Genomic DNA, 55,386 nt, shown 5'->3' with positions numbered 1-55,386 from the left:
CTCACGGCCGACCTGACGCGCTCTGCGCCGGCTCGTCCAGCCGCATCTTGAGGCCCTTCCCGGCCATGTAGCCCTTGGCCTCGCCGATCGTATGCGTGCCGAAGTGGAAGATCGAGGCCGCGAGCACCGCGCTGGCATGGCCGTCCTTCACGCCGTCGACCAGATGGTCGAGATTGCCGACGCCGCCGGACGCGATGACCGGCACCGAGACCGCATCCGCGATGGCGCGCACCAGCGCGAGGTCGTAGCCGCCCTTGGTGCCGTCCCGGTCCATGGAGGTGACCAGAAGCTCCCCTGCCCCGAGCTCCGCCACCTGTCGGGCGAACGCGATGGCGTCGATCCCGGTGGCGTTGCGACCGCCATGAGTGAAGATCTCCCAACGCGGTTCCTCGCCTGCGCCCGACACCTTCTTGGCGTCGATGGCCACGACGATGCATTGGTTGCCGAATTTTTCCGACGCCTCGCGGACGAAATCCGGGTTCTTCACCGCGGCCGTGTTGATCGAGACCTTGTCGGCGCCGGCGAGCAGCAGCCTGCGGATGTCCTCGACGGTCCGCACGCCGCCGCCGACGGTGAGCGGCATGAAGCAGGCTTCGGCCGTGCGCTGCACCACGTCGAGCAGGATCCCCCTCGCCTCGTGGCTTGCCGTGATGTCGAGGAAGCAGAGCTCGTCGGCGCCGGCCGCGTCATAGGCCTTGGCGGCTTCGACCGGGTCGCCCGCGTCGATCAGATCGACGAACTGCACGCCCTTCACGACGCGCCCGTCCTTCACGTCGAGGCAGGGAATGAGACGCACTTTGAGCATCAGGCGGGCTCCTTGCGCACGGAGCGCAGCAGCGTCAGCGCTTCCTGCGGGTCGATGCGTCCGTCATAGAGGGCGCGGCCGGAGATGGCGCCGTTAAGGACCGCGCAATCGGGCTGGGTCAGGCGCTCGATATCGGCCATGGAGGCGAGGCCGCCCGAGGCGATGACCGGGATCGAGACGGCGCGGGCGAGCCCCAGGGTCATGGGGAAGTTGAGGCCCTTGAGGATCCCGTCGCGGGCGATGTCCGTGTAGATGATGGCGGCCACGCCCGCATCCTCGAACCGGCGGCCGAGCTCCTCGGCCGACAGGGTCGATGTCTGGGCCCAGCCTTCGACCGCCACCAGCCCGTCCTTGGCGTCGATGCCGACCGCGATCTTGCCCGGATGGAGCCGGGCGGCCTCGCGCACGAAAGCGGGATCGCGCACGGCGGCCGTGCCGATGATGACGCGGGACACCCCCTTCCCGAGCCAGCCCTCCACGGTCTTCATGTCGCGGATGCCGCCGCCGAGCTGCACCGGGATGCCGACCCGCTTGAGGATGGTCTCGACCGCGGCCGCGTTCATCGGCTTGCCCGCGAAGGCGCCGTCGAGATCGACCACGTGCAGCCATTCGAAGCCCTGGGCCTCGAAGGTGGCGGCCTGGTCGGCCGGATCGTCGTTGAACACGGTCGCCTGGTCCATGTCGCCCTGGACGAGGCGGACGCAGCGGCCCTCTTTGAGATCGATGGCAGGATAAAGGATCACGGGCGCCACCTCAAAAAATTGGCGATGAGCTTGAGGCCGAGCGCCTGGCTCTTCTCGGGATGGAACTGGGTGCCGACGAGATTGTCCCGTCCGACAATGGCGGTCACCGGGCCACCGTAATCGGCGGTGGCGACCACGTCGTCGGGGCTTTCCGGCGTCAGCGCGTAGGAATGCACGAAATAGGCATGCAGCCCGTCCGGCCCGGTCGGGATGCCGTCGAGCAGGGGGTGCGGCTTCGCCAGGGTCAGCGTGTTCCAGCCCATATGGGGGATCTTGAGCGCCGGATCGCCCGGCTGGATCGGCTTCACGTCACCGTGGATCCAGTCGAGGCCGTAGCTGACCGTGTGCTCGAGGCCGCGGGTCGCCATGAGCTGCATGCCGACGCAGATGCCGAAGAAGGGGCGCTTGTCCTCATGGACGCGCCGCTGCAGGGCCTCCACCATGCCGGGAACGGAGTCGAGGCCGCGGCGGCAATCGGCGAAGGCGCCGACGCCCGGCAGCACGATCCGGTCGGCCCTGGCGACGAGGGCCGGGTCGGACGAGACGGCAATGGAGAGGTCGAGCTCGGCCTCCCGGGCCGCTCGCTCGAAGGCCTTGGCGGCGGAGTGCAGGTTGCCGGACCCGTAATCGATGATGACGACGCTCACCGGGGACGCTCCGCATCGGGGAAGAGGCCGATCACCGGCTCGGACCTCCGGGGGGTGGACAGAATGGCTGCCGGTGCCGGGCCGCGGGGCGGGGACGAGGCCAGGGATGAGGCCAAGGATGACTTGGCCGCGAGCCAGCGGGCGAAGGCCTTGGCCTCCGCCTCGTCCTGGTCCTCGGCCGTCACCACGTCGGCCACCGGCAGGCCGTGGCGGGCCAGGGTCCAGCGCCGCAGGCTGTTGGCCTCGAGCCCGATCAGACCCTGCAGCAGGAGCTGCGCGAGGGAGCCGGCCAGGGGATGCACGTCGAGCAGGGCCATGAGGCCCCCGAAGGCCAGGACCAGGACCAGGACCCCGAGACCGGCGAGCCAGAGCCGATGGTAGAAGAACCACAGGAACGTGAAGAAGAACGCCCCCCAGGAAAAGGCGTCCCTCACGAGCTCCGACTCGTCGAGAGCGGTCGCGTCGCCCGGCCGCGCGTCGCGCGGGAGGTGCAGGGTATAGGTGGTCATGACGTTTCCTCAGGCCTTGCCCGGTGAGGTGACGACGACGATCTCGCCAGGCAAGAGGCTCTTCGACCATCGGACCCGGAAGCGGACGCCACCTCCGGAATGATCCAATGCTCCATTCAAAGACGGCGCATCATGCGGGACGACAGGACCGACTTTTCCGCACGATGCGTGAGTGATCTAGAGCGTTCCCTTGGTGGAGGGAACGCGGCCCTCCTCCCTCGGGTCCAGTGCCACGGCCTGACGCAAGGCCCGTGCCAAGCCCTTGAAGCAGCTCTCGGCGATATGATGGCTGTTCTCGCCGTAGAGCGTCTCCACGTGCAGGGTCAGCCCCGCATTGATGGCGAAGGCCTGATGGAACTCGCGCACCAACTCGGTGTCGAAAACGCCGATCTTCTCCGTCGGGAAGGTGGTCCGGAAGACCAGGAAGGGGCGGCCCGATATGTCGAGGGCGACGCGCGTCAAGGTCTCGTCCATCGGCAGATGGATGTCGGCATAGCGCGAGATGCCCTTTTTATCGCCAAGCGCCTGCAGGATGGCCTGGCCCAAGGCGATGCCGGTGTCCTCGGTGGTATGATGCTGGTCCACGTGCAGGTCGCCGGTCACCTTCACGGTCAGGTCGAAGAGACCGTGTCGGGCGAACAGTTCGAGCATGTGGTCGAGGAAGCCGACCCCCGTGGAGATCTCGGCCTTGCCGGTGCCATCGAGGGCGATCGACACGGCAACATCGGTCTCGGCGGTGCGACGGCTGACGCTCGCGGAGCGCATCATCAAAATCCTTTGCGGAACAGGAGACAGGGGCCTTCTAGCAAGCCGCGGCGAGAAACGCCACCCGCGTTGCTTTTGGCCGATGAATGATTAAGTCAGGCCTCAGGCGCCCAACCAAGCTCCACCTCGTCCATCGAGTCGGCCTGACGGCTTCTCAGGATAAGGCTCATGGTGCGTTTGAAGGCGCGCATTGCTGACGACGAATTTCTCTCTACCGGAGTTTGACCCTCGTGTCCGAAGACGCCGCCCCCCGCATGCATGCCACCACGATCCTCATGGTCCGCAAGGGCGGCCGCGTCGTCATCGGAGGCGACGGGCAGGTGAGCCTGGGGCAGACCGTGGTGAAGGGCAATGCGCGCAAGGTCCGGCGTCTCGCCAAGGGCGGCGTGATCGGCGGCTTCGCCGGATCGACGGCCGATGCCTTCACCCTGTTCGAGCGCCTCGAGGCCAAGCTCGAGCAATATCCCGGCCAGCTCACCCGCGCCTGCGTGGAGCTGACCAAGGACTGGCGCACCGACCGGTACCTGCGGCGCCTCGAGGCCATGATGCTGGTGGCCGACAAGGAGGTCGGCCTGCTGCTCTCCGGCGCCGGCGACGTGCTGGAGCCCGAAAACGGCATCATGGCCATCGGGTCCGGCGGCAATTACGCGCTGGCGGCCGCCCGCGCGCTCGCCGATTCCGGCATGGACGCGGAAGCCATCGTGCGCCGGTCGCTGGCGATCGCCGCCGAGATCTGCGTCTATACCAACTCGAATATCGTCATTGAGACCCTGGACATCGAATGACCACGTTTTCTCCCCGCGAAATCGTTTCCGAACTCGACCGCTACATCGTCGGCCAGAACGACGCCAAGCGCGCGGTCGCCATCGCGTTGCGCAACCGCTGGCGCCGGCAGCAGCTCGAGGGTTCCTTGCGCGAGGAGGTGGCGCCCAAGAACATCCTCATGATCGGCCCCACCGGCTGCGGCAAGACCGAAATCTCGCGCCGTCTCGCCAAGCTGGCGGGCGCACCCTTCATCAAGATCGAGGCGACCAAGTTCACGGAAGTGGGCTATGTGGGCCGCGACGTGGAGCAGATCGTGCGCGATCTCGTGGAGATCGGCATCGGCCTCGTCAAGGAGGAGCGCCGCCGCCAGGTGCAGGCCAAGGCCCATGTGGCGGCCGAAGAGCGCGTGCTCGATGCCCTCGTGGGCGCCACGTCCAGCGCCGCCACCCGCGATTCCTTCCGCCGCAAGTTGCGCGCCAACGAACTCGACGACAAGGAGATCGAGGTCGAGCTGCAATCCGGCGGAGGGCAGGGGATGCCGATGTTCGACATCCCGGGCATGCCGGGGGCGTCCGTGGGCGCGATCAACCTCTCCGACATGTTCGGCAAGGCCTTCGGCGGCGGACGCGCGAAGACCCGCCGCACCACCGTGCGCGAGGCTTACGAGCCGCTCGTGACGGAGGAGGCCGACAAGCTGATCGACCAGGACGCCATCGTGCAGGAGGCTCTGCGCCAGGTGGAGAACAACGGCATCGTGTTCCTGGACGAAATCGACAAGATCGCCGGCCGCGAGGGCCGCACGGGCGCGGACGTCTCCCGCGAAGGCGTACAGCGCGATCTGCTGCCGCTGATCGAAGGCACGACCGTGTCGACGAAATACGGGCCGGTGAAGACCGACCACATCCTGTTCATCGCTTCCGGGGCCTTCCACGTGTCGAAGCCGTCGGACCTGCTGCCCGAACTGCAGGGCCGCCTGCCGATCCGCGTCGAACTCGCCCCGCTGACGGTGGAGGATTTCAAGCGCATCCTCACCGAGACCGAGGCGAGCCTCATCAAGCAGTCGGTGGCGCTGATGAAGACGGAGGGGTTGGACCTCGTGTTTACGGACGATGCCATCGACGCGCTCGCGCAGGTGGCCGTCGACGTGAACAATTCCGTCGAGAACATCGGGGCACGCCGGCTGCAGACGGTGCTCGAGCGGGTGCTCGACGATGTCTCCTTCACGGCGCCCGACCGCTCGGGCGAGACGGTCACCATCGATGCGTCCTATGTGCGCGGCGAGGTGGAGACCCTGGCCAGGAACACGGATCTGAGCCGGTTCATTCTGTAAGATCGACGACCATGACGCCGTCATGGCCGGGCCTGTCCCGGCCATCGCGATTGTCTCGAGCGTGGCGCCTCTCGCATCGGGATCACCGGGACGAGTCCGGCGATGACGCGTGAATGGAACCACCCTCCCGATTCGCGACTTGCCTCGGGATGAATCCGGATCTGCAGGACCTCAAGGCGAAGGCGCTCGCCATCCACGAGCGCCTCTGCCAGATCTATGGCTGTCCGATCGCGTATTTCCATTCCCTCGACCCCCTGAGCGAGCTGATCTCGTCGCTGCTCTCCCATCGCACCCGCAACGCGGATTCGGGCCGCGCCTTCAAGGCGCTCAAGGCCCGCTATGCCGACTGGCGCGCGATGATGAGCGCGCCCACCGAGGAGGTGGAGGCGACGATCCAGGGCGTCACCTGGCCGGAGCAGAAGGCGCCGCGCCTGCAGGCGGTGCTGCGCGCCGTCGAGGATCGGCACGGCAGCCTGTCGCTCGATTTACTTGGCGCCATGCCGGTCAGGGAGGCGAGGGCGTGGCTCGAGAGCATTCCGGGGATCGGCCCGAAGACAAGCGCTGCGGTGCTGTCGTTCTCGGTGCTGCGCAAGGCCGCGCTGCCCGTCGACAGCCATCACCACCGGGTGGCGCAACGCACCGGACTCATTCCCCAATCGGTTGCGGTCGGCCCGTCCCATGCGGCCTTGGCATCCTTGCTGCCCGAGGACTGGGATGCGCAGCAGGTCTACGATCACCACGAGGTCATGATGCTGCACGGCCAGCGCTGCTGCTTCTTCAAGAGCCCGGCCTGCGGGCGCTGCGCGATTCTCGATCTCTGTCCGACCGGGCAGGGGCGGGTGGAGGGCAGGCGGGTCGTCGCCGCCAAACCCGACGGGATCGTGCAGGATCATTCATCCTCACGTTCCCGCGAGAGATAGTCCGAAATCCCGCAAAAACGGAACGACCGGCGGGTTCTTCGCGTTCGCTCCCCACGATTAGAGGAGTTAGCTCATGCGTAAGTTTGTCTTGGCGGCCGCTGCGACGGCTGTCCTGGGTACCTTCGGTCTCGCCGCTCCGGCCTCCGCGGCCGAGACGCAGACGGCGCCGGTGAACGAACTCGTTGCCGCTTTGAAGAAGGGTGAGGTTCAGTCCGATTACGTGCAGTATCGCCGCTACTACCGCGGCGGCCCGCGCTACGTGGAGCGCCGCGCCTACGGGCCGCGCCGTGGCTACTACGGCCCGCGTTACGGCTATTACGGTCCGCGCTATTACCGCCGCGACTACGGCTCGGCGGCGGCGGCCGGCGCCATCGGTCTTGCCACGGGCGCCATCATCGGCGGGGCCATCGCCCAGTCGCAGGCTCAGGCCGCTCCGACCTATGTCGCCCCCGGCGGCGGCTCGGCCTATTGCGCCCAGCGCTTCAAGTCCTACGACCCGGCCTCGGGCACCTATCTGGGCTACGATGGCCTGCGCCATCCCTGCCCGTAAGCACGACGGCGCGAGACGGAACGAAGCGGGCCTGACGGCCCGCTTCGTTTTTGAGAAGCCTCACTTCGCCGCGATGACGGCGATCTCGACCTTGAAGGCCGGAGCCGCGAGCTTCGCCTCGACGGTGGCGCGGGCCGGGGTGTTGCCGGCCGACACCCAGGCATCCCACACGGCGTTCATCTCCTGGAACGCTCCCATGTCGGTGAGCCAGATATTGGCCATCAGGATCTTCGACTTGTCGGTGCCCGCCTCGCTGAGGAGGCCGTCGATGATCGAGAGGATTTCCTTCGTCTGCTCGGCGACGCTTTGCCCGGCGGTCTGATTGGCGACCTGGCCGGCGAGATAGACCGTGTTGCCGTGGACGACGGCGCCGCTCATGCGCGGGCCGGGCTTGATGCGTTGGATCGTCATGGAATGTCCTTGTGCCTTTTCCAGAACAGGTGGGATCTGCCTTTTCGGGGGCAGGGGACGTCAGGTCAAGAGCATCCGCTTCAATAGAGGGTCGACCGCTGCCTCTCCGGCAGGGCCTTGTCGTAGGTCTCGCCGCCCATCTCATTGGCCGTCAGGGCCGCGAGGATCTGGCCGGCGCTCGGCAGCGAGGCGCGCGCCACGTGCTTTGCCGGGTTCCACAATTCCGAGCGCAGGATCGCGCGGGCGCACTGGAAATAGACCGCCTCGACGGTGATCGCGATCACCGATTTCGGTGCCCTGCCGTCGACCGCGAAGCTGTCGAGCAGGGCGGGTTCGATCGAGATGGCCGCGCGGCCGTTGACCCGCAGGGTCTCGCCGATCCCGGGGATCAGGAACAGCAGGGCGATTGCGGGCTCGCGCACGATGTTCTTCAGCGAATCGATGCGGTTGTTGCCGCGCCGGTCGGGCAGGAGCAGGGTCTTGTCGTCCTGCACCCGCACGAAGCCCGGTCCGTCCCCGCGGGGGGAGCAGTCGAGCCCCTCCGGGCCGCGGGTGGCCAAGGCCACGAAGGGCGCCGCCTCGATGAAGGCCCGGTATTCGGGCACGACCCGGTCCGTCTCCTTCAGGAGCGAGCCCCTGTTGACCTCGCCATAGAGGGCTTCGAGTTCTGTAACGCTGGTGATGATGTGGGACATGGTGCGGAGAGCCGGTGCAGGGATCGTGATTTGACAACCGGCACCTTGGTGCAACTGCATGGCGGCAGGCAAGCCTGAAGACGAGACGCCGCCGGGCTGATCTGAAAGACGCGTATGACCAGTGTTCGAGGCAAACCGGCACCCGATTCAGGGAGCTCCGAGATCCATCTCCGGACCCGCGAGATCCGTCTGTTCACGGGGCTCGTGCTCGGGGCCTTTCTCCTCACCCATTTCTCCAATCATGCCCTCGGGTTGGTGTCAGTCGAGGCCATGGAGGACGGCCGCTCCTGGTTCAACCGCCTGTGGCGCAACCCGGCCGGCACGGTGCTCCTCTACGGGTCCATCCTGGTGCATTTCCTGCTCGCGCTGCTGGCGCTCTACCGGCGCCGGACCCTGCGCATGCCCTGGCGCGAGGCCGCCCAGCTGATCCTGGGAGTGAGCCTGCCGTTCCTTCTGGTCGGGCACGTGGTCGGAACCCGGATCGAATGGGCCCTGACCGGGCACGATTCCGGCTATCCCGAAGTGGTCCGCAACCTCTGGGTCCTCAATCCCGGGATCGGGGCCCGCCAGTCCGTCGCCCTCCTGATCGCCTGGCTGCACGGGTGCCTCGGGGTCTATTTCTGGCTGCGTCCGAAAAGCTGGTTCCCGCGCTCGGCGCTGCTTCTCTACACGGGCGCCGTCCTTGTCCCGGTCCTCGCGCTGCTCGGCTTCGCGGAGGCCGGGCGGGAGATCGCGGACGCGCCCGGCCGGTTCGGGACGCCCGTTCCCCCCTCGTCCGACATCCTGCCGGCGGCCGGCCCGCTTCTTTATGCGGCTTTCGGCGGGCTCATCGCGGCGACGCTCGCCGCCCGCTTCATCCGCAGCGTGCCCTTGTGGTCGCGGCGCGTGCGCGTGTTCTACCCGAACGATCAGGTGGCCACCGTGCCGCTCGGCTTCAGCGTCCTGGAGGCAAGCCGCAGCGCCGGTATTCCCCACATCTCCGTCTGCGGCGGGCGCGGGCGCTGCTCCACCTGCCGGGTGCGGGTGCTCGACGGTCATCAGCGCCAGCCGCCGCCCACGCCCCAGGAGCGTGGCACGCTCGCCCGCATCAAGGCGGGTCCGAACGTGCGGCTCGCCTGCCAGTTCCGGCCCACCCACGACGTCTCGGTCGTGCCGATCCTGTCCACCGGGCGCAACGGCGTGACCGCGCTGGTGCGCGGCGGCCGGGCCCAGGGGCAGGAGCAGGAGATCGCCGTTCTGTTCTGCGACCTGCGCGGCTTCACGAGCCTCGCCGAGCGGCGCCTGCCCTTCGACACGGTCTTCATCCTCAACCGCTATTTCGAGGCGGTGGGCCAGGCGGTGGAGGATGCGGGCGGCTATATCGACAAGTTCATCGGCGACGGCGTGCTCGCCCTCTTCGGCCTCAAGGCCTCGCCCCAGCAGGCGGCCCGGCAGGCCCTCGACGCGGCGCTGCGGATCAAGGCCGCGCTCGTGCACCTCAACGAGGAATATGCGAGCGAGTTCGAGCAGCCCCTGACGATCGCCATGGGGCTCCATGCCGGCCCGGCCATCGTCGGGCAGATGGGCTACGGCCAGGCCACCAGCCTCACGGCCGTCGGCGACACCATCAACGCCGCCAGCCGCCTGGAAGGCCTCGCCAAGGAACTCGACGTGGAACTGGTCATCTCCGAGGACCTCGCCTCCCGGGCCGGCCTCGACCTCTCCGACCGCGACCGCCGGATCGTCCAGATCAGGGGACGGGCGGCTCCCCTGGGGAGCTGGATCATCCCGCGGGCGGACGGTTTGGGGCGATGATGCGGAAGAGCAGGATTTATCAAAGGCGTTCCGCTTAAGGTTGGACCGACGACCTTGAAGGCGGATGCCACACGATGGAACAAGCGACTTTTGAAAGCTATGCCAGCCGCCTCACGCGGGTATCCGCCTACATCCACGATCATCTGGATGAGGAACTCAGCCTCGATGTGCTGGCCGGTATTGCATGTCTCTCGCCCTATCACTGGCATCGGATCTACCACGCCCATTTCGGGGAAACAGTTGCCGCCACTGTCCGGCGCTTGAGACTGCAGCGCGCAGCCGCCGACCTCGCCCATTCCGACAGGCCGATCCTGAATGTGGCGGAGCGGGCCGGCTACGACAGCCAAGCCTCGTTCACCCGTGCCTTCAGTGCCGCCTTCGGCTTGCCGCCCGCGAAATACCGCGAGGGCGGCAGCCATTCCGTCTTCAAAGCAAAAACGCCTCAAGGAGTTCATGCCATGTACGATGTCGGCATCACGACCGTTGCGCCCAAGACCCTGATCGCCGTCGAGCATCGCGGTTCCTATATGGCCATCGGCAAGAGCTTCGACCTGCTCTTCACGACCCTCGCCCAACGCGGCCTGATCCGCCCGAATCTGCCTATGGTCGGCGTCTATCTCGACGATCCCACGAGCGTTCCCGAATCCGAATTGAGATCACAGGCCGCCGTTGTCGTGAATGAACCGATGGCGGTCGACGCACCCCTATTCGCGAGTCGGATCCGGGGCGGTGATTATGCGGTGCTGAAATACAAAGGTCCCTACGGAGACATGCGCGCGGCGTATGACTGGCTTTATGGCCAATGGCTGCCGTCGTCCGGCCGAGAGGCCGCCGATGCGCCGGTGTTCGAGGACTATCTCAATAGTCCGCGCGATACGGCGCCGACCGAGCTGCGGACGGAGATCTGTCTTCCATTGACGTAAGACAACGCTTGCAGACAAAGAAAAAGGCGCGGCATTCGCCGCGCCTTCTCTGGTCCTAAGAGGGGACCGAAGCCTTACTCGCCGGCCTGCTTCTGCTGGTCGCGCTGGGCGCGTTCCGCATCGCGCTCGGCCTTGAGCTGCTCGGTGATGTCCTCGCCGGTCTCCTGGTTGACCACCTTCATGGAGAGACGGACCTTGCCGCGCTCGTCCATGCCGAGGAACTTCACCTTCACCTTGTCGCCTTCCTTGACCACGTCGGTGACCTTGCCGACCCGGTTCTTGGCGAGCTCCGAGATGTGCACGAGGCCGTCGCGGGACCCGAAGAAGTTCACGAAGGCGCCGAACTCCATCACCTTCACGACCGTGCCGTCATAGATCACGTTGACCTCGGGCTCGGCCACGATGGAGCGGATCCAGTTGTAGGCCGCCTTGATCGACTTGCCGTCGGCGGACGCGATCTTGATGAGGCCGTCGTCGTTAATGTCGATTTTGGCGCCGGTCTTCTCCACGATCTCGCGGATGACCTTGCCGCCCGAACCGATGACCTCGCGGATCTTGTCGACCGGGATCTGCATGGTCTCGATGCGCGGGGCATGCTCGCCGAGCTCGGCGCGGGGCGCCGTCAGGGCCTTGTTCATCTCGGCCAGGATGTGCGCGCGGCCGTCCTTGGCCTGATCGAGCGCGACGCGCATGATCTCCTCGGTGATGCCGGCGATCTTGATGTCCATCTGGAGCGACGTGATGCCCTGGTCCGTGCCGGCCACCTTGAAGTCCATGTCGCCGAGGTGATCCTCGTCGCCGAGGATGTCGGACAGGACCGCGAAGCGCTCACCCTCGAGGATGAGGCCCATGGCGATGCCCGCCACCGGACGGCGCAGGGGAACGCCCGCATCCATCAGCGACAGGGAGCCGCCGCAGACCGACGCCATCGACGAGGAGCCGTTCGACTCGGTGATCTCCGACACGACGCGGATCGTGTAGGGGAACTCGTGCGACGGCGGCAGCATCGGGTGGATGGCGCGCCAGGCGAGCTTGCCGTGACCGATTTCGCGGCGGCCGGGCGAGCCCATGCGGCCCGTCTCACCGACGGAATAGGGCGGGAAGTTGTAGTGCAGCAGGAAGGTCTCCTTGCGGGTGCCCTCCAGCTCGTCGATGAACTGCTCGTCCTCGCCGGTGCCCAGCGTGGTCACGACCAGCGCCTGGGTCTCGCCGCGGGTGAACACGGCCGAACCGTGGGTGCGCGGCAGGACGCCGACTTCCGACAGGATCGGGCGGACCGTCTTGAGGTCGCGACCGTCGATGCGGGTGCTGGTGTCGAGGATGTTCCAGCGCACGACCTTGGCCTGGGCCTCCTTGAAGACGGCCTTGACCTTCTCGGGGTCGAACTTGGCTTCGCCATCGGCCGGGACCAGCGCCTCCATCACCTTCGCCTTGACGGCGTCGACGGCCGCGTAGCGGTCCTGCTTCTTGGTGATCTTGTAGGCTTCGCGCAGGTCGGCCTCGGCGATCTCCAGAACGGCCTTCTCCACGTCGGAGACGTCCGCCGGCTGGTAGTCGCGCGGCTCCTTGGCGGCCTTCTCGGCGAGACGGATGATTGCCTCGATGACCGGCTGGAAGTGCTTGTGGCCGAACATGACGGCGCCGAGCATCACGTCTTCGGGCAACTCCTTGGCCTCGGACTCGACCATGAGCACGGCCTCGGACGTGCCGGCCACCACGAGGTCGAGAGCGGAGGATTCCATCTCCTGGACCGGCGGGTTCAGCTTGTACTGGCCGCCGATATAGCCGACGCGGGCCGCGCCGACCGGGCCCATGAAGGGCACGCCGGACAGGGTCAGGGCCGCGGAGGCCGCCACCATGGCGACGATGTCGGGATCGTTCTCGAGATCGTGCGAGAGCACGGTCACGACGACCTGGGTGTCGTTCTTGTAGCCTGCGACGAACAGGGGGCGGATCGGACGGTCGATGAGGCGGGAGACCAGGGTCTCCTTCTCGGTCGGACGGCCTTCGCGCTTGAAGTAGCCGCCCGGGATGCGGCCGGCCGCATAGGTGCGCTCCTGGTAGTTCACCGTGAGCGGGAAGAAATCGAAGCCTGGCTTCGGCTCCTTGGCCGACACGACGGTGGCGAGAACGGTGGTTTCACCGTAGGTGGCGACGACGGCGCCGTCGGCCTGGCGGGCCATCTTGCCCGTTTCGAGCACGAGCTTGCGCCCGGCCCAGATCAGTTCTTCGCGTTGAGTATCGAACATGGCGTGTCTTTCATGACAGCGGGGCGGGGGCTCGATGCCATGAGCAAGACGGCGAGAAGCTCGCGCCGGCGGGGTAGCCCGCCTCACAAGCCCCTTGCGATCCTGCCATGGTCATCGTGTCTGCCGCCTCCTTAAGAAACACCGGGCCGTGAAGCCGCGCAGTGTTGGAGAAACCGTCCGGAGCCGGGCTCCGGACGGACGTTTTCAAGAAAAGCTTAGCGGCGGATGCCGAGCTTCTCGATCAGCGTGCGGTAGCGGCTCTCGTCCTTCTTCTTCAGATAGTCGAGAAGCGAACGGCGTGCCGAGACCATCTTCAAAAGTCCACGACGGGAGTGGTTGTCCTTCGTGTGGCTCTTGAAGTGACCGGTCAGGTTGTTGATCCGCTCGGTGAGAATGGCGACCTGCACCTCAGGGGAGCCGGTATCGCCAGCCTTCTGGGCGAATTCCTTGACAAGCGCGTTCTTGCGCTCAGCCGTAATCGACATCGTCAGTCCTTTCAGGTTGGTATGTCAGGAGACCTTGGGCCTTCAGGGCCTCGGGTCGGGTTCGTCCGGAAGGGCCGGGCCGGGATGTCGTCCAGCGCGGTCCGAACCCGGACGCGTCTTTCGGAGACTGAAGCTACCGAAAAGATGGCGCACCATACACGAAATGCGCCCGAGTACCAGGAAAATCATTTTTCCCAAGCGGAGCAATAGGATGCGCCGTTTGGGCCGGTCCCTGGCGGAACAAGTGCCCCGGGTCACGGTTGGTGACCCAGACACGCCCAATATAGGAAGCTGACATCATGACTGCCAGTACGACCGGCATGGCCGACCTCACGTCCTCGGAAGACATCCGCAACATCTTCATCACAGGCCTGGAAAACGCCCATGCCCTCGAGAAGCAGGCCATCCAACTCATGGAGCGGCAGGTCGAGCGGTTCGAGAACTATCCGGAGATGTCCGACCTGCTGCGCCGACACATCACCGAGACGGAAGGTCAGATCCGCCGCCTCGACGAGATGCTGCACACCTTCGGGGCCGACCGCTCGATCCTGAAGGACATGGCCACCCAGTTCATGGCCAACCTGGCCGCCGCCGGCCACATGCCGATGGCCGACGAGGTCTTGAAGAACACCTTCGCCAACCACGCCTTCGAGAATTTCGAGATCGCGTCCTACAAGTCTCTGATCGTCATGGCCGAGGCCTCCGGGAACCAGAAGTTCATCCCGGGCCTCCAGCAGACCCTGGCCGAAGAGGAAAAGACCGCCCAGGCCGTCTACGACATGATCGAGCCGATCACCCGGAAGTTCCTGACGCGCTCGGCTCAGGGTCAGAAGGCGGATCGGTAAGAGAAGACCTGCTCATACCGGGCTGCTGCCGCCCGCGGTGACACGTTTGCCATGGCATGGCCGGGCTTGTCCCGGCCATCTCGATACGGGAAAGGCGCGGCGCTTCGAACGATCGGGATCACCGGCACAGGGCCGGTGATGACGGACCAGAGTTCCGCCCTCAGCCGCTGGGACGAAGGGTTTCAGCCGCCCAGGTTGAACACCCGGTGCGGGACGAACTCGCCCCGTTCCACGTCGCCCACCGCGATCAGGACGCCGTTGCAGGTGGCGTAGACCTTGCCGGACAGGGGCGCGTCGCGGCCGCGCAGGATGATCGACTGGCCGCGCATGAGGCGGCCGGCCATGTCCCGGCTCACGGGGATTGCGGGAATCTCGCTCAGGGCGATCTCCACCGGCCGAAGGGCCGCCGGATCGGACGCAACGTCGTCCACGGTGACGGCGTCGTCCTCGGTGAAAGGACCGACGCGCGTGCGCCGGAGCGCCGCGATATGGCCCAGGCAGCCCAGGGCACGGCCGAGATCGCGCGCGATGGCGCGCACATAGGTGCCCTTGCCGCAATCGGCCTCGATGATCGAGCGGTTGCCCGCGTGGTGGATCAGCGCGAGCCGGTCGATCTCGACCGTGCGCGGCTGCAGCTCCACCGTCTCGCCGTCGCGGGCGAGATCATAGGCGCGCTCGCCCTGAATCTTGATGGCGGAAAAGCGGGGCGGCACCTGCTGCACCTGACCGGTGAAGCGGGGCAGGTATTCTTCGATCATGGCCGGATCGGGCAGCCGGTCGGTCTGCTCGACCACATCGCCCTCGGTGTCGTCCGTGGTGGTCTCCGCCCCCCAGGCCACGGTGAACACGTAGGATTTGCGCCCGTCCATGACGAAGGGAACGGTCTTGGTCGCTTCGCCGAGCGCGATCGGCAGGATGCCCGAGGCGAGGGGATCGAGGGTGCCGGCATGTCCGGCCTTCTTGGCCGACAGGCCGCGTTTGACCACCGCGACCGCATGGGTTGAGGTCATGCCGACGCCCTTGTCCAGGATGATCCATCCGTTGACGTCGCGCTTCTTCGGGCGGTCGCCGTGCGGCCTCCGCTGCGGGCGTTCTTCGCTCATCGCTTCTTACTCGCTGCTGTCGTCGGAAGGGTCAGGCTCGGGCTTGACCGTGTCGCGGGCCACGCGCTCGGACCGCAGCAGCGCGTCGATGCGGGCGGCCTCGTCGAAGCTCTCGTCGCGGCGGAAGCGCAGATCGGGCGCGAATTTCAGGTTGACCCGGCGGGCCACCTCCTGGCGCAGCAGCTTCTTGTTCTTGTCGAGGGCCTTGAGCACGGCGTCCTCGTCGCGCCCGCCGAGCGGCATGACGTAGGCGGTCGCGAGCTTCAGGTCGGGCGACATGCGCACTTCCGGGATGGTGATGACGTTCCTCGTCAGCACGTCGTCCTGCAGGTCCCCGCGCGAGAGGACCTCGGCGAGGGCGTGGCGGATCAGCTCCGCGACGCGCTGCTGGCGCTGCGAGGGTCCGCTGGATTGTTCGAAACGTTTGGCCATGGGTGCTTCTCCGGGATTGGACCGGATCGGTCAAAAGGGATCATGGCCGGGAGCGACCCGGCCATGAGGATTGATGGGCGATGATGGGGCGAAGTCGGGCGCTTCTTACAGCGTCCGCTTCACCTCTTCCACGCGGTAGCACTCGATGAGGTCGCCGGCGCGCATGTCCTGATAGTTCTCGAAGGACATGCCGCATTCCTGGCCCGACGTGACCTCGCGGGCGTCGTCCTTGAAGCGCTTGAGCTGCGAGAGCCTGCCCTCGTGGATCACCACGTTGTCGCGGATCAGGCGGACATGGGCGCCGCGCTGGACCACGCCGTCGAGGACGCGGCAGCCGGCGATCTTGCCGACCTTCGACACGTTGAACACCTCGAGGACCTGGGCCTCGCCGAGACGCTCTTCGCGCAGGGTCGGAGCCAGGAGTCCGGACATCGCCGCCTTCACGTCATCCACGAGGTCGTAGATGATGTTGTAGTAGCGGATCTCGATGCCGGCACGTTCGGCGGCCTCGCGGGCTTCCTTGTGGGCGCGCACGTTGAAGGCCAGGATGATGGCCCCCGAGGCTTCCGCCAGGGTGACGTCGGACTCGGAGATGCCGCCGACGCCCGCCTGGACGATCCGGGCTGCCACTTCCTCGTTGCCGACCTTCTCGAGCGCACCGACGATGGCCTCCGCCGAGCCCTGCACGTCCGCCCGGACCACGAGCGGGAACTCCTTGCGGCCCGCTCCGGCCTTGAGGTCGCGCATCATGTCGACGAGAGTCCGTCCGGCCGAGCCCATGCGGGCGGCCTGACGCTCGCGCTTCTGGCGCGTCCGGTATTCGGTGACCTCGCGGGCACGGGCTTCGGACTCGACCACCGCGACGCGGTCGCCGGCCTCGGGCGTGCCGTTGAAGCCCAGAACCTCGACGGGAACCGAGGGACCGGCCTCCTTCACGGTGGCGCCGAGATCGTTGATCAGGGCGCGCACACGGCCCCACTCGGCGCCGGCCACGACGATGTCGCCCGTGTGGAGCGTGCCGCGCTGCACCAGCACGGTCGCCACGGGACCGCGGCCGCGATCGAGCTTCGCCTCGATGACAGTGCCTTCCGCCGACCGTTCGGCGTTGGCCTTGAGCTCGAGGATTTCGGCCTGGAGCTGGAGGCCTTCGAGCAGGGTCTCGAGACCCTGGCCGGTCTTGGCCGAGACCTCGAACTCGAGGGTCTCGCCGCCCATCGACTCGACCACGATCGAGTGCTGCAGCAGCTCGGTCCGGACCCGCTGCGGGTTGGCGTCGGGCTTGTCCACCTTGTTGATCGCCACGATCAGCGGCACGCCGGCCGCCTGGGCGTGGTTGATCGCCTCGACGGTCTGCGGCATGACGCCGTCATCGGCCGCCACCACCAGCACCACGATGTCCGTCACCTTGGCGCCGCGGGCACGCATGGCCGTGAAGGCCGCGTGGCCCGGCGTATCGATGAACGTGATCTTGCCGCCGAGCGGCGAGGTCACCTGATAGGCGCCGATATGCTGGGTGATGCCGCCGGCCTCGCCGGACACCACGTTGGTCTTGCGGATCGCGTCGAGCAGCGAAGTCTTGCCGTGGTCGACGTGGCCCATGATGGTCACCACCGGCGGGCGGATCGAGAGGTTCTCGTCCGTGTCCGGCGTGTCGAAGAGGCCTTCCTCGACGTCCGATTCCGCAACGCGCTTCACCGTATGGCCGAGCTCTTCCGCGATCAGCTGAGCTGAGTCGGAATCGATCACGTCCGTGATCTTGTGCATCTGGCCTTGCTTCATCAGCATCTTGATCACGTCCACGGCGCGCTCCGACATGCGGTTCGCCAGTTCCTGGATCGTGATCGTCTCGGGAATGATCACCTCGCGGGCGATCTTTTCCTTCTGTTCCACCTGACGGTGGCCCATGAGGCGCTGGTTGCGGCGACGGAACGCGGCGAGCGAGCGGGTACGCTCGTCCTCGCCCGAGGTCGCATTGGCCAGAGTCAGGCGGCCGCGGCGCTTTTCCTCGCCGGGAGCGACCTTGGGCGTCTTCGGCAGAGCCGCCGGCTTGGCGGCGATGCCGGGACGGCGGATGGTGCGGGCGCCTTCCTCGTCATCCGCCACGGCCGCGCGGGCAGCCACGGGCGGGGTCGTGCGAACGTTCGGCTTTGCCGTCTCCGGATCGGGCGCGACCGGCGCGGCAGGGCGCGCCATATGGTTCAGGCTCGGCGGACGACCACCCATGGTGCCGCCACCGCTGCGCGGGCCGCCGAAGCCGCCGGGACGGGGACCATCCGAGCGCGGGCCACCGGTACGCGGGCCATCGAAACGGCCGGCAGGGCGGGGTCCATCGGACCGGGGCCGGTCGGAGCCGGGCGCGCGGCCGGCACCGGCAGGAGCCGGTGCGGACGACGGGCGCGGAGCTTCTTCGCCCAGGCGACGGCGCGCCTCGTCCTCGGCGCGGCGCTTGCGCTCGTCATCCTGACGGCGGCGCTCGTCCTCCTCGCGCTTGCGGGCTTCGGCCGCTTCACGCTCCTTGGCTTCCGCAGCCTCGCGCTCGGCGCGGCGGGCTACCTCTTCGGCCTGGCGCTTGCGGTCTTCCTCGTCGCGACGGCGGGCGTCGACCAGCGCGTTCATGCGCGCATCGCGCTCCTGCTCGGAGAGCGTCTGCAGCACCATGCCGCCGGACCGGGGAGTGTTCGGGGCGCTGCGCTGCGGACGGCCGCCCTGGGCCGGGGCAGCCGGCTTCGGGGCCGGAGCGGCCGGCTTTGGAGCGGCAGCGGCGGGCTTGGGCGCGCTCGCGGGGGCCGCGGCCTGTTGAGGCGCGGGCCTGTCTTCCTTGACCCCGGGGCTGGGGCCGACAGCAGGGCGACGCTTGACCGTCTCCACCACGACCGACTTGGACCGGCCATGGGAGAAGCTTTGGCGCACCACGCCCTGTTCGACGGGTCGCTTCAGAGAAAGCGTCTTGGACGACACGTGGAGAGTCTTGTCGCCCTGGTTTTTCGTATCAGTCATTCCGCCTCAGTTCCTGCGGGTTTCAAAATCGTGGGTTCGCCGGTCTCGTTCTCGAGGCCAGTTTGATCGGCATCGGTGCCGCGATAGGAGCGGTAACGGTGCCAGCGGTTCAGAAAGCCGTCGCTCCCAGCGCCCGCGACGAGGGCAGCATGTATCACATGTGACCGGCCTAATGCCAAATCCAATTCGTCGATCGACAATTCTTGGATGACCGGAAAGTGAGATATTGCGTCGCCGAGGCGTTTTCGCAACTGGTTCGCCAATTTTCTTCGCCCATCTTCGGCCGCCTCTGCGGCATGAATAAGGGCAACGATGGGCTTATCCGTGATCGCCGACTCGACCTTGTGGAAGCCGGTGATCACCGCGCCGGCCTTGTTGGCGAGGGCCAGGCCCTGGCGCAGATCGTCCCGGAGCATGCGCTCGATGTCCAGGGCCAGGGTCTCCGCGGCCTTGGCCTCGGCCTTGAAGGCCCGGGAGAAGAGGCGACGTTTGGCCGCTTCTTCCACCATGTCGAACCGGGCCGTGACCCAGACGCCGCGGCCCGGCAGCTTGTGCCGGAGGTCGGGGACGACCTGATGGTCGGGCCCGAGGACAAAGCGGATCAGCTCCGCGGGGCCTTTCGCCTCGCGGGTGATGATGCAGGTGCGCTCCGGTTCATGCCGCGGCACGGGTGCTGACCTCGCTTTACCATGGCCCAGTTAAGACGGCTGAGCCTCGGTCTCGGCCTCTTCGGCCAATCCCTCGGTCTCCACCGTCTCTTCCGGCTGCTCGATCCAGCCGGCCTTCACGCGGGCGGCCATGATCATGTTCTCGGCGTCCGCACGGGACAGGTCGAAGCCGTCGAGCGCACCCTTGTAGCGGGTCGCCTCCGGGCCGCGGCCTTCCGTCCAGCCGACGAGATCGTCGGTGGCGCAGCCGGCCAGGTCCTCGACATTCTTGATGTCGTTCTCGCCCAGAGCCACCATCATGGCAGTTGTGACGCCGTCGATCTCCTTCAGGTCGTCCGAGACGCCCAGTTCCTGGCGGCGGGCGTCGTTCTCGGCCTCGATGCGGGCGAGGTATTCCTGCGCGCGGCTCTGGATCTCGGCGGCCGTATCCTCGTCGAAGCCCTCGATGGAGGCCACCTCGCCGGCATCCACGTAGGCGATCTCCTCGACGGAGCGGAAGCCCTCGGAGGCCAGCAGCTGGCCCACGACCTCGTCCACGTCGAGAGCGTTCATGAACAGCTCGGTGCGCTCGGCGAATTCCTTCTGGCGCCGCTCGGATTCCTCGGCTTCGGTGAGAATGTCGATGTCCCAGCCGGTGAGCTGCGAGGCGAGGCGCACGTTCTGGCCGCGGCGGCCGATGGCCAGCGAGAGCTGATCGTCGGGCACCACCACCTCGATGCGGTCGGCCTCCTCGTCGAGCACCACCTTGACCACTTCCGCAGGCTGGAGCGCGTTGACGATGAAGGTCGCCTGGTCCTGGGACCAGGGGATGATGTCGATCTTCTCGCCCTGCAGCTCGCCCACCACCGCCTGGACGCGGGAGCCCCGCATGCCCACGCAGGCGCCGACCGGGTCGATGGAGCTGTCGCGCGAGGTCACGGCGATCTTGGCCCGGGAGCCGGGATCGCGGGCCACCGCCTGCACCGACACGATGCCGTCGTAGATCTCTGGCACCTCGGAGGCGAAGAGCTTCGCCATGAACTGCGGATGGGTGCGCGACAGGAAGATCTGCGGCCCGCGGGCTTCGCGGCGAACGTCGAAGAGATAGGCGCGGATGCGGTCGCCCGGGCGGAAGGTCTCTCGCGGGATGAGCTCGTCGCGGCGGATGATCGCCTCGCCGCGGCCGAGATCGACGATCACGTTGCCGTATTCGACGCGCTTGACCGCGCCGTTCACGACCTCGCCGATGCGGTCCTTGTATTCCTGATACTGCCGGTCGCGCTCGGCGTCGCGCACCTTCTGCACGATCACCTGCTTGGCCGACTGGGCGGCGATGCGGCCGAAATCGAAGGGCGGCAGGGTGTCGGCGATCACGTCGCCCACCTGGGCGGCCGGATTGTGGCGGGTGCGGGCCTCGGCCAGGGTGATCTCGCGGGAATCGTTCTCCACCGCGCCGTCGTCGACCACCAGGAGGTGGCGGGCGAGGCGCAGCTCGCCGGTCTTCGGGTTGATCTCCGCGTGGATGTCGGTCTCGGCCCCGTAGCGGGACCGGGCCGCCTTGGCGATGGCATCCGCCATGGCGTCGAGCACGATCTGCTTGTCGATCACCTTCTCGCGCGCGACCGCATCGGCGATCTGCAAGAGTTCAAGCCTGTTGGCGCTGATAGCCATCGAGGTCGCTCCTTAGTTCGGTTTTGTCTGATCGGACGGGTCCGGCGTCTCGTCGGGCGCATTGACCACATCCGTGTCTTCATCAAGATCGTCCGTGGTCGGCGCCGTTCCGCGGCGCAGCGATTCACGGATCAGCTCGTCGGTGAGAACGAGGTGAGCCTCGCCGAGATCCGTCACGGGCACCCGGGCGATCGGATCGAGACCTTCCTTTACGTCCGGCAGCTCGATCACGAGCATCCCGTCCTCCACACCCCGGAGGAGGCCGCGGTAGCGCTTGCGGCCGGCGACCGGCACGGCCATCTCCACCTTGGCCTCGTAGCCGCTCCAGCGCTCGAAATCGCTGACGCGCACCAGCGGGCGGTCGATCCCCGGCGAGGAGATCTCCAGATGATAGGCCGTGGTGATGGGATCCTCGAGATCGAGAACCGGCGAAATCGCCCGGCTCACGGTCTCGCAATCGGCCACCGACATGGTGCCGTCCGGCCTCTCGGCCATGATCTGGACGGTGCATCCGTTCTGGCCGCTGACCCGCACCCGCACGAGATTGAAGCCCAGATCCTCGATCACCGGCTCGACGATGGCCGCCACCCGGGCGGCGACGCCGTTCTCGGTGATCAGTCGGTTGTCGCGTTCGTTTGTCATGGCTCTCCGCACGCCCCGGGGTCCAAGCAATAAAAAAGAGCGGACCCCGGGGGGCCCACTCTCGACCAGCAGCTTGACGCTGCAACCAGAGCTGACGTGAGAGATATACCGATTCACGTCGAAAAATGCAAGAGTTCTCTCGATCGTCCCGTCATGCGCCCGCCGTCTGGTCCGCAACCGCCCGAGGTCCTGCCAGTGCTCCGCGACGGAAGGCGAGCCGCAGCCGGGTCGAGAAAGCTGCGCTGTCGCGGCCGGGTCTGAGCTATAATAGGCAAGGGTCTCCTTCGGAGCATCATGCCTTGACGATGTCCCGCGTTCTTTTCCTCGGGCTCGCGCTGCTGGCCGCTGCAGCGGCCTCTTGGCGCCTCAGCCGCCCGCAGGAGGTCACCACGATGTCGCCGAAGCGTGGCGACGCCGCCGAGATCGTCTATGCCACTGGGGTCGTGGAGCCGCGCACCTGGGCCAAGGTGGCGCCTCTCCTGCGCGAGCGGATCGTCGAGCTGTGCAATTGCGAGGGCGAGTCGGTGGAGCGCGGAGCGGTTCTGGCCCGCCTCGACAGCCGCCAGCCGGAGGCCACCCTGGCGGAGCTGAAGGCGCGGCAGAAGCTGACCATGGCCGATTACGATCGGATCGCCGCCCTGGTGGAACGACGGGTCGCCAGCGATCAGGCTCTCGACCGGGCCCGCAGCGAGCTCGGCCAGATCCAGGCCCTGATCGCCGGCCAGGAGACCCGGCTCGAATCCTATGTCCTGCGGGCTCCCATGAGCGGCGTCGTCCTGCGCCAGGACGGCGAGGTGGGAGAGGCGGCCGAGCCCGGGACGATCCTGTTCTGGGTCGGTGAGCCCAAGCCCCTGCAGGTGGAGGCCGACGTGAACGAGGAGGACATCCCGCGCGTGGCGGTCGGCCAGCGCGCCGTCCTCAAGGCGGACGCCTTTCCGGACCAGGTCCTGGACGCGAAGGTCGATTCGGTCACTCCGAAGGGCGATCCCATCGCCAAGACCTATCGCGTCCACCTGGCCCTGCCGCAGGACACGCCCTTGCGCATCGGTATGACCGTGGAGGTGAACGCGATCGTGCGGATCGAGCCCGGCGCTCTTCTCGTCCCGACCAACGCCCTGCGCGGCGGCGCCCTGTTCGTGCTCGACGGCGCTGTGGCCCGCAGGCGCGACGTGACAGTCGGCATCCGGGGAGCCAGCAACTCGCAGATCCGGCAGGGCCTCTCCGACACGGACCGGGTGATCGCCCCGTTCCCGGACGAGCTTGCCGACGGGACGAAGGTTCGGGAAAGGCAGGGGTGACATGCGCCTCATCCTGGAACTGGCCCTGACCCACATCGCCGGGCGCGGACGCCAGACGATCGTGGCGATCCTGGGCGTCGCTCTCGGGGTCGGCTTCTCCATCGCCATGGCGGCCCTGATGCAGGGCACCGAAAAGGATTTCGTCGCCCAGCTCGTGGACACCATGCCGCACGTTCAGATCACCGACGAGCACCGTTCGCCCCGGCGGCAGCCTGCGGAGGATCTGTTCGCCGCGGCCCAGTTCGAGGGCTTGCGGCCGAAGGAGGACCGGCGCGGCATTCTCAATCCGGCCGCGGCCACGGCTTCCCTGAGGGCCTGGGTGCCCGGACGCATGGCGCAGGCCCTGCGCACGCAGGGCGTGGTCCGTTACGCCGGGCGCGACGTGGGCGTGACCGTGATCGGCATCGAGCCGGAAGGCGAGGCTGAGGTCTCGTCCGTCGCAGGGGACTTCCTGTCGGGCAGTTTCGACACGCTTCGGTCCGGCGGCAACAACATTGTCGTGGGCGACCGCCTGGCGCAGAGGCTCGGCGCCTCCACGGGCACCACGATCCAGGTCGTCGCTCCGACCGGCCAGTCGCGCGGCTTCCGGATCGTCGGGCAGTTCCACACGGGCACCAACGCCCGCGACGAGGGCGAAGCCTACGTGCTTCTCAAGAATGCCCAGATCCTGAGCGAGCGCCCCAACGCCATCAACGACATTCGCCTGCGCCTCGACGATCCGGCGGCCGCCCCCCGGGTCGCCCGCCAGGCGGAGGCCGAGCTCGGCTACAAGGCGGTGCCCTGGCAGGAGGCGAACGAATCGCTTCTCGAGGCGCTGGTGGTGCGCAACGTGGTCATGTACACGGTGGTGGGCGCGATCCTGCTGGTGGCCGGGTTCGGGATCTTCAACATCATCTCGACCATCACGCACGAGAAGGCGCGCGACATCGCGATCCTGAAGTCCCTCGGCTTCACCCAGGCCAACATGCGCCGGCTGTTCCTGATCGAGGGGTTGGCGCTCGGGCTCGCCGGTTCCGTCGTCGGCTGGGCCATCGGCCTTCTCCTCTGCCTCGCCCTGTCGCAGGTGGAGTTCAAGCTTTCGGGCGCCGGGGTCGGCCGCGAAATGACGCGCCTGCCCCTCTTCTGGAGCGTCTGGCACTACGCGATCGCCTCGGCCTTCGCCCTCGTGTCCGCCGGCGTGGCCGGCTATCTCCCGGCGCGTCAGGCCGCGCGGCTCAATCCGGTCGACATCATCCGGGGCGCCACATGACTTGGCGAATCGAGGCCGACCACCTCACCCGCGTCCTGCCCGCCACCGTGCCGGTGACGCTGGTGCGCGACGTGTCGCTGACGGTGGGCGAGCGTGAGTTCATCGCCATCACGGGCCCGTCGGGCTCCGGCAAGTCGTCGCTGCTCTACCTGCTGGGCCTTCTCGACCGCCCGACGAGCGGCACCTTGAGGATCGACGGGCGGGACACCTCCACCCTGGACGACCGGGCCCTCGCCCGCCTGAGGCTCGAGATGCTGGGTTTCGTGTTCCAGTTCCACTTCCTGCTGCCGGAATTCACGATCCTGCGGAACGTGGAGCTGCCGATGCGCAAGGCGGGCCGGCTGTCGGCGGCCGCCATGCACGACCGCGCCGCGGCCCTGCTGGAAGAGCTCGGGCTCGCCGGCCATCTCGACAAGCGGCCGGATCAGCTCTCGGGCGGCCAGCGCCAGAGGGTGGCGGTGGCGCGGGCGCTCGCCAACGATCCCCATGTGGTGTTGGCCGACGAGCCGACCGGCAGTCTGGACAGCAAGAACTCGGAGCAGGTGTTCCAGATCCTGCGGGGCCTCGTGCACAAGGGCGGAAAGACCGTTGTTGCGGTCACCCACGACATGGAGTTCGCCGCCCGGGCTGATCGCCGCCTCCATCTCGTCGACGGCACGGTGATGAGCGACGAGCGCGCGGCTGCGTCACCCGCCTGACGATCAGACCCGCACGAAGGTGAGATAGCTCGGCACCCGGCCCTCGCGGATGGCCTTGGCCTCGTAGCGGGTGCCCGGCCAGCCGTCGTAGGGCCGGCGCCAGTCGTCGGCCCGGGTGGCCGTCCAGCGGAAATGCCGGGACCGCAGGGCTCGGGCCAGCACCCAGCCGATGTAATCGTCGATGTCGCTGGCGAAACGCAGCTCGGCGCCGGGCTTCATCACCCGCGCGAGACTCTCGAGGGTCTCGTTGGACACGAGGCGGCGCTTGCGCTGCCGGCGCTTGGGCCAGGGGTCGGGATAGAGAATGTAGACCCGGTCGAAGGAGGCGTCGGGCAGGGTCGGCAGGAGGTCGGTGACATCGTCGTCCCAGACGCGGACATTGTCGAGGCGCTCGTGCTCGACCACCGCGAGAAGCTTCGCCATGCCGTTCACGAAGGGCTCGCACCCGACGACATTGACGTCGCGGTGCGCGCGGGCCTGCGCGGCGAGATGCTCGCCGCCGCCGAACCCGATCTCGAGCCAGGTTTCCCGCGCGTCCCGGTTGGGAAACTGGTCCGACAGAGGTCTGCCCGGGGCGACGCGGATCGCGGGTAACAAGGTCTGAACCAGTTCGTCCTGGCCGGCGCGAAGCTTCTTGCCCTTGCGTCGCCCGAAAAAGGCGCCGGCCCGATCGGCGGCTTCGCTCATGGGACCAATGCTCCTGGGGACGGTACGATCGGGCTGAGAAACAGGCGCGTGTCGTGCCGGGAATGCAATGAGAGCCGATTCACCCGAGAGGGAACCGGCTCGTATCGTGAGGCTCAGGGGCCGGATGCGTCCGGCCCGCCAGGCGGATCTTAGCGGAACGCTGCCTTGAGGCGGTCGGCCAGATCCGTGCGCTCCCAGGAGAAGCCGCCGTCCGCATCCGGCTTGCGGCCGAAATGGCCGTAGGCGGAGGTGCGGGCATAGATCGGCTTGTTGAGGCCGAGATGCGTGCGGATGCCGCGGGGCGACAGATCCATGGCGTCCATGAGGATCGCCTCCAGCTTGCCCTCGTCCACCGTGCCGGTGCCGTGGAGGTCCACGTAGATCGACAGGGGCTTGGCCACGCCGATGGCGTAGGAGAGCTGCAGGGTGCAGTTCTCGGCGAGACCCGCGGCAACCACGTTCTTGGCGAGATAGCGCGCCGCGTAGGCGGCCGAGCGGTCCACCTTGGTCGGATCCTTGCCGGAGAAGGCGCCGCCGCCGTGCGGGGCTGCGCCGCCGTAGGTGTCCACGATGATCTTGCGGCCGGTGAGGCCGCAATCGCCGTCGGGTCCGCCGATGACGAACTTGCCCGTGGGGTTCACGTGCCAGATCGTGTCGGGCGAGATCCAGCCCGCGGGCAGGGTCTGACGGATATAGGGCTCGACAATCGTGCGCACGTCGTCCGAGGAGAGGCTCTCGTCCAGGTGCTGGGTCGACAGGACGATCTGGGTTGCCGCGACGGGCTTGCCGTTCTCGTAGCGCAGCGTGACCTGGCTCTTGGCGTCGGGGCCGAGCTTGGCCGCGTCGCCGACCTTGCCCTTGCGGGCCGCAGTCAGGTTCTCGAGGATCTTGTGGGCGTAATAGATCGGCGCCGGCATCAGCTCGGGCGTCTCGTTGCAGGCATACCCGAACATGATGCCCTGGTCGCCTGCGCCCTCATCCTTGCTGCCGGCGGCGTCGACGCCCTGGGCAATGTGGGCCGACTGGGCATGGAGATAGACCGACACGTCGGCGGTCTTCCAGTGGAATCCGTCCTGCTCGTAGCCGATGTCCTTGATGGCGTTCCGGGCGAGCTCGATCACCGTGTCCTTGGTGATGGATTCAGGGCCGCGGACCTCGCCGGCGATGACGACGCGGTTGGTGGTAGCCAAGGTCTCGCAGGCCACTCGGGCTTCCGGCTCGGCGGCCAGATAGGCGTCGACAACGGCATCGGAAATCCGGTCGCAGACCTTGTCCGGATGCCCCTCGGAGACCGACTCGCTCGTGAAAAGATAGCTCGAACGCCGCACGATGGGATTCCTTCAGGCAACGAAAATTGGTTAACCTGTAACAATGGACAGGCTCAGAAACATGCTCATGCCGCAGGCTGAGGGAAAGGTCAAGCGAACGTGTTCTTTATGACGAACGCTCAACCTCCTCCTGCGAGGCCAGCGAACTGACGAGCTGAACGATGCTTTTGCGAACCCTGGGGCTCTTGATGCTGGCAAAGGTTCGGACGAGCTGCAGGCCTTCGGGGGTCGACATCATGTCGGCCACGTAGGGAGGCGAACCGCTTTCGGCGAAGCCGCCTTCGGGCTTTCCGCCCCTGATCCCGTCAAAGAAGAACTCGATCTCGACATTGAGGATCTTGGCGATTTCGACGAGGCGGGCCACGCTGATCCGGTTCATGCCCTTTTCGTATTTCTGAACCTGCTGAAAGGTCAGGCCAAGCATATCGCCAAGCTTCTCCTGGCTCATCCCGATGGAGACACGGCGCATCCGCACTCTGCTTCCGATTTCCTTATCGATCGAGCCCGTCGACTTCTTCATTATGGCCTGTCCCCTTGCCGAAACTGACGCAGCATCGAAGCATTTTTTTATGGGAATGGCGGGTGCCTGCGACGTGCAATCAGGATGATTAAGCAGATCGAAAGCGTGGCCGTCAAAGAAAACATGCCCCACTTCCTATAAAGAGTAGGAGGGCCTGCAACCGGCAGATCGGCATCCAAAATTCCCTCAATCCCCAGTTGAAGATCGGCCGTGACACGGCCGAAAGAATCGACGACGGCCGAAATTCCCGTATTGGCGGCCCTGACCAGAGGAAGGCCTTCCTCGACCGCCCGCAGACGGGCCTGGGCGAAATGCTGATAGGGCCCCGGCGTCTGCCCGAACCACGCGTCGTTCGTGACATTCACGATCAGGTCGGGACGCGGACCCGCGGCCAGGATCTCGCCTGGAAAAATCGCCTCGTAGCAGATCGTCGCAGCCACCGGCGGGAGGCCCGGAATGGACAAGGTTGTGCGCGTCCCGCTCGGCTCGAATCCACCGGGGATGTGCACGAACTGGCGCAGTCCCGCGGCCCGGATCAAGGCCTCGAGAATTTTCGGCACATACTCCCCGAACGGGACCAGATGCACCTTGTCGTAGGTGCCGAGGATCGTGCCCTTCTCGTCGATCACCTGGATGGCATTGTAGAACTTGCCCGCGGCCTCACCCGGCAGGGGAGCATCCATACGGGCGGCGCCCGTGATCAGGACGGAGCCCGGCCCGAGCAGGGTGGCGATCTGCGCGAGCGAGCCGGCATCGCGGTGGAGCAGGAAGGGGAACGCCGATTCCGGCCAGACGATATGGGTCGGCGCCGCCGGGCTGCCGTCGCGGCGCGGGCTCGCGCTCAGATTCAGGTAGCGCCGCATGATGGCGTCCCGATTGCGCGGGTTGAACTTGGCATCCTGCGGCAGGTTGGGCTGCATGATGCGCAGATGCACGGCCTCGACGACGGGCGAAGCCTCCGACGGGACGCGCCACATGCCGAAGAGCGCAAGGCCGGCGAGGAGACAGGCCGCGATCGCAGGAGCGGTCCAGCGGGCCCGCCCCGTGGTGCCGGTGAGCAGCACGGCCGGCGCTGCACCGATCAGGAGGCTCAGGAAGGTCAGGCCGTAGAGGCCGATCAGTGCGGCAGACTGCATCAGCCACAGGTTCTGGCCGAGCGCCATCCCGGGGTTGTTCCAGGGAAACCCGGTGAAGAGATGGCCCCGCAGCCATTCGCTGACCGTCAGCCCGAAGGCAAAGGCGAGGATGCGCCCGGCATCCGGCAGCCAGAGCAGGCGGGCGAGGACGAAGCCGAAGGCGGGAAAGAAGGCCAGCAGGGCAGGCAGCCCAAGCACGCCGAACGGCATGGCCCAGGCGAACTGGTCCGCCTCCACAAGAAAGGCAGCGCCGAGCCACCACAACCCGGCGACGAAATAGCCGAAGCCCCAGAACCAGCCGAGGAGGCCGGCGGATCGGAAAGCGGCCCCGCGAGACGGACCGTTCCTGGCCGTGCCGTCCAGGAGCCAGATCGCGGGGACCAGGGAGAGGACAAGAGCGGGCAGAAACCCAAAGGGCGGCATGGCCAGGGCGCCGGCGGCTCCGGCCGCAAAAGCCGTGAGCCAGCGGCGCCAGCCTCGCAGGAGGCTGACGCGCTTCGCCAAGAGCCTCATTTGGCCAGGAGCCTCATTTGGCCAGGAGCCTCATTCCGCGGCAGCGCTTTCAGGACGCGGCGCGACCGGTTTTCCTTCGCTGATCTCCACCTCGGTCGAGGCCGGGGTGCGGCGATGGACGCGAAGGCGTTTCACACGCCGCGGATCGGCGTCGAGAACCTCGAATTCCAGGCCCGACGGTCCCTCGATCACCTCGCTGCGGGACGGGACGCGGCCGGCCAGCGTGACGATGAAGCCGCCGATCGTATCGATGTCCTCGGCGCCTTCCTCCTCGGTGAGGTCGAGGCCCAGAACCTCCTTGACCTCGTCGAGGCTGGCGCGGGCATCGGCGATGTAGGTGCCGTCGGCCGCCGGCACGATGGTGAGGGTCGAATCCTCGTCGTGCTCGTCCTCGATGTCGCCCACCACCATCTCGACCAGATCCTCGATCGACACGAGGCCATCGGTCCCGCCGTATTCGTCGATCACGAGAGCCATGTGCGTCCGGGTCGCCTGCATGCGCACCAGCAGGTCGATCGCCGGCATGGAGCGCGGCACGAACAGGACCGGACGGAGGATGTTGGCGGAGGAGAGCGCCATCGACAGGTCGATCTCGCCGAGGCTCGGCAGGGGGGCCTCGTGGCCGGATCCGGCCACAGCCCCGCCATCGGCCCGCATGGCGATGAAATCGAGGAAGTCGCGGATGTGAACCATCCCCTTGGGATCGTCCAGGGTCTCGCCGTAGACGGGCAGCCGGGAATGGCCGGCCGTGCGGAACAGGCTCAGGAGCTCGCCGAGATTGGTGTCCGCCGCTACCGCCACGATGTCGGCGCGCGGCACCATCACGTCCTCCACGCGGATGCGGTGGAAGGAGAGCACGTTCTTGAGCATCGCCCGCTCCTGGGGCGAGAAATCCGTGTCCTCGACGGTTTCCGCGAGGACGTCCTCAAGATCGTGGCGGATGGATTCGCGGGGTTTCAGGCCGAGACGGGTCAGAACCCGGTCGTACCAGTGGTCGCGTGTGTCGTCTGTCTCGGTGAGGGTTCGGACAGGTCGGTCGCTACGACTTCGATCTTCGTTCATTGCTTTGGGTTGTCAGCCGTTCATGCTGCCATGTCGCGATAGGGATCGGCGATGCCGAGGGTGGCGAGCGCCTTGACCTCAAGAGCTTCCATGATCTCCGCCTCCGCCTCGACCTCGTGGTCGTAGCCGAGGAGATGCAGTACTCCATGGACGATCAAATGGGCAAAATGATGCGCGAGCTCCTTGGATTCTTCCTCGGATTCGCGCACCAGCGTCTCGTAGGCTAGAGCAATATCGCCCAAATGGCGAGGGCCTGTGGCGCCCGGCTGCTCGGGCGCCGGGAAAGAGAGCACGTTGGTAGGCTTGTCCTTGCCCCGCCAGGTGCGGTTCAGGTCCCGGATCTGGGCATCGTCGGCGAGCATGACGCTCGCCTCGAATGCGCCATCCGCTTCATAGGTCACCGCGAGGGCGGCCTCCGCGGCCTTCTGGGCGAGGGCCTCCGCGTCCGCGAGGCGGTCCCAATCTCCCGCCTCAATCATGATGTCGAGGGTGATCACGGCCGGCGGTCCCGGTAATCCGGGCGCGGCGGCTCCGGCGGCGCCTCGCGGGCGGCCTTGTCGTAGGCCGTCACGATGCGGCGTACCAGGTCATGGCGCACCACGTCGGCCTCCTTGAAGGTGACGCGGGCGATCCCCTCGACGCCGTTCAGGATGCGCACCGCCTCGACCAAGCCGGATTTCTGACCCGGCGGCAGGTCGATCTGGGTCGGGTCGCCCGTGATGATCATCCGCGAGCCCTCGCCGAGGCGGGTCAGGAACATCTTCATCTGCATCGACGTGGTGTTCTGCGCCTCGTCGAGCAGCACCAGGGCGTTGGTGAGGGTGCGCCCGCGCATGAAGGCCAAGGGGGCGATCTCGATCATGCCGGTCTGCAGGCCCCGGTCCACGTGCCGGGCCTCCATGAAATCGTAGAGGGCGTCGTAGATCGGCCGGAGATAGGGATCGACCTTCTCGCGCATGTCGCCGGGCAGGAAGCCGAGCCGCTCGCCGGCCTCGACGGCCGGACGGGAGATGATCAGGCGGTCGACCTGGCCGGCTTCGAGCAGCGAAACCGCATAGCCGACGGCCAGCCAGGTCTTGCCGGTGCCGGCCGGGCCTTCGGCGAAGACGAGCTCGTTCGTCTTGAGCGCCTTGATATAGGTGTTCTGGGAGGCGTTGCGGGCCCGCACCGGTCCGCGCCGGCGGGTGGAGATCTGGTCGAAGGCCGTGAGCCCCGGGACCGGCGGCTCCTCGGCGGCCGGGAAGAGGCTGCCCTGCAGCGTGCTTTCCTCAACGGCACCATCCACGTCGCCGGGCCCGAGCGCTCCGCCCTGGCGGGCGCGCTCGTAGAGCCCTTCCAGGACCCGGCGGGCCATCTCGGAGGCTTCCGGCGTGCCCTTCACGGTGACCCGGTTGCCGTTGGCGATGGCGGTCACGTTCAGGCGCCGCTCCAGATGGGCGAGGTTCTGGTCGTATTGTCCGAAAACGAGGCTGGCGAGGCGATTGTCGTCGAAGGTGAGGACGATCTCGGCCTCTTCGACGACGCCGGGATGCAAGCTGCTGGCGTTCCGCCCCTTTTGGGCTCGTGCGGTCACATTGTCCGCTGGGCTCAAATGCCTCTCCTCTGAAGTTTCGCTGCAAGACGTGCGGCGAACGAATATGGGGTCTCACGCGGCCGGAGACTAGCGCATCGTGCGGGCCCAGCGGGCCGCGCTAGCGAAAAGTGGCCCTGGTTTTCCGCGCAGAACGATGCGCCAGCCAAGATAAGAAGCATCGGATCCGATCCCACAAGTGGGTCCACTCTTGGGGCCGATACTCTAGGCGGCGGCCTGGCTGCCGGGACCGACCCAGTCCCCGAACAGGCTGTTCGAGCCGGCCCGCGTGATCCGCACCGTCACGATCTCTCCGACGGCGTGACGGTCGGTCTCGATCTGCACGGCCTGCAGATAGGGCGACTTGCCCGCCATCTGGCCCGGATGACGACCCAGCTTCTCCAAGAGAACGTCGAGGGTCTGGCCTACGGTTCCGTGGTTGAAGGCCTGTCGCTGCATTTCCAGCAGATTCTGCAGCCGCGCCAGACGCTCGGCCTTCACGGGCTCGGGAACCTGCGCGTCGATTTCGGCCGCCGGCGTGCCGGGGCGGGGGCTGTACTTGAACGAGAAGGAGCTGGCGAAGCCCACATCCGCCACGAGCCGCATGGTCTCCTCGAACTCCGCATCCGTCTCGCCCGGGAAGCCGACGATGAAGTCGGACGAGAGGGCGAGATCGGGCTGCGCCTCGCGGATGCGCGCGATCAGGCGGCGGTACTCGTCGCTGGTGTGCCGGCGGTTCATCGCGTCGAGGATGCGGTCGGAGCCGGACTGCACCGGCAGGTGCAGGTAGGGCATCACGGCGGAAAGGTCGCGATGGGCGGCGATCAGCTCGTCGTCCATGTCGCGCGGATGGCTCGTGGTGTAGCGCAGGCGTGCGATTCCCGGCACCTCGGCCAGACGGTGCAGCAGGCGGCCGAGCGACCAGACGGAGCCGTCCGGGCCCTCGCCGTGATAGGCGTTCACGTTCTGCCCGATCAGCGTGAGCTCGCGCACGCCCGCATCGGCCAGCCGCAGAGCCTCGTCCAGGATCTTGGCCACCGGCCGCGACACCTCCGCTCCACGGGTATAGGGCACCACGCAGAAGGTGCAGAACTTGTCGCAGCCCTCCTGGATGGTGAGGAACGCCGACACGCCCCGGTTCCGGATCGCCGCCCTCGACGGCTTGGGCAGGTGGTCGAACTTGTCCTCGATCGGGAATTCCGTGTCGACCACGCGCTCGGACCGCGGCTTCTTCAAAAGCCGCGGCAGGTTGTGATAGTTCTGCGGACCCACCACCACGTCGACGGCAGGCGCGCGGCGCAGGATCTCCTGGCCCTCGGCCTGAGCCACGCAGCCGGCCACCACGATCTTGGTCTCCTGGCCGAGCGCCTCCCGCTCCTTCTTCATCTCGCGCACGCGGCCGAGCTCGGAATAGACCTTCTCGGCGGCCTTTTCGCGGATGTGACAGGTGTTGAGGATGACGAGATCCGCCTCCTCCATGGCGGCGGTTTCGCTGTAGCCCTCGGACGCCAGCATGTCGGCCATGCGCTCGGCGTCATAGACGTTCATCTGGCAGCCATAGGATTTGACGAAGACTTTTTTCACGAGGTCGGCCTGTGGTGAAAGGGTGGAGCCCCGTCTTTAAGCGCTTTGGGCCGGCAAGAGAAGAGAGTTGCCGCTGTGACAGAGACAACACCGCTTGCGGCGCTCCTGTTAAGCCTCCGGTTCCGGCTTCGGCCGACCGGCTTGGCAGGCGATGATTGAATCGAGGAAACCCGGGAAGCGCCGGTCGAGGTCGGCCCGCCGCAGGCTGATCATGCGCTTCGTGCCCTCGGGCCGGACCCTGACCAGCCCGGCTTCGCGCAGCTTGGCCAGATGATAGCTCAACCCCGTCTTGGAGCCGAGATGCAGGAACTGGCTGCAGGTCATCGCATCCTGCTCACCATGGGCCAGAAGCCCGATGATGGCGAGACGCGTCTCATCGCCGAGGGCTGACAGGACATGGGCCAGCTCGATCTGATCGGCATGGGGATGGGGAAGAGACGTCATGCCGTTCAACATAAGGGTTTTTGCCCGTAGTTCAACATATCTTGAACTAATCCTTGACACGCGGGGGCCGGAGGTTCAATTGTTCAATAATCGTTGAACAAACCGGGTGGACCATGAACAAGCGCCTCTTCTGGCTGGCTCTCGGCACCTTCGCCATCGGGGCGGAGGGATTCGTCATCGCGTCGCTCCTCCCGCAGATCTCCGAAGATACTGGCGTGACCCTGATCGAAGCCGGATATCTCGTGGTAGCCTTCGCGCTGGTCTATGCGACCGCCTCGCCGGTCCTGACGGCGCTCACCGCCGACCGGGACCGGCGCACGATCCTCACGGCGAGCGCCGTGGTCTTCGCCGCCGGCGCCCTGAGCGCCGCCTTCGCCCATACCTATGCGGTTCTCCTCGTCGCCCGGATCGTGATCGCCTGCGCGGCCGGGCTCTACGCCGCGACCGCCCAGGCGACCGCGGTCGCGATCTCCCACGCCGACCATCGGGCGCGGGCGATCGCCATCGTGGTCGGCGGAACATCCCTCGCCGTGGCGTTCGGGGCGCCTCTGGGCGCGTTCGTCGCCGGCTGGGCCGGCTGGCGGGGCACCTATGCGAGCATCGCCCTGGCCGGGGTGATCGCCGCCCTGGCGATCCGTCTCATGCTGCCGGGCGGATTGCGCGGCACGAGGATGTCGCTCCGGAGCCGGTTCGCGGTCCTGTCGCAGCCCGGAATCCGTACCGCCCTGGCGACGACGCTGCTCTACATGACGGCGGGCTTCATGATCTTCACCTATATCGCACCCATGACGCTGCAGGCCGCCGGGCTCGTCCGGTCCCTACTGCCCACCGTGCTGCTGGTCTATGGCAGCGGCGCCGCCCTGGGGAACTATCTCGGCGGGCAGATGGCCGACCGCTGGGGCGCGCAGCGCATGGTGACGATCGCCATCGTTCTCAACACGGGCATGATGCTGTTCTTCACGCTCCTCGGGCATTTGCCGGACGGGTGGGCGGGGCCGGCCTTCCTCGGCGCCCTCTTTCCCTGGGGCGTCATGTCGTGGTCCTTTCCGCCCGCCCAGGCGAGCCGGATCCTGGCGATCGCGCCGGGCAGCGCCCCGCTGGCCCTCTCGCTCAACGGCTCGGCCCTGTATTTCGGCGTGGCGCTCGGCTCGTTCATCGGGGGGCTGGTGCTGCGCTATGCGACCGTGGGTGATCTCGGCTGGGTGGCCGCTCTCTTCCTGGTCACGGCGCTCGTCCTGGTCCGTGCGGGACGGTTACGGCCGGCCGGACTTCCGGCGGCCTGACCGGCAGGAGATTGAGGGCCGCCTGTCTCCCTCAATCGCCGAAGGCGCCCTCGACCGGGGCCGACAATGCGGCATCGGCGGCCAGGATCTCGGACACGACCTTCGCGAAGGCCGGGCGGGCGCCGAGCCGTCCATACCAGCCGGCCAGGGCCTCGTGACCCTTCAGGGACGGGCCGCCGAGGCGGCGGGTCCAGAAGACGGGCATGAACACCGCGATGTCGGCGGCCGAAAAGGCGTCGCAGAGATAGTCCCGGCCCTGGAGCGCCCGGTCGATTTCGGCGAAATGGCCGGCCAGGGCCGCCTCGGCCTCCCGGGCCTTCGCTTCCTTGGCGTTCCAGCGCTCGAGATCGTCGGGTTTCGGCTCGGTCCGGTGCATCAGGAAGCGCAACGGGGCCAGCATGACCTCGTCGCCGAACACGTCGAAGAGCCGGCACCGGGCCCGTTCTGCCGGAGACGCCGGATAGAGTGCCGGATCCGGGTGGGCGTCCTCCAGGTATTCGAGGATCACCGTCGAATCGTAGAGGGACAGATCCCCGTCCACGAACACCGGGACCTGTCCCTTGGGATTGACCGCGAGGACGTGCGGATTCTTCGGGCTGTAGCCGGCGGTCTGCGTGAACGGCACCAGGATCTGCTCGAACGCGAGCCCCTTCTCGTGAAGGGCGATCTCGACCTTGCGGGAGAAGAGGCTCACGGGGCCGGAATAGATCTTCATCGGGGTGCCTTTCGGGATGTCATCGGCTGAACGCGGCCGGCAGGTGATCCTGCCAGCGATCGACATTCAAGCCTTCCACATCGGCCCGCGACAACCCGATATCGGCAAGCTCCCGGTCGTCCATCCGGTACAGGACCCTGGAGTTCCTGCGTGCGTCGAGCCAGGCCTCAACCTTGAGCAGAAGCTGAAGCAGGGCACCCTTGTGCTCACGGCCAAGGCTGTGAAACCCAAGATTTACTGTGGCATGTCCGATCGCCATGGCGGGTCTCCTTCAATGGCGTTGCATTGAAGAGAAATGTGCTCCCATGATAGGTTATAAGCAAACGAGAACTTCTTGCGCGTCGCCCAAGCAAAACTTGGGCAAAATCCCTGGATCCGCCATGTCCCGCCGACGCCTGCCACCCCTGAACGCCCTGCGCGCCTTCGAGGCTGCGTCCCGCCACCTGAATTTCGAGAAGGCGGGCGACGAGATCGCCGTGACGGCGAGCGCCGTGGGCCAGCAGGTGAAGGCGCTCGAAGCGTGGCTCGGGCGTCCCCTCTTCGTCCGTCATCCGAGCCGCGGCGTGGCGCTGACACCCCTGGGCGAGGCCTATGCCACTTCCCTGTCGGACATCCTCGATCGGCTCGACCATGCCACCGCCCAGGCCCTGCGCCCGGAAGCCTCCCATGTCATCACGGTCAGCGCGATGCCGAGCCTCGCGTCGAACTGGCTCATCCCCCGGCTCGGATCCTTCCAGGCTCGGTATCCGGATTTCGACGTCCGGGTCTCGGTCTCGATGCAGCTCACCGATTTTGCCCGGGAGGACGTGGATATCGCGATCCGCTTCGGCCAAGGCGCCTATCCGGGCCTGCGCACCGACCTGCTGATGGACGAATATTTCTTCGCGGTGTGCAGCGCGGGCCTTCTGGGCGATCCGGAGCGGCCCTTGCGGGAGCCCGCGGACCTGCGCCGTCATACCCTCATTCACGAGGCCGTCGGAGCGGTGCCGGACTACACCACCTGGGACCGTTGGCTCGCGGCTCTCGGCGTCACGGGCGTCGACACCTCCCGCGGCCCGCGCTTCACCCACACCTATCTCTGCCTGCAGGCCGCCGCGTCCGGTCAGGGTGTGGCCCTCGCCACCAACGTGCTGATCGGCGACTATCTGCAGGCCGGGCGCCTGGTTCAGCCCTTCCCGCAGCAGGTGAAGGGGGCCTACCAATATTACGTGGTCTGCCCCGAGGCCACCGCCGACCGTCCGGCTCTGGCGGCCTTCCGGGCCTGGCTGATGGAGGAGGCGAAAGCGTCCGGCGTGGAGGCGACGCGGGGGTGAACGGCCTCAAGCCCCTTCAAGGCACGGCGTACCTCGGCCTCGGCGGAGGCGGTCGCCTGCTTGCGGTTGCCGTTGAACGGGATCGGCTCGCCCCAGGTGACCACCACGTCGAGCGGGACGCCCTGGACGAACAGCTTGAGGTGGGGCGCGAGATCCATGTCGCCGTACCAGGCGATGAACGGGCGCTCGCGCCGGGTCACCGGCAGGCCGTTGCGGCCGGTATAGGCGATGGCGAGCGGCTGGAGGAACACCCGCTCGACGCTGTCGTGCATGAGGGCCGTCTGGGCGGCGCCCACCAGGGACGAGCGGAAGGGCAGGAGACGGTTGCCGTCGCTCGTGGTGCCCTCCGCGAACAGGACGATCACCTCGCCCTTCACCAGGCGGTGGGCGAGCGCGTCGTTCACCTCGGCGGTGGCCTTGCGGCGCTGGCGGTCGATGAAGACCGAGCGCTGAAGCCGCGCGAACAGGCCGACCACGGGCCAGCCTTCGATCTCGGATTTGGCGATGAAGGAGAGGGGATGGAGCGATCCGATCACTGGAATGTCGAGCCAGGAGACGTGGTTCGACAGGACGATGGTCGGCGCATCGGTCGGCGGCGTTCCCCGCTCGATGACGCGCACGTTGAAGATCTTCAACAGTGCCCGGTGAAACCACACCGGCAGCCGGTGCAGCATCGACGACCATCCGAAGCGCAGAGCCAGCATCTGCCAGGGTACGAGCACGAGGCTGCACAGGCCGAGCAGCAGGAGCCTGAAGACGACGCTGGGTTTCGTCACGCATCGTCCTTGTCGAGCGGCACCGCATAGAGCTCGAGCCGGTGATAGACGACCCTGTAGCCGAGCCGCTTGGCGATCTCGTTCTGCAGCGCCTCGATCTCCTCCGAGCGGAACTCGATCACGTCGCCGGTCTCGAGATTGATGAGGTGATCGTGGTGCTCCCGCGCGGCCTGCTCGTAGCGCGAGCGTCCGTCGCGGAAATCGAGCCGCTCGAGAATGCCCTCCGTCTCGAAGAGTTTCACCGTACGGTAGACCGTGGACAGGGAGATGCGGTCGTCCACCTCGGCGGCGCGCCGGTGCAGCTCCACCACGTCCGGGTGGTCGGCGGCCGAATCGAGGATCTGCGCGATGATCCGGCGCTGGCCGGTCATCCGCAGGCCCTTGTCGCGGCAGGCACGCTCGATGGCGTCCGACCGGCGCGTTTTGGCGGATGTGCTGTTGCGTGTGACCAAGGCTCGAGTGACTCCTTGCGGAGGCTTATAAGCGAGGGACGCGAAGCGGGCTATAGGTCCAGGGCCATGGTAAGCGCGGCCACCCTCGTTCCATCGGCCTTCTGATAATAGCCGTCCCGCCGTCCGATGTCTCGAAAGCCCAGGCGACGGTAGGCGGCCAGGGCCGGCGCGTTGCCGTCCTCGACCTCCAGATGCACGCGGGCCACGCCCCGGCGCGCGAGCTCGTCGAGGTGGCGGGAGAGGAGCGGGCGGGCGTGGCCCTTGCCGCGCGCCTCCGCGGCGATCGCCACCGTGATGATCTCCGCCTCGTCGAGCACGATCCGCGACAGGGTGAAGCCCACCGGTTTGGCCGTGCGCCCGAGGAAGAGGCCGTCCGCCACGACTCCGCGCTCACCGAGCAGGCGCTCGAAATCGAGCGTGCTCCAGCCGCGGGCGAAGGCCGAGGCGTGGATCGCCGCCAGACGGGCGGCCGCCTCGGTCCCGACGGGTTCGATGCGCGGGGCCGGTGGATGGATGAAGCGGTCGAGAATGCTCATCGCGAGAATTCTCACTGTCTCGCGATACGGGCCCCGTCCTGCGGCTTGGCGTCGGGCTCGCGCAGGTAGAGGGGCTTGGGCAGGGCCTGGTTCGGGTCGGCCAGCGCGCCGAGGCGGGCCACCCAGGCGATGTCGGGAAAGCCCGCGATGTCGTTGATATGCGCCTCGACTCCCTGGGCGCGGGCTTCGGCCGCCAGCATGGCCGATGCGGAACCGGCGACCAGGATCGGGCCGGATCCGAGCAGCCGGATCGCATCGCGGTAGGTCATGAGGCCCGGCGGGATGATCGTACGCCCGCCCGGGGCGATCGCCTGGATGTAGATGTGGCCGTGCTTGGCGTCGATCGCCGCGGTGAAGAGCCCGCGCCGGTCGCCCACCATCAGGGGCGCCAGGAAGGCCGACAGGGTCGCGACCCCCACGACGGGAATGCCGGCCGCCAAGCCGATGCCGCGGGCGGCCGCGATGCCGACCCGAAGGCCCGTATAGCTGCCGGGCCCGACCGTGACGGCGACCCGGTCCAAGCTTTCGAAGCCGCCCTCGACCTGGGCCGAGAGCCGGTCGAGCAGCGGCATCAGGGCCTCGGCATGGCCGCGGTCCATGGGGATGGTCTCGGCGGCCAGCGGCACAAGTTGCCCGGCTTCCACGATGCAGGCCGAGCAGGCGCCGAGGGCGGTATCGATAGCAAGGACGCGCAACTTTCGTCTCCGTCAGGTCTGCGCCATTCTTTAGAGCATCGGACGGAAAAGTGGATCCGGTTTTCCGTGTTGACCGATGCTCTCGTTCAAGAAGAAAGCATCGGATTCATCCCAAAAGTGCAAGTCCACTTTTGGGTCCGATGCTTTAGAGCATGAGTCGGAGAGGAGGGAACCCGGTTTCTTGCCAGTTTCTTGCCGGTTTATCGCCGTTGCGCATCACGCGATGGCGCAGAACTCCTCGCGGGCGGAGCGGCCGGGCGAGAAATTGGCGCTCGTCGGGCCAAGCTTCGCGAGATCGGCGACCGCACGCAGGGTCTCGTCCGGGATCGGACGGTCCTGCCACCAGCGATGGGTGCGGGCGTGGCGGAAGAGCCGGTCGAGAGCGGAATCGGGCAGGGCGGGCAACGGGAGGCTCCAAAGAAAAAGCGCGGCCAGGGCAGCCGCGCTTCGAGAGCTGAATTCCGAAGGTCCGATCAGACGGCCTGCACCTCGCGCACGTCCGGCAGGAAATGGCGCAGCAGGTTCTGGATGCCGTGGCGCAGGGTGGCGGTCGAGGACGGGCAGCCCGAGCAGGCGCCCTTCATGACGAGGTACACGGTGCCGTCCTTGAAGCCGCGGAAGGTGATGTCGCCGCCGTCGCCCGCCACCGCCGGGCGGATGCGGGTTTCGAGCAGCTCCTTGATGGTCTCGACCGTGGCCGCATCGGCATCGTCGAAGAATTCCTCGCCGTCCTCGTCCGTGGCGCCATAGCCGTTGGCGAAGAGCGGCGCGCCGGTCATGAAATGCTCCATGATCGCACCGAGGATTGCCGGCTTCAGGTGCTGCCACTCGCCGTCCGCCTTTGTGACGGTGACGAAGTCATAGCCGAAGAACACGCCGGTCACGCCCGGGACGGAAAAGAGCCGCTCGGCGAGGGGCGAGATCTCGCCCTGCTCGGGCGTCTTCGCCTCGAACGTGCCTTCCGGCATCACGACGCGGCCGGGCAGGAACTTCAGGGTGGCGGGATTGGGGGTCGCTTCGGTCTGGATGAACATCGCTTCTTTCGTCCTCTGCGCCGGTTCAAGGCCGGCCGAGTAGGGGTGTTAGAATCGTTCTAACAGGTTCCACTTCCAATGTGGAATGGATCGCGGTGGATTCCAAGGGGGAATGGGTGTCCGAGCGGCATGTCCGGGCTGCAGGATCCGGCCGCGCGCGGCAGCGGGCGAAGGTCAGCCCGCCAGCGCGTCGATCTCCTCATCGGTCAAGCTGCCGGGCACGATCACGATCGGAACCGGAAAGGAGGCCGCCGAGCGGCCGGCAAGAGTCGAGACCAGGGGGCCCGGCCCCTCCTTGGCGCTGCCCGCGGCCAGCACCAGGAAGGAGATGTCCTCATCCTCGTTGATGAGCTTCATGATCTCGTCGGCCCGAACGCCGACCCGGATCACCTGCTCGGGATCGACGCCGGCGGCGCTGCGGGCCTCGCGGGCGGCGGCATCGAGCCATTTCTGCGCCTCCTCGCTCGCCTCCTCGATCATCGCCTCGCCGACGCCGAGCCATTCGAAATTGTCGGGCGGATCCACGACGGCCAGCATGATCATGCTGGCGCCGGTGCGGGCCGTTCGCCGCGAGGCGAAATGGACCGCCCGGGCGCATTCCGGAGTCTGGTCGACCACCACCATGAATTTCGGGCGGTGGCCCGATTCGTAGGACCGACGTTTGCCGCTCACTGCCAGCTCTCCTGCATCAGCACCGATGCTGCCCTGCCGTCACGGCAAGAGCAAGCCCGACCATCAGCAGCAAGCCCGACCATCAGCGCGCGCGCACGAAGCCGACGATGTCCTTAACGGCGTCCATGGTCACGGACGCGATGGCCCGGGCCCGGGCCGAACCGTCCGCCAGCACCGCATCGATATGGCCAGGATCGCCCATGAGGCGGCGCATCTCGTCGGCCACGGGCGACAGCTTCGTCACCGCCACGTCCACGAGGGCGGCCTTGAAGCCGGAGAACTGCGAGCCGCCATGCTGGCGCAGCACCTCGTCCGGCGTCGTGTCCATGAGGGCCGCATAGATCGCCACGAGGTTCTCGGCCTCGGGCCGGGCCTTCAGGCCCTCGACCTCGCTCGGCAGAGGCTCGGGATCGGTCTTCGCCTTGCGCACCTTCTGGGCGATGGTGTCGGCATCGTCGGTCAGGTTGATGCGCGAGTAATCGGACGGGTCGGATTTCGACATCTTCTTGGAGCCGTCGCGCAGGGACATGACGCGGGTGGCGGGGCCCTGGATCATCGGCTCGGTCAGCGGGAAGAAGGCATCGCCGAAACCGTTCGCGGCAATCGATTCCGCCCAGTCGTTGTTGAACTTCTGGGCGATGTCGCGGGTCAGTTCCAGATGCTGCTTCTGGTCCTCGCCCACCGGCACGTGGGTGGCCCGGTAGACCAGGATGTCGGCCGCCATCAGGTCCGGATAGGCGTAGAGGCCGACCGAGGCGTTCTCCCGGTCCTTGCCCGCCTTGTCCTTGAACTGGGTCATGCGGTTGAGCCAGCCGAGGCGGGCCACGCAGTTGAACACCCAGGCGAGCTCCGCGTGCTGCGGCACCTGGGACTGGTTGAACACGATGTGGCGCTCAGGGTTGATGCCGGCGGCCAGGAACGCGGCGGTCACCTCGCGGATCTGGCGGGTGAGGTCGGCCGGGTTCTGCGGCACGGTGATCGCGTGCATGTCGACGACGCAATAGATGCAGTCGAAGTTCTCCTGCATGGCGACGAAGCGCTTGATGGCGCCGAGGTAATTCCCGAGATGGAGATTGCCGGTGGGCTGAACGCCCGAGAACACCAGCTCCTTGAACTGCGCCATCGACTTGAACTCCGACTGAGGGCAGGTGCAGGTTTCAGGCCTGACAGTCAACCGCCCCAGATATGGTCTGACCGTTTGTCATGGAGCGGTCCGAAGGTCTTCCGCCTCCGATCGCTCCATCGAGGCGCGCCTTATGACAGGGCCGTGCCACGATGCAAGGGTTCTCGTGATTTTTTCGGGTTCTCGTGATTTTTCCGGCTCTCACGATTGTTTCGTGAGCGCGGCCCAGTCGTCGCGGGTCAGGGCGCCGGTCGCCACGGCGGCAAGGCCGTAGACCGCGAGGCCTGCCAGGCACAGCGCCGTGAGGGACAGGGTGCCGATCTGCGGCAGGACACGCATGGCGGCCGCGAGCGCGAGGCCCATCGCGGCGACCGCCACGGTGATCCGCATCACCCGCGCCGCCAGGGCCCGGTCGGGCGACCAGAGGCCGAACTGGCGAAGGCCTAAGGCCACGGCGGCCGCATGGCCCAGGCAGCCGATGCTGACCCCCAGGGCGATCCCGGCCGGGCCGAACGGCCAGGCGAGCGCCAGGGCGGCCACGACCGTGACGGCGAGGCCGAAGCCCGCCGCCGCGACGGCGGCCTTCAGGGAGCCGCGGGCGAACAGGGTTTGGCTCAGCACCTTGGCGGCGGTGGCGAAGGGCAGGCCGACGCTCAGGGCCATGAGCACGACGGCGGTGCCCTCCGCGTCGGAGGATCCGAACGCGCCGCGCTCGAACAGCACGCGGCTCATAGGACCGGCCAGGATGATCAGGGCGGCGCTCGCCGGCAGGGCGAGCATCAGGGAGACTTCAATCGCCCGGTTCTGCGCCGCCACGACGGCCTGGATCTCGCCGGCCCGATGGCGGCGGGCCAGTTCCGGCAGGAGCAGGCTCGACCCAAGGGCCGCCATCAGCCCGAGCGGCAGCTGCATGACCCGCTCGGCGTAGTAGAGCCAGGAGACGCCCGAGGGCCAGAACGAGGCGATCTGGGTGGCGGCGAGGAGGAAGAGCTGCACGGCCCCGCTCGCCGCGAGCACGGGAAAGCCGGCGAGCAGGAGGCTCTTCAGCAGCGGCGACCAGCGCGGCCTGCGCAGGCGCACGAGCCGGACACGGCCGCTCCGCAGGGCCGCCGTCACGAGGGCGAGCTGGATCAGGCCCGCGAGGCTCGATGCCCCGGCGAGCCAGGCGGCCTTCTGCGAGAGCGGAAGGGACGAACCGGCCTCCAGGGCCACGAGTGTCAGGATCAGGCTGCCGTTGACGGCGAGCGGCGCGAGGGCCGTCGCGACGAAGCGTGCGTGCAGGTTCAGGATGGCGGCCCCGATGGACGCGAGCGCCGCGCAGGGCACGATCGGGAAGGCCAGGCGGGTATAGAGCGCCACCAGGGCCAGGGTTCCGCCATCGTCGTGCAGCCCCGGCGTGAGCAGGAGGGCCAGCGCGCCCGCGCCGAGCTCCACGAGGGCCGTGAGCCCGACGAGCGCCAGCCCGAACACGCCCAGCACGTCGCCGGCCGTGACGGCGGCTTCGTCCGGCTCCAGGCGCCCGAGGGCCGGGATCAGGGCCGCGTTGAGCCCGCCCTCGCCGACGGTGCGGCGGACGAGGTTGGGCAGGCGGAAGGCTGCGAGGAACGCATCCGCCACGGGCCCGGCGCCCAGGGCCTGGGCGAACAGCATGTCCCGGACGAAGCCGAGGACGCGCGAGGCCACGGAGCCGAGGCCGACCAGGAGCGAGGAGCGGATGAGCGACATGCCCCGGGGCTTAGCGGGTCATCCCACGGGCCGCAACATTCCCTGCGGCCGGTTGGGAAGGAGGGGTGCAGCCCGGTGCGACCTCTCCGTCATGGCCGGCCCTGTGCCGGCCATCCCGAGACGGACAGGCGCGGCGTTTCAACCCATCGGGATCACCGGCCCAAGGCCGGTGATGACGTGACATGGAGGAAGCATCGTGCGTTACCCTCTCGCCCGGGCGATCGCGTCGCGCTTCTGCTCCAGGCTCATGCCGCCGATATAGGCCTCCGTGCCGATCAGGAACGACGGGGTCGCGACGAGCCCGAGATCGTTGCCGGTCGCGAAGGCGTCCTTCATCCAGCCGGTGGTCGTCTCGCTGTCGGCAAGCTCCGTCATGCGCTTCGTGTCGCCGCCGAGGCGCTCGGCCGCCGCCAATGCGCGCGGTCCGTCGACCGTGCCGCGCAAGGAGAACAAGGCCAGATGCAGCGGCAGATAGCGTTCGGGTCCGTAGAGCCGCAGATAGGCCAGGGCCGCCCGGGTGGCGGCGACCGATTGCGGGCTAAGCACGGCGAAGTTCACCAGCACGTAGGAGAGCTCGGGTTCGGCCTTGAGCAGATCGGGCAGCGCCTGCGCCGAGCGTTTGCACCAGGGGCAGTTGTAGTCGAAATACTCCACCATGATCACGTCGCCATGCGGGTGGCCGAGGCGCACGGCCGAGGGCAGGCTCAGGGCGTTTTCGATCAGCTCTACCGGGATCAGCTGCGGCTCCGGGGCGGCTTGCGCGAGGGCGGGAGCTTTCGTGCCGGACAGGGCAAGGCCGGCGAGAACGACGCGGCGGGACAGGATCATGAACGGAACTCACGTAGGGAGAGCCTCTCGTGCCGGTTGATCATGGCGCTGGCAAGGCCAAGGTTCGTTTTCTCGCGCGGACGTGAAGCGGGGCGCCCGTGACGCTCCTCACACCCCCGCCCACGAGGTGACGAAGGACGGCACGTTCCGGGCCGGCATGGGGCGGCCGAAATGATAGCCCTGCACGAGATCGCAGCTCATGCGCTGCAGGAGGGTGGCCTGGAAGGCGGTCTCGACGCCCTCGGCTACCACCTCGATGCCGAGATTGCGGCCGAGGCTCAGGAGCGCCCGGACGATGGCGGCATCGTCCGCATCGGTCTCCAGGCCGCCCACGAAGGTCCGGTCGATCTTGATCGCATCGACCGGGAAGCGCTTGAGGTGCGACAGCGATGCGTAGCCGGTGCCGAAATCGTCGAGCGCGATCGTCACACCCTCCCCGCACAGGGCGCGCAGGGCGCGCTCCACGAATTCGGCGCCGGAATCGAGAAACACGCTCTCGGTGACCTCCACCTCGAGGCAGCGGGCCGGCACCTCCATGCGTCTCAGGTCGTCGAGCACGCGCTCGGCATAGTTGTCACGCCGGAACTCGGCGGCCGACACGTTGATGGCGATGCGGCCGACGTCGAGGCCCGAATCGAGCCAGCCGCGGATGTCCCTGAAGATGCGTGAGCGCATGCGCTCGCCGATGGCGGTACCGAGCTCGGTGTCGTTGAAGGCGGCCGCGATCTTTTCCGGGGACTGGATTCCACTGTCCGGATGATGCCAGCGCAGGAGCGCCTCGAACCCGCTCAGCGCACCCGTGGCCAGCATCACCTTCGGCTGATAGAACGGCACGATCCAGTCCGACGCCACCGCCCGCGCCGCCACGTCGAGGGCCGAGGCGGTCCGCTGCGACTCCTCGCGCATGGTCGCGACGAACATCCTGAACGAGCCTCGTCCGGAGGTCTTGCTGCGGTAGAGCGCCAGATCGGCCTGCTTCTGGAGTTCTTCCGGGCTCATGCCGGTGCCGACCGAGACCGCGCCTCCGATGCTGGTGCGGCAGTCCAGCAGCTTGCCATTCCGCTTCAGCGGCTCCTGCATGCGGGCCAGGATGGCCGCGGCCACGCGGGTCACGTCGCCCTCTCCGGCGATCTCGGGAAGGATGACGGCGAACTCGTCGCCGCCCAGTCGGGCGATCGTGTCCGCGGAGCCTGCGACGCTGCGCAGGCGCTGGGAGAATTCCTTCAGGAGAGCGTCCCCGGCATCGTGACCGAACCGGTCGTTGATCTGCTTGAGGTGGTCGAGGTCCATCACCAGCAGGCCTGTCGCCCGGGGCGAACCGGAGGTCCCGTCGAGCGCCTCTTGCAGGCGCTCGCGGAACAGCCTGCGGTTTGCGAGGCCCGTGAGATCGTCGTGGTGGGCGGCCCAGCGGAGGGTTTCCTCCGTGAGCTTGCGGTCGTGGATGTCCTCCACCGTCCCGTACCAGCGGATCACGGCCCCGTCCCCGGCGCGCCGCGCCGCCGCCCGGGAGCGGAACCAGCGATAGGTCCCGTCCGCCATGCGCAGGCGATAATCCACGTCGAGGTCCTGGCCCGTCGCCAAGGAACGGGACCATCGATCCAGGGTGACGGGCAGGTCGTCCGGATGAAGCGACCGGGTCCAGCCGGATCCGAGCGCGTCGCCCATGCCCATGCCGGTGCGATCGCACCAGCGCGAGGAGACGTCGAGGAGATGGCCCTGCGGGTCGGCCGTCCAGGAAATCTGAGGGTTGAGCTCCACGGAGTGGCGGTGATGTTCCTCGCTTTCACGCAGGGCCGCGTCGTCCCGCCGCCGCTCCAGGGCCAGCGCGGCCAGATGCAGAACGGCTTCCATGCGCTCCATCTCGTCGCAGGTCGGGGTGCGGGGCTCGTCGTAGTAGGAGGCGAACGTGCCGAGCACGTCGCCGGATCGGGAGACGATCGGCTTCGACCAGCAGGCGCGGAGGTGGTGGGACAGGGCGAGCTCGCGCCAGGGGGCCCAGAGGGGATCCGACGCGATATCGGTCACGATGACGCTGCTGCGGGTGTGAGCGGCCGTTCCGCAGGATCCCGCCGCCGGACCGATCCTCAAGCCGTCGACGGCGGCGTTGTAGACGGCCGGCAGGCCGGGGGCGGCGCCATGCCGAAGCCGCCCATGCTCCGGATCGTGAAGCAGGACCGAGCATCTCGCGCCGGGAAGCTGCGCTTCCGCCAGCCGGCAGAGTGCGGCCAGGATGTCGCCGAGCGCCTGGCCGGCGGCAACCATCTCCAGTACACGGGCGTGACCCTGGAGGGCCAGCTCCGCCTCCTTCCGGTTGTGGATGTCTTCCGTGGTGCCGTACCAGAAGGCGATCGCCCCGGTGTCGTCGCGCTGGGCGGCCGAACTGGAGCGGCACCAGCGGTAGGTGCCGTCGGCCGTCCTGATCCGATACTCGCATTGATAGGGCGATCCGCTGGCGAGACTCTCGCGCCTGGACTGCAGCAGGCGGGGCAGGTCGTCCGGGTGGACCAGCTTCACCCAACCATTGTCGATCAGCTGCTCGGGCGGCAGGCCGATCCACTCGGCCCAGCCGGGCCCGACCTGAATGACCTTCCCGTCCCGATCCGCCAGCCAGGGAATCTGCCGGCTCAGGGCGAAGGCATATTGATACAAATTATCGTCGATGCTCGGGTTATTCCTCTGCGTCATGAGCAAATCTTCCCGAGATGTCTCAAGTGCCGAGGCGAGTCCGACGTCTTCATTCCAATGCATAGGGCAACCAGGATGCCGCAAATATCGAATAAATTCTTGGCCTATATTGTGAGCCCTGTCCATCAGGCCGAATGGCGCGAGCCGTCCTCTCCAGCGGGCTGGAGAAGCTGCTTTCAACTGATGCTTTACAGGTAAGGTTAAGAAGGCGTCCGAGGGGAAGAGCGCCGGAGGCGGGAGCGCCAACGGGAGCCCTTCCGCCACAAGCGATGCTCCACTCTTAGCGGGCGCATCGCTTGCGGCGGAAAACCGGATCCACTTTTCGCTGACGCGGCCCTCTGGGTCCGCACGATGCGCTCGAGAGCCTCAGCCCTCTTCCCCGGTCACGCCCGCGGCATCCTGGGCCTTGAGCACCTCGGGGCGCGGCATCGAGATGATGTTGTAGCCGGAATCCACGTAGTGGATCTCGCCGGTCACGCCGTTGGAGAGATCCGAGAGCAGGTACAGGGCCGAGCCGCCGATATCCTCGATGGTTACCGTCCGGCGCAAGGGAGCGTGGGCCTTCTGGTAGGTGAACATGAGGCGGGCGTCCGAGATGCCCGCGCCGGCAAGCGTGCGCACGGGACCGGCCGAAATCGCGTTGCAGCGGATGCCCTGGGGGCCGAGATCGGACGCGATGTAGCGCATGGAGGCTTCAAGGGCCGCCTTGGCCACGCCCATGACGTTGTAGTTGGGCATGACCCGGGTGGAGCCGCCATAGGTCAGGGTCAGGAGCGATCCGCCGTTCTTCATCCTCTTGGCGGCGCGCTGGGCGATTTCCGTGAAGGAGAAGCAGGAGATCACCATGGTGCGCGAGAAGTTCTCGCGGGTGGTGACGTCCACATAGGAGCCCTTGAGCTGCGACTTGTCGGAGAACCCGATCGCATGGACGACGAAGTCGAGGTTCTCCCACTGCCGGTCCAGGGTCTCGAACACCGCATCGACGGAGGCGATGTCCTCCACGTCGCAGGGAACGACGAGGCTGGAGCCGAGCGACTGCGCCAGGGGAGCGACCCGCTTGCCCAGGGCCTCGCCCTGGTAGGTGAAGGCGAGCTCCGCCCCATGCTGGGCCAGGGTCTTGGCGATGCCCCAGGCGATGGAATGGTCGTTGGCGACGCCCATGATGAGGCCGCGCTTTCCTTGCATCAGACCGGTCACTTGGGTCCCCCTATGCATCGGCTCCATGGTGCGACGCCAATTGTTATGAAAGTGTGCATCGCGAGCCGGAATGTCGGTATGAGTCAGCGTGTCCATGCGAGGTCCCCTTGGGTCGGTCGGGGCATCGCATGGAGCTGTCTCAGGTTTATGACGGTAGAGCATCGGACCCAAAAGTGGAATCCACTTTTGGGATTCACCCGATGCTCGCTATTGAAGAGCGCATTGTCTTTCGCGGAAAACCGGATCCACTTTTCCGCACGATGCGCTACCCGTTGTAGCGGCTGAAGACGAGTGTGGCATTGGTGCCGCCGAAGCCGAAGGAGTTCGACAGGACCGTGTCGACCTTGGCGTCGTCGATCCGCTCGCGGACGATGTTCATGTCGGCGAATTCCGGATCGAGCTCGTCGATATGAGCGCTCTCGCAGATGAAGCGGTTGTTCATCATGAGAAGCGAGTAGATCGCCTCCTGGACGCCGGTGGCGCCGAGCGAATGGCCGGTGAGCGATTTCGTCGCGGAGATCGGCGGGCACTTGTCGCCCGTGCCGAAGACGGTGCGGATCGCCTCGATCTCCTTCTGGTCGCCCACGGGGGTCGAGGTGGCGTGCGGGTTGATGTAGTCGACCGGGGTGTGGACGTCCTTAAGGGCCATGCGCATGCAGCGGATCGCGCCCTCGCCGGACGGCGCCACCATGTCGTAGCCGTCCGAGGTCATGCCGTAGCCGACGATCTCGCCGTAGATTCGCGCGCCGCGCGCCTTGGCGTGCTCGAGCTCCTCCAGCACCAGCACGCCCGCCCCGCCGGCGATAACGAAGCCGTCGCGGTTGGCGTCATAGGCCCGGGAGGCGCGGGACGGGGTGTCGTTGTACTTGGTCGACATGGCCCCCATGGCGTCGAAGAGGTTCGACATGGTCCAGTCGAGATCCTCGCAGCCGCCGGCGAACATCACGTCCTGCTTGCCGTACTGGATCATCTCGTAGGCGTTGCCGACGCAGTGGTTCGAGGTCGCGCAGGCGGATGAGATCGAATAGTTCACGCCCTTGATCTTGAACCAGGTCGCCAGCGTGGCCGACGCGGTGGACGACATAGCCTTCGGGACCGCGAAGGGGCCGATGCGCTTGGGGCCCTTCTCGCGGGTGATGTCGGCGGCTTCCATGATGATGCGGGTGGAAGGACCGCCCGAGCCCATGATGATGCCGGTGCGCTCGTTGGAGATCTCACCCTCCTCGAGGCCGGCGTCGCGGATCGCCTGGTCCATGGCCACGTGGTTCCAGGCCGTGCCCCTGGCATGGAAGCGCATGGCGCGCCGGTCGACGATCTCCTCGGGGTTGAGGCTGGGCGCCCCGTGAACCTGGCAGCGGAAGCCGTATTTCGTGTAATCCTCGGCCTTGCTGATCCCGGACTTCGCTTCACGCAGGGAGGCGAGGACCTCCTGCGTGTTGTTGCCGATGGACGACACGATGCCCATTCCGGTGACGACGACCCGCCTCATAGCCTACCTCTTCAAAGGATCTTCACTGCCAGCCTTAACGATTCCACACGTAAGGCCGAGGATGCGCATTCTCAACACTGAGCCATGCGAATGGGATGAAAGCGTGGTCCCAAGCTCGAAGGCCCTGCCGTGGCACGGCAGGGCCGGTTCTTTAAAAAAGAATACGCTTTGTCAATACGATGGGACGTTGGTTGCCCTTCAGTCAGTGCCAAAAGGCCTAGCCGCCCGCAGCCGCATCGGCCTGGAAGAGGCCGACGCGCATGTCCTTGGCCTCGTAGATCCGGCGCCCGTCGGCCTCCAGCCAGCCGTCCGCGATGCCGAGCACCAGCTTCGAGCGGAAGACGCGCTTGAGATCGACCCCGTAGACGACCTTCTTGACGGTGGGCAGCACCTGATCGCTGAACTTCACCTCGCCGACGCCCAGCGCCCGGCCCCGTCCGGAGGAGCCGCCCCAGCCGAGGAAGAAGCCCGTCATCTGCCAGAGGGCGTCAAGCCCCAGGCAGCCCGGCATCACAGGGTCCCCGGCGAAATGGCAGGGGAAGAACCAGAGATCCGGCCGCACGTCGAGCTCCGCCAGCACGTGGCCCTTGCCGTAGGCGCCGCCATCCTCGCCGATCGAGGTGATCCGGTCGAACATGAGCATGGGCGGAAGCGGCAGCTGCGCGTTGCCGGGGCCGAACAATTCTCCGCGCCCGCAGGCGAGAAGCTCTTCATAGGTAAAGCTGGACTGGCGGGCCATGCCGGATGCCGATCCTTTCATCGCGTCGTCACAAAAGGCAGCCTCGGGGGATTCCCGAGACCTGATTGCCGGCTCTGGTAGCACAGGCTTGGCCATCCATCCAAGGGACCCGAGCCGGGATTCTTCGGTCGTGTACGAGGAGCGTTTCAGCCGTCATCGCAGGGCAGCCTTGCAGTAACCCTCTCGCTTTCTTATGATTGTGATGTTAGAAGCGCCCATCCCTCATTCAGTTCCGCAGATGACCGATCCTTTGTCCGCCTATATCGAGTCCACCACCGCTCCGGCCTCCCGGAAGGGGTGCCCCGTGTCCGAATTGCGGGACAAACTGCGTCGCGTCGGCTTGCGTCCGACCCGGCAGCGCGTTTCGCTGGGCTGGCTCCTGTTCGGCAAGGGCGACCGGCACATCACGGCGGAAATGCTCTTCGACGAGGCGTCCCGCGCCCGCGTCCCGGTCTCGCTGGCGACCGTCTACAACACCCTGCACCAGTTCACGGAGGCCGGCCTGCTGCGCCAGCTCGCCGTCGACGGCGCCAAGGCCTATTTCGACACCAACCCGACCGAGCATCACCACTTCTTCCTGGAGGACGAGGGCGAACTCGTCGACATGCCGTCCTCCGGCCTCAGCGTCGCCGACCTGCCCGCACCGCCGGACGGCATGGAAGTGGCCGGCGTCGAGGTGATCGTTCGCCTGCGCCGCAAGGGCGCCTGAAGGTCCCGCACCGCCTGACACCCAGAGAGCGGCTCCCGGTCTTGACACATGCCGCTCAGCCATAGCCTCGCCGCCCTTGTCGTCACGGCCGTCTGGGGTCTGAGCTTCGTCGTCATCAAGCTCGGGGTCGGCACAACGCCGCCCCTGCTGCTCGCGGCGCTCCGCTTCCTCTTCGCGGCCCTCCCGGCCGTCTTCTTCGTCCCGCGGTCCAGGACCGACTGGCGCAACGTCGTCGCCTACGGGTTCTTCCTCGGCGTCGCCCAATTCGGGCTGCTGTTCGCGGCGCTCGCCATCGGCATGCCGGCGAGCCTCGCCTCCGTGGTCATGCAGGCGCAGGTTTTCTTCACGATCCTCTTCGCGGCCCTCGTCATGGGCGAACGGCCCGGCCCGCATCAGGTGATCGGCGGAGTCGTGGCGAGCCTCGGGCTCGTGCTCATCGCCTGGCCGCGCATGACCGGCGGGGGCGCCGTCCCGTTCCTGATGACCGTGATCGCCGCCGCCTCCTGGGGCGCGGCCAACATCGTGTCGAAGCGGGCCAGCCGGGTCGACATGCCAGCGCATCGTGCGGAAAAGGGGACCCGGTTTTCGCCGACGCGGCCCTCCGGGTCCGCGCCGAACGAGGCGCCAGCAAGGAAGAAGAGCACCCGATGGATCCCGAAGGTGCCTTCCACTTTTGGGTCCGGTGCTCTGGGGCTCATCGTCTGGTCGAGTCTCGTGGCGCCGTTGCCGCTGTTCGGCCTGTCGCTCTGGCTCGACGGGCCCGACCGGGTCCTCGCGGCGCTGGCGCAGATCGACGGCGGCACCCTGGCGGCGGTGGCCTATCTCGCCTATCCGACCACCATCTTCGCCTTCGGCATCTGGGCCTATCTCCTGTCCCGCCACCCGGCCGCCACGGTGACGCCCTTCGCCCTGTTCGTGCCCGTCGCGGGCATTCTGGGGTCGGCTCTCATCCTTGGGGAAGCCATGCACCCGATCGAGGCCGTCGGCGGGGCCGTGATCGTCATGGGCCTGGCGGTGAACGTCTTCGGGGCGAGGCTTCTCCGACGCCTGCGTCTGGAATAGACTCGCTCAAGGAGGAGCGTGCAGGGATGAGCGCGTTGCAGATCGAGATCGTTTCCGCCGGGACGGACGAACTTGTCGAGGCCGTCAACCGGCTGCTTGCCCAGCTGACCTCAGCGCCGAAGGCCTTCGGCCGGGAGGATCTCGACGCGATCCTTGCCTCGTCCTCCTGCCTGCTCATCCTGTCGCGCTGCGACGGGCACGTGGCCGGGATGCTGACGCTTGGATGGTTCCTGGCCCCGACCGGCGCCCGGGCCTTCATCGACGACGTGGTGGTGGACGAGCGCTACCGGGGCCGGGGTATCGGCGAGGCCCTCATCCGTTCGGCGCTGGATCAGGCCCGTCGCCGCGAGGCCAAGACCGTCGACCTCACGTCGCGTCCCGCCCGCGAGGCCGCGAACCGCCTCTACCGGCGGCTGGGCTTCGAGACGCGCGAGACGAATTCCTACCGCTACCGGTTCGATGCGGTCAGCGGATGAAGCCGAAGCCCACGAGCGCGTAGGCGATCAGGAAGATCGCCACGAAGACATTGAGGAAGCGTGGCGCGACGATCGACGCGATGCCGAGGACGAGCGCCAGGATCGGCAGCAGCTTGAAACTCAGGTTGAGACTCATCGAGGCAGGCTTTCGGGCTAAAGGAAACGATGTTTCCTTCTAGCGTCCTAAAGCTTGATAAATCGCAAAGAGCCTATTCCACGGTCTCGTTCGGATAGACGCCCCAGAGCTTCTCCTGCTGGATGAACCCGTCCACGTCGCGGGCGCCGTCCATCACGATGGTGACGTGGCACCACCTGCCGTCGCAGCCCTTGATGTTGGTGATCACGCTTGGCTGCAGATGAGCCACCAGGTTGCCCTTGTCGTCGGACCTGTCGAACAGGCTGATCGGCGGCTGGTTGCCCTTCGCCCACGGCATCACCAGGGCGGTGCGCCGCCCCGACAGGAGCGAGTGGAGAACCCAACCTTCCGTGCCTTCCGAATCGCGGATGCGCCGCCAGGTCTCGTACTCGGCGATGATCTCCACCGGCAGGCCGGCCCGCTGGAACACCCAGGCGGTCCTGTGGTCCTTGGAGGGCCCCTCGCGCAGGTTCACCCGGTCGGTCTTGAGGCTGACATAGCGCGGCACCGGCAGGCCCGTGCCCAGACGCCCGCCCGGCGGCTGTTGCTGCCCGAGGGCCGAAGCGGCGCTCAGGCCGACAAGAGCAAGGGCAAGGACGATCTTGCGCATGGTTCCCCCGGATAGTGGCTTTGTCTTGGGTTGAGGCTCTGGTAGAGAAGCTTGACGGATGCCGCCACGCGGCGGGTCGTCACCTTTGATCGCCGAAGCAGAGTTAAGAGAGCGTGAAACTCTTTAAACTTCGCGGGTTTTAGAGCGTGATCAGCAAAAGTGGCCACCGGTTTTGCGTTCGATCACGCTCTCACTTATTGAATTGTGCCTGATCTTAACGCCGAACCGCTCACACTTCGGCTGATCAGGCACTCGTGCTGGGGACGCTTGAAGCCGATGAAAAAGAGACCGGTCGTCGTTGTCACCCGCCGCCTGCCCGACGTGATCGAGACGCGGCTGCGCGAATTGTTCGACACGCGCCTCAACCTCGAGGACAGGGCCCTCTCGGCGCAAGAGCTCGCCGACGCGGTGAAAACCGCCGACGTGCTCGTGCCGACCATCACGGACGAGATCGACGCCGCGGTGCTGGAGCAGGCAGGCTCCAACCTGAAGCTCATCGCCAATTTCGGCAACGGGGTCGACAACATCGACGTGTCGGCCGCCGTGGCCAAGGGCGTCACCGTCACCAACACGCCCGGCGTCCTCACCGAGGACACGGCCGACATGACCATGGCGCTGATCCTGGCGGTCGCCCGCCGCATCCCGGAGGGGGCCCGGGTGATTCCGGACGGGAACTGGGCCGGCTGGTCGCCCACCTGGATGCTCGGCCGGCGCATCACGGGAAAGCGCCTCGGCATCGTCGGCATGGGGCGCATCGGCCAGGCCCTGGCCCGGCGGGCCAAGGCGTTCGGGCTGTCGATCCATTATCACAACCGCCGCCACGTGCCGCCGAGGATCGAGGCCGAGCTCGAGGCGACCTACTGGGAATCCCTCGACCAGATGCTGGCCCGCATGGACATCGTGTCGGTCAACTGCCCGCATACGCCGGCCACCTACCACCTGCTCTCGGCCCGGCGCCTCAAGCTCATGCGGCCCGACGCCATCCTGGTGAACACCGCCCGGGGCGAGATCATCGACGAGGGCGCGCTCACCAAGCTCATCGAGGCCGGCGCCATTGCGGGAGCGGGTCTCGACGTGTTCGAGGAGGAGCCGGCCGTCAATCCGCGGCTCGTGA

58 protein-coding genes (1 of these 58 only partly in view) are annotated in these 55,386 nt (G+C 67.1%); 16 read left to right on the top strand and 42 right to left on the bottom strand.

What is annotated here, in order from left to right:
• Nucleotide 1 precedes the first annotated feature (1 nt).
• From hisF to hisB, 5 genes are all read right to left on the bottom strand, one after another.
• Entirely contained in the window at nt 2-805 is an 804-nt protein-coding gene (gene hisF / locus HPT29_RS01040) for an imidazole glycerol phosphate synthase subunit HisF (protein WP_173948746.1), read from the bottom strand.
• The gene (gene hisA / locus HPT29_RS01035) at nt 805-1,557 is read right to left on the bottom strand and encodes a 1-(5-phosphoribosyl)-5-[(5-phosphoribosylamino)methylideneamino]imidazole-4-carboxamide isomerase (RefSeq protein WP_173948747.1); all 753 of its coding nucleotides are present in this window, start codon (nt 1,555-1,557) and stop codon (nt 805-807) included. The genes hisF and hisA overlap by 1 nt, the downstream gene beginning before the upstream one ends.
• A complete protein-coding gene (gene hisH / locus HPT29_RS01030) occupies nt 1,545-2,195 on the bottom strand; it encodes an imidazole glycerol phosphate synthase subunit HisH (RefSeq protein WP_173948748.1) in 651 nt (216 codons plus the stop codon). The genes hisA and hisH overlap by 13 nt, the downstream gene beginning before the upstream one ends.
• The gene (locus tag HPT29_RS01025) at nt 2,192-2,704 is read right to left on the bottom strand and encodes a DUF2628 domain-containing protein (RefSeq protein WP_173948749.1); all 513 of its coding nucleotides are present in this window, start codon (nt 2,702-2,704) and stop codon (nt 2,192-2,194) included. Before HPT29_RS01025 ends, hisH begins: the two co-directional genes overlap by 4 nt.
• Before the next feature lie 177 nt (nt 2,705-2,881).
• Nucleotides 2,882-3,469, bottom strand: coding sequence for an imidazoleglycerol-phosphate dehydratase HisB (hisB, locus tag HPT29_RS01020; RefSeq protein ID WP_114944198.1), 588 nt, complete (start codon nt 3,467-3,469; stop codon nt 2,882-2,884).
• A 254-nt stretch (nt 3,470-3,723) separates the two neighbouring features.
• Between hisB and hslV the strand changes: the two genes are divergently transcribed.
• From hslV to HPT29_RS01000, 4 genes are all read left to right on the top strand, one after another.
• Nucleotides 3,724-4,254 carry an ATP-dependent protease subunit HslV gene (hslV, locus tag HPT29_RS01015; protein ID WP_173948799.1) on the top strand — a complete coding sequence of 177 codons (531 nt, stop codon included), beginning with the start codon at nt 3,724-3,726 and terminating at the stop codon, nt 4,252-4,254.
• Complete coding sequence (gene hslU, locus HPT29_RS01010) at nt 4,251-5,564, top strand: ATP-dependent protease ATPase subunit HslU (protein WP_173948750.1); 1,314 nt, start codon at nt 4,251-4,253, stop codon at nt 5,562-5,564. Before hslV ends, hslU begins: the two co-directional genes overlap by 4 nt.
• Nucleotides 5,565-5,677: 113 nt before the next feature.
• Nucleotides 5,678-6,484 carry an endonuclease III domain-containing protein gene (locus HPT29_RS01005; protein ID WP_432807272.1) on the top strand — a complete coding sequence of 269 codons (807 nt, stop codon included), beginning with the start codon at nt 5,678-5,680 and terminating at the stop codon, nt 6,482-6,484.
• 73 nt (nt 6,485-6,557) lie between these two features.
• Nucleotides 6,558-7,034: a BA14K family protein gene (locus HPT29_RS01000; RefSeq protein ID WP_173948751.1), complete on the top strand. Its 477-nt coding sequence runs from the start codon at nt 6,558-6,560 to the stop codon at nt 7,032-7,034.
• A 60-nt stretch (nt 7,035-7,094) separates the two neighbouring features.
• Here HPT29_RS01000 and HPT29_RS00995 read toward each other — a convergent pair whose 3' ends face one another.
• Nucleotides 7,095-7,445: a RidA family protein gene (locus HPT29_RS00995; RefSeq protein WP_173948752.1), complete on the bottom strand. Its 351-nt coding sequence runs from the start codon at nt 7,443-7,445 to the stop codon at nt 7,095-7,097.
• Nucleotides 7,446-7,525: 80 nt separating this feature from the next.
• The gene (locus tag HPT29_RS00990; RefSeq protein WP_173948753.1) at nt 7,526-8,140 is read right to left on the bottom strand and encodes a pyridoxamine 5'-phosphate oxidase family protein; all 615 of its coding nucleotides are present in this window, start codon (nt 8,138-8,140) and stop codon (nt 7,526-7,528) included.
• Between the two features lie 114 nt (nt 8,141-8,254).
• On the opposite strand from HPT29_RS00990, the gene HPT29_RS00985 reads away from it, so the two are divergent.
• Both HPT29_RS00985 and HPT29_RS00980 read left to right on the top strand, forming a co-directional pair.
• A complete protein-coding gene (locus HPT29_RS00985) occupies nt 8,255-9,934 on the top strand; it encodes an adenylate/guanylate cyclase domain-containing protein (RefSeq protein ID WP_173948754.1) in 1,680 nt (559 codons plus the stop codon).
• A 74-nt stretch (nt 9,935-10,008) separates the two neighbouring features.
• Complete coding sequence (locus HPT29_RS00980; RefSeq protein WP_173948755.1) at nt 10,009-10,857, top strand: AraC family transcriptional regulator; 849 nt, start codon at nt 10,009-10,011, stop codon at nt 10,855-10,857.
• Between the two features lie 74 nt (nt 10,858-10,931).
• Here the strand turns inward: HPT29_RS00980 and pnp are convergent, their stop codons facing one another.
• On the bottom strand, nt 10,932-13,106 hold the full coding sequence (gene pnp / locus HPT29_RS00975) for a polyribonucleotide nucleotidyltransferase (protein ID WP_173948756.1): 2,175 nt from the start codon (nt 13,104-13,106) through the stop codon (nt 10,932-10,934).
• A gap of 215 nt (nt 13,107-13,321) precedes the next feature.
• Complete coding sequence (rpsO, locus tag HPT29_RS00970; protein ID WP_173948757.1) at nt 13,322-13,591, bottom strand: 30S ribosomal protein S15; 270 nt, start codon at nt 13,589-13,591, stop codon at nt 13,322-13,324.
• 299 nt (nt 13,592-13,890) lie between these two features.
• Here rpsO and HPT29_RS00965 point away from each other — a divergent pair, with 299 nt between their 5' ends.
• Complete coding sequence (locus HPT29_RS00965) at nt 13,891-14,436, top strand: ferritin-like domain-containing protein (RefSeq protein ID WP_173948758.1); 546 nt, start codon at nt 13,891-13,893, stop codon at nt 14,434-14,436.
• Nucleotides 14,437-14,618: 182 nt separating this feature from the next.
• On the opposite strand, the gene truB is transcribed toward HPT29_RS00965, so the two are convergent.
• The 6 genes from truB to rimP form a co-directional block, all read right to left on the bottom strand.
• On the bottom strand, nt 14,619-15,539 hold the full coding sequence (gene truB / locus HPT29_RS00960) for a tRNA pseudouridine(55) synthase TruB (protein WP_173948759.1): 921 nt from the start codon (nt 15,537-15,539) through the stop codon (nt 14,619-14,621).
• Between the two features lie 6 nt (nt 15,540-15,545).
• Nucleotides 15,546-15,971, bottom strand: a complete 426-nt coding sequence (gene rbfA, locus HPT29_RS00955; protein WP_173948760.1) for a 30S ribosome-binding factor RbfA — start codon at nt 15,969-15,971, stop codon at nt 15,546-15,548.
• Between the two features lie 105 nt (nt 15,972-16,076).
• The gene (gene infB / locus HPT29_RS00950; RefSeq protein WP_173948761.1) at nt 16,077-18,968 is read right to left on the bottom strand and encodes a translation initiation factor IF-2; all 2,892 of its coding nucleotides are present in this window, start codon (nt 18,966-18,968) and stop codon (nt 16,077-16,079) included.
• Complete coding sequence (locus tag HPT29_RS00945; protein WP_173948762.1) at nt 18,965-19,636, bottom strand: RNA-binding protein; 672 nt, start codon at nt 19,634-19,636, stop codon at nt 18,965-18,967. Before HPT29_RS00945 ends, infB begins: the two co-directional genes overlap by 4 nt.
• 30 nt (nt 19,637-19,666) lie before the next feature.
• The gene (nusA, locus tag HPT29_RS00940) at nt 19,667-21,286 is read right to left on the bottom strand and encodes a transcription termination factor NusA (RefSeq protein WP_173948763.1); all 1,620 of its coding nucleotides are present in this window, start codon (nt 21,284-21,286) and stop codon (nt 19,667-19,669) included.
• A 12-nt stretch (nt 21,287-21,298) separates the two neighbouring features.
• A complete protein-coding gene (gene rimP, locus HPT29_RS00935; protein ID WP_173948764.1) occupies nt 21,299-21,928 on the bottom strand; it encodes a ribosome maturation factor RimP in 630 nt (209 codons plus the stop codon).
• Between the two features lie 305 nt (nt 21,929-22,233).
• Between rimP and HPT29_RS00930 the strand changes: the two genes are divergently transcribed.
• Genes HPT29_RS00930 through HPT29_RS00920 form a run of 3 tightly spaced genes read left to right on the top strand, consistent with a single transcriptional unit; the run spans nt 22,234 to nt 25,173 of the window.
• Nucleotides 22,234-23,226 (top strand): efflux RND transporter periplasmic adaptor subunit, encoded by a 993-nt coding sequence (locus HPT29_RS00930; RefSeq protein ID WP_173948765.1) that lies wholly within the window; start codon nt 22,234-22,236, stop codon nt 23,224-23,226.
• A gap of 1 nt (nt 23,227) precedes the next feature.
• Nucleotides 23,228-24,475, top strand: coding sequence for an ABC transporter permease (locus tag HPT29_RS00925; protein ID WP_173948766.1), 1,248 nt, complete (start codon nt 23,228-23,230; stop codon nt 24,473-24,475).
• A complete protein-coding gene (locus tag HPT29_RS00920; RefSeq protein WP_173948767.1) occupies nt 24,472-25,173 on the top strand; it encodes an ABC transporter ATP-binding protein in 702 nt (233 codons plus the stop codon). Before HPT29_RS00925 ends, HPT29_RS00920 begins: the two co-directional genes overlap by 4 nt.
• A gap of 3 nt (nt 25,174-25,176) precedes the next feature.
• Here the strand turns inward: HPT29_RS00920 and trmB are convergent, their stop codons facing one another.
• The 9 genes from trmB to HPT29_RS00875 all read right to left on the bottom strand — a co-directional run bounded on the left by trmB (nt 25,177) and on the right by HPT29_RS00875 (nt 34,017).
• Complete coding sequence (gene trmB, locus HPT29_RS00915; protein WP_173948768.1) at nt 25,177-25,860, bottom strand: tRNA (guanine(46)-N(7))-methyltransferase TrmB; 684 nt, start codon at nt 25,858-25,860, stop codon at nt 25,177-25,179.
• 149 nt (nt 25,861-26,009) lie between these two features.
• Nucleotides 26,010-27,188: a methionine adenosyltransferase gene (gene metK / locus HPT29_RS00910; RefSeq protein ID WP_173948769.1), complete on the bottom strand. Its 1,179-nt coding sequence runs from the start codon at nt 27,186-27,188 to the stop codon at nt 26,010-26,012.
• 106 nt (nt 27,189-27,294) lie between these two features.
• The gene (locus HPT29_RS00905) at nt 27,295-27,708 is read right to left on the bottom strand and encodes a helix-turn-helix domain-containing protein (RefSeq protein ID WP_173948770.1); all 414 of its coding nucleotides are present in this window, start codon (nt 27,706-27,708) and stop codon (nt 27,295-27,297) included.
• Between the two features lie 47 nt (nt 27,709-27,755).
• A complete protein-coding gene (lnt, locus tag HPT29_RS00900; protein ID WP_173948771.1) occupies nt 27,756-29,357 on the bottom strand; it encodes an apolipoprotein N-acyltransferase in 1,602 nt (533 codons plus the stop codon).
• A gap of 30 nt (nt 29,358-29,387) precedes the next feature.
• A complete protein-coding gene (locus HPT29_RS00895) occupies nt 29,388-30,419 on the bottom strand; it encodes a hemolysin family protein (RefSeq protein WP_173948772.1) in 1,032 nt (343 codons plus the stop codon).
• Between the two features lie 20 nt (nt 30,420-30,439).
• A complete protein-coding gene (gene ybeY / locus HPT29_RS00890; protein WP_173948801.1) occupies nt 30,440-30,898 on the bottom strand; it encodes an rRNA maturation RNase YbeY in 459 nt (152 codons plus the stop codon).
• A 14-nt stretch (nt 30,899-30,912) separates the two neighbouring features.
• Nucleotides 30,913-32,010 (bottom strand): PhoH family protein, encoded by a 1,098-nt coding sequence (locus tag HPT29_RS00885; protein WP_371823213.1) that lies wholly within the window; start codon nt 32,008-32,010, stop codon nt 30,913-30,915.
• Nucleotides 32,011-32,214: 204 nt separating this feature from the next.
• Nucleotides 32,215-33,573 carry a tRNA (N6-isopentenyl adenosine(37)-C2)-methylthiotransferase MiaB gene (miaB, locus tag HPT29_RS00880; protein WP_173948773.1) on the bottom strand — a complete coding sequence of 453 codons (1,359 nt, stop codon included), beginning with the start codon at nt 33,571-33,573 and terminating at the stop codon, nt 32,215-32,217.
• Between the two features lie 108 nt (nt 33,574-33,681).
• Nucleotides 33,682-34,017 carry an ArsR/SmtB family transcription factor gene (locus HPT29_RS00875; protein ID WP_173948774.1) on the bottom strand — a complete coding sequence of 112 codons (336 nt, stop codon included), beginning with the start codon at nt 34,015-34,017 and terminating at the stop codon, nt 33,682-33,684.
• A 113-nt stretch (nt 34,018-34,130) separates the two neighbouring features.
• Between HPT29_RS00875 and HPT29_RS00870 the strand changes: the two genes are divergently transcribed.
• Complete coding sequence (locus HPT29_RS00870) at nt 34,131-35,300, top strand: MFS transporter (protein WP_173948775.1); 1,170 nt, start codon at nt 34,131-34,133, stop codon at nt 35,298-35,300.
• Between the two features lie 31 nt (nt 35,301-35,331).
• On the opposite strand, the gene HPT29_RS00865 is transcribed toward HPT29_RS00870, so the two are convergent.
• Together HPT29_RS00865 and HPT29_RS00860 are read right to left on the bottom strand one after the other, a co-directional pair.
• Nucleotides 35,332-36,015, bottom strand: coding sequence for a glutathione S-transferase family protein (locus tag HPT29_RS00865; protein ID WP_173948776.1), 684 nt, complete (start codon nt 36,013-36,015; stop codon nt 35,332-35,334).
• Nucleotides 36,016-36,034: 19 nt separating this feature from the next.
• Complete coding sequence (locus HPT29_RS00860; protein ID WP_173948777.1) at nt 36,035-36,274, bottom strand: DUF1127 domain-containing protein; 240 nt, start codon at nt 36,272-36,274, stop codon at nt 36,035-36,037.
• A 121-nt stretch (nt 36,275-36,395) separates the two neighbouring features.
• Between HPT29_RS00860 and gcvA the strand changes: the two genes are divergently transcribed.
• Entirely contained in the window at nt 36,396-37,328 is a 933-nt protein-coding gene (gene gcvA / locus HPT29_RS00855) for a transcriptional regulator GcvA (protein ID WP_173948778.1), read from the top strand.
• Here gcvA and olsA read toward each other — a convergent pair.
• The 14 genes from olsA to fabA all read right to left on the bottom strand — a co-directional run bounded on the left by olsA (nt 37,220) and on the right by fabA (nt 51,279).
• Complete coding sequence (gene olsA / locus HPT29_RS00850) at nt 37,220-38,104, bottom strand: lyso-ornithine lipid O-acyltransferase (RefSeq protein WP_173948779.1); 885 nt, start codon at nt 38,102-38,104, stop codon at nt 37,220-37,222. The genes gcvA and olsA overlap by 109 nt on opposite strands.
• On the bottom strand, nt 38,101-38,556 hold the full coding sequence (locus HPT29_RS00845; RefSeq protein WP_210272225.1) for a Fur family transcriptional regulator: 456 nt from the start codon (nt 38,554-38,556) through the stop codon (nt 38,101-38,103). Before HPT29_RS00845 ends, olsA begins: the two co-directional genes overlap by 4 nt.
• Nucleotides 38,557-38,606: 50 nt before the next feature.
• Nucleotides 38,607-39,092, bottom strand: coding sequence for a GNAT family N-acetyltransferase (locus HPT29_RS00840; protein ID WP_173948780.1), 486 nt, complete (start codon nt 39,090-39,092; stop codon nt 38,607-38,609).
• Between the two features lie 11 nt (nt 39,093-39,103).
• Nucleotides 39,104-39,787, bottom strand: a complete 684-nt coding sequence (tsaB, locus tag HPT29_RS00835) for a tRNA (adenosine(37)-N6)-threonylcarbamoyltransferase complex dimerization subunit type 1 TsaB (protein WP_173948781.1) — start codon at nt 39,785-39,787, stop codon at nt 39,104-39,106.
• 216 nt (nt 39,788-40,003) lie between these two features.
• Nucleotides 40,004-40,192: a nitroreductase family protein gene (locus HPT29_RS00830; RefSeq protein ID WP_173948782.1), complete on the bottom strand. Its 189-nt coding sequence runs from the start codon at nt 40,190-40,192 to the stop codon at nt 40,004-40,006.
• Nucleotides 40,193-40,260: 68 nt separating this feature from the next.
• Nucleotides 40,261-40,821 carry a NifU family protein gene (locus tag HPT29_RS00825; RefSeq protein WP_173948783.1) on the bottom strand — a complete coding sequence of 187 codons (561 nt, stop codon included), beginning with the start codon at nt 40,819-40,821 and terminating at the stop codon, nt 40,261-40,263.
• A 174-nt stretch (nt 40,822-40,995) separates the two neighbouring features.
• Nucleotides 40,996-41,493: a universal stress protein gene (locus HPT29_RS00820; RefSeq protein ID WP_173948784.1), complete on the bottom strand. Its 498-nt coding sequence runs from the start codon at nt 41,491-41,493 to the stop codon at nt 40,996-40,998.
• A gap of 82 nt (nt 41,494-41,575) precedes the next feature.
• Nucleotides 41,576-42,616 carry a tryptophan--tRNA ligase gene (trpS, locus tag HPT29_RS00815; protein ID WP_173948785.1) on the bottom strand — a complete coding sequence of 347 codons (1,041 nt, stop codon included), beginning with the start codon at nt 42,614-42,616 and terminating at the stop codon, nt 41,576-41,578.
• A 201-nt stretch (nt 42,617-42,817) separates the two neighbouring features.
• A complete protein-coding gene (gene murJ / locus HPT29_RS00810) occupies nt 42,818-44,341 on the bottom strand; it encodes a murein biosynthesis integral membrane protein MurJ (protein ID WP_173948786.1) in 1,524 nt (507 codons plus the stop codon).
• A 201-nt stretch (nt 44,342-44,542) separates the two neighbouring features.
• Complete coding sequence (locus tag HPT29_RS00805) at nt 44,543-45,169, bottom strand: thioredoxin domain-containing protein (RefSeq protein ID WP_173948787.1); 627 nt, start codon at nt 45,167-45,169, stop codon at nt 44,543-44,545.
• Nucleotides 45,170-45,277: 108 nt separating this feature from the next.
• Nucleotides 45,278-47,854: a bifunctional diguanylate cyclase/phosphodiesterase gene (locus tag HPT29_RS00800; protein WP_173948788.1), complete on the bottom strand. Its 2,577-nt coding sequence runs from the start codon at nt 47,852-47,854 to the stop codon at nt 45,278-45,280.
• 366 nt (nt 47,855-48,220) lie between these two features.
• Entirely contained in the window at nt 48,221-49,051 is an 831-nt protein-coding gene (gene fabI, locus HPT29_RS00795; RefSeq protein ID WP_285892601.1) for an enoyl-ACP reductase FabI, read from the bottom strand.
• Nucleotides 49,052-49,316: 265 nt separating this feature from the next.
• The gene (gene fabB / locus HPT29_RS00790) at nt 49,317-50,540 is read right to left on the bottom strand and encodes a beta-ketoacyl-ACP synthase I (RefSeq protein WP_173948789.1); all 1,224 of its coding nucleotides are present in this window, start codon (nt 50,538-50,540) and stop codon (nt 49,317-49,319) included.
• Between the two features lie 217 nt (nt 50,541-50,757).
• Nucleotides 50,758-51,279: a 3-hydroxyacyl-[acyl-carrier-protein] dehydratase FabA gene (gene fabA, locus HPT29_RS00785; RefSeq protein ID WP_173948790.1), complete on the bottom strand. Its 522-nt coding sequence runs from the start codon at nt 51,277-51,279 to the stop codon at nt 50,758-50,760.
• A gap of 238 nt (nt 51,280-51,517) precedes the next feature.
• Between fabA and irrA the strand changes: the two genes are divergently transcribed.
• The 3 genes from irrA to HPT29_RS00770 are packed head-to-tail and all read left to right on the top strand — an operon-like array spanning nt 51,518 to nt 53,526.
• Nucleotides 51,518-51,988 (top strand): iron response transcriptional regulator IrrA, encoded by a 471-nt coding sequence (gene irrA, locus HPT29_RS00780; protein WP_173948791.1) that lies wholly within the window; start codon nt 51,518-51,520, stop codon nt 51,986-51,988.
• 48 nt (nt 51,989-52,036) lie between these two features.
• Complete coding sequence (locus HPT29_RS00775; RefSeq protein ID WP_259060389.1) at nt 52,037-53,050, top strand: EamA family transporter; 1,014 nt, start codon at nt 52,037-52,039, stop codon at nt 53,048-53,050.
• A 26-nt stretch (nt 53,051-53,076) separates the two neighbouring features.
• Nucleotides 53,077-53,526: a GNAT family N-acetyltransferase gene (locus HPT29_RS00770; protein WP_210272226.1), complete on the top strand. Its 450-nt coding sequence runs from the start codon at nt 53,077-53,079 to the stop codon at nt 53,524-53,526.
• Here HPT29_RS00770 and HPT29_RS00765 read toward each other — a convergent pair.
• Together HPT29_RS00765 and HPT29_RS00760 are read right to left on the bottom strand one after the other, a co-directional pair.
• Entirely contained in the window at nt 53,516-53,662 is a 147-nt protein-coding gene (locus HPT29_RS00765) for a DUF3096 domain-containing protein (protein WP_173948792.1), read from the bottom strand. The genes HPT29_RS00770 and HPT29_RS00765 overlap by 11 nt on opposite strands.
• Nucleotides 53,663-53,735: 73 nt before the next feature.
• A complete protein-coding gene (locus HPT29_RS00760) occupies nt 53,736-54,272 on the bottom strand; it encodes an SH3 domain-containing protein (RefSeq protein WP_173948793.1) in 537 nt (178 codons plus the stop codon).
• Nucleotides 54,273-54,548: 276 nt separating this feature from the next.
• Here HPT29_RS00760 and HPT29_RS00755 point away from each other — a divergent pair, with 276 nt between their 5' ends.
• Nucleotides 54,549-55,386, top strand: partial view of a 2-hydroxyacid dehydrogenase gene (locus HPT29_RS00755; protein WP_173948794.1) — the 5' portion only. 155 nt of this gene lie beyond the right edge of the window; the window shows 838 of its 993 coding nt (coding positions 1-838); it begins with the start codon at nt 54,549-54,551; its stop codon lies beyond the right edge, outside the window.

Origin of the sequence: Microvirga terrae, from assembly GCF_013307435.2 — a bacterium.
GTDB classification, from domain to species: Bacteria; Pseudomonadota; Alphaproteobacteria; order Rhizobiales; family Beijerinckiaceae; genus Microvirga; species Microvirga terrae.
This window is presented reverse-complemented; position numbering and strand designations above follow the sequence as displayed.

Bases quoted from the DNA above. Each gene is read 5' to 3' on its own strand.
- hisF (WP_173948746.1), bottom strand. From the start codon at position 805: ATGCTCAAAGTGCGTCTCATTCCCTGCCTCGACGTGAAGGACGGGCGC.
- HPT29_RS01025 (WP_173948749.1), bottom strand. From the start codon at position 2,704: ATGACCACCTATACCCTGCACCTCCCGCGCGACGCGCGGCCGGGCGAC.
- hisB (WP_114944198.1), bottom strand. From the start codon at position 3,469: ATGCGCTCCGCGAGCGTCAGCCGTCGCACCGCCGAGACCGATGTTGCC.
- hslV (WP_173948799.1), top strand. From the start codon at position 3,724: ATGCATGCCACCACGATCCTCATGGTCCGCAAGGGCGGCCGCGTCGTC.
- hslU (WP_173948750.1), top strand. From the start codon at position 4,251: ATGACCACGTTTTCTCCCCGCGAAATCGTTTCCGAACTCGACCGCTAC.
- HPT29_RS01005 (WP_432807272.1), top strand. From the start codon at position 5,678: ATGGAACCACCCTCCCGATTCGCGACTTGCCTCGGGATGAATCCGGAT.
- HPT29_RS01000 (WP_173948751.1), top strand. From the start codon at position 6,558: ATGCGTAAGTTTGTCTTGGCGGCCGCTGCGACGGCTGTCCTGGGTACC.
- HPT29_RS00995 (WP_173948752.1), bottom strand. From the start codon at position 7,445: ATGACGATCCAACGCATCAAGCCCGGCCCGCGCATGAGCGGCGCCGTC.
- HPT29_RS00990 (WP_173948753.1), bottom strand. From the start codon at position 8,140: ATGTCCCACATCATCACCAGCGTTACAGAACTCGAAGCCCTCTATGGC.
- HPT29_RS00985 (WP_173948754.1), top strand. From the start codon at position 8,255: ATGACCAGTGTTCGAGGCAAACCGGCACCCGATTCAGGGAGCTCCGAG.
- HPT29_RS00980 (WP_173948755.1), top strand. From the start codon at position 10,009: ATGGAACAAGCGACTTTTGAAAGCTATGCCAGCCGCCTCACGCGGGTA.
- pnp (WP_173948756.1), bottom strand. From the start codon at position 13,106: ATGTTCGATACTCAACGCGAAGAACTGATCTGGGCCGGGCGCAAGCTC.
- rpsO (WP_173948757.1), bottom strand. From the start codon at position 13,591: ATGTCGATTACGGCTGAGCGCAAGAACGCGCTTGTCAAGGAATTCGCC.
- HPT29_RS00965 (WP_173948758.1), top strand. From the start codon at position 13,891: ATGACTGCCAGTACGACCGGCATGGCCGACCTCACGTCCTCGGAAGAC.
- truB (WP_173948759.1), bottom strand. From the start codon at position 15,539: ATGAGCGAAGAACGCCCGCAGCGGAGGCCGCACGGCGACCGCCCGAAG.
- rbfA (WP_173948760.1), bottom strand. From the start codon at position 15,971: ATGGCCAAACGTTTCGAACAATCCAGCGGACCCTCGCAGCGCCAGCAG.
- infB (WP_173948761.1), bottom strand. From the start codon at position 18,968: ATGACTGATACGAAAAACCAGGGCGACAAGACTCTCCACGTGTCGTCC.
- nusA (WP_173948763.1), bottom strand. From the start codon at position 21,286: ATGGCTATCAGCGCCAACAGGCTTGAACTCTTGCAGATCGCCGATGCG.
- rimP (WP_173948764.1), bottom strand. From the start codon at position 21,928: ATGACAAACGAACGCGACAACCGACTGATCACCGAGAACGGCGTCGCC.
- HPT29_RS00930 (WP_173948765.1), top strand. From the start codon at position 22,234: ATGTCCCGCGTTCTTTTCCTCGGGCTCGCGCTGCTGGCCGCTGCAGCG.
- HPT29_RS00925 (WP_173948766.1), top strand. From the start codon at position 23,228: ATGCGCCTCATCCTGGAACTGGCCCTGACCCACATCGCCGGGCGCGGA.
- HPT29_RS00920 (WP_173948767.1), top strand. From the start codon at position 24,472: ATGACTTGGCGAATCGAGGCCGACCACCTCACCCGCGTCCTGCCCGCC.
- trmB (WP_173948768.1), bottom strand. From the start codon at position 25,860: ATGAGCGAAGCCGCCGATCGGGCCGGCGCCTTTTTCGGGCGACGCAAG.
- HPT29_RS00905 (WP_173948770.1), bottom strand. From the start codon at position 27,708: ATGAAGAAGTCGACGGGCTCGATCGATAAGGAAATCGGAAGCAGAGTG.
- lnt (WP_173948771.1), bottom strand. From the start codon at position 29,357: ATGAGGCTCTTGGCGAAGCGCGTCAGCCTCCTGCGAGGCTGGCGCCGC.
- HPT29_RS00895 (WP_173948772.1), bottom strand. From the start codon at position 30,419: ATGAACGAAGATCGAAGTCGTAGCGACCGACCTGTCCGAACCCTCACC.
- ybeY (WP_173948801.1), bottom strand. From the start codon at position 30,898: ATGATTGAGGCGGGAGATTGGGACCGCCTCGCGGACGCGGAGGCCCTC.
- HPT29_RS00875 (WP_173948774.1), bottom strand. From the start codon at position 34,017: ATGACGTCTCTTCCCCATCCCCATGCCGATCAGATCGAGCTGGCCCAT.
- HPT29_RS00870 (WP_173948775.1), top strand. From the start codon at position 34,131: ATGAACAAGCGCCTCTTCTGGCTGGCTCTCGGCACCTTCGCCATCGGG.
- HPT29_RS00865 (WP_173948776.1), bottom strand. From the start codon at position 36,015: ATGAAGATCTATTCCGGCCCCGTGAGCCTCTTCTCCCGCAAGGTCGAG.
- HPT29_RS00860 (WP_173948777.1), bottom strand. From the start codon at position 36,274: ATGGCGATCGGACATGCCACAGTAAATCTTGGGTTTCACAGCCTTGGC.
- gcvA (WP_173948778.1), top strand. From the start codon at position 36,396: ATGTCCCGCCGACGCCTGCCACCCCTGAACGCCCTGCGCGCCTTCGAG.
- HPT29_RS00840 (WP_173948780.1), bottom strand. From the start codon at position 39,092: ATGAGCATTCTCGACCGCTTCATCCATCCACCGGCCCCGCGCATCGAA.
- HPT29_RS00825 (WP_173948783.1), bottom strand. From the start codon at position 40,821: ATGTTCATCCAGACCGAAGCGACCCCCAATCCCGCCACCCTGAAGTTC.
- trpS (WP_173948785.1), bottom strand. From the start codon at position 42,616: ATGGCGCAGTTCAAGGAGCTGGTGTTCTCGGGCGTTCAGCCCACCGGC.
- murJ (WP_173948786.1), bottom strand. From the start codon at position 44,341: ATGTCGCTCATCCGCTCCTCGCTCCTGGTCGGCCTCGGCTCCGTGGCC.
- HPT29_RS00805 (WP_173948787.1), bottom strand. From the start codon at position 45,169: ATGATCCTGTCCCGCCGCGTCGTTCTCGCCGGCCTTGCCCTGTCCGGC.
- HPT29_RS00800 (WP_173948788.1), bottom strand. From the start codon at position 47,854: ATGACGCAGAGGAATAACCCGAGCATCGACGATAATTTGTATCAATAT.
- fabB (WP_173948789.1), bottom strand. From the start codon at position 50,540: ATGAGGCGGGTCGTCGTCACCGGAATGGGCATCGTGTCGTCCATCGGC.
- fabA (WP_173948790.1), bottom strand. From the start codon at position 51,279: ATGGCCCGCCAGTCCAGCTTTACCTATGAAGAGCTTCTCGCCTGCGGG.
- irrA (WP_173948791.1), top strand. From the start codon at position 51,518: ATGACCGATCCTTTGTCCGCCTATATCGAGTCCACCACCGCTCCGGCC.
- HPT29_RS00775 (WP_259060389.1), top strand. From the start codon at position 52,037: ATGCCGCTCAGCCATAGCCTCGCCGCCCTTGTCGTCACGGCCGTCTGG.
- HPT29_RS00770 (WP_210272226.1), top strand. From the start codon at position 53,077: ATGAGCGCGTTGCAGATCGAGATCGTTTCCGCCGGGACGGACGAACTT.
- HPT29_RS00765 (WP_173948792.1), bottom strand. From the start codon at position 53,662: ATGAGTCTCAACCTGAGTTTCAAGCTGCTGCCGATCCTGGCGCTCGTC.
- HPT29_RS00760 (WP_173948793.1), bottom strand. From the start codon at position 54,272: ATGCGCAAGATCGTCCTTGCCCTTGCTCTTGTCGGCCTGAGCGCCGCT.